Below are 57,671 nucleotides of genomic sequence, written 5' to 3'. Positions count from 1 at the left end.
TGCCGTATGGCGGTGAATTAGTGATTAGCAACCGTCAATTGGAACCTAGAAGGAATCGGCTGATTGTCGCGCTCGGTGGACCATTGGCAACGGTTTTTTTATTAGGTTTTGCGCTGTGGATCCCGTTTCCTGGCGACGACCAGGTCGTTCGGATTCAACTGGTATTGCTTGCTCTAAATTTGCTGCCAATATTGCCACTTGATGGTGGACAGGCAATTTGTGCGCTACTCGAGACAGATGGTTCCGAGTATCGCACACGTGCACTTTTGCTTGTTTATTCTATGCTCGTTCTTTTTGCTGCTATTCTACTATTATTTTGCGGTTTTCCACATACATCTCTTTATATTGTGCTCGCTATTTTTCTTCTTATCCAAAACATTTCCGCCTTTCGTTTCAGAAAGTATGAAAAAGCATATACTGAAATAAAATTAAATCGGTTGACATAAGTTTTTTTTAATGGTAATATTCAAATGTTATTGTTTGTAGCACCCGTGCTACTGCAACCGCGCTGATAAGGTACAAGTATCCGTTACGGATCACCTTGGAAGGCGAGTCTGAGTTTATAGAGGAGGTGCAAGTATGTACGCAATCATTGAAACTGGTGGAAAACAAATCAAAGTTGAACAAGGCCAGGAAATCTACATCGAAAAAGTAGCTGGTGAAGCTGACGAAGTCGTCACTTTTGACAAAGTTCTATTCGTAGGTGGAGAAAACGTGAAAGTCGGCGCTCCATTCGTGGAAGGTGCTACTGTAACGGGTAAAGTTGTTAAACAAGGTCGTGCTAAAAAGATCACTGTTTACAAATACAAGCCGAAAAAGAACTATCACAGAAAACAAGGTCATCGTCAGCCATATACGAAAATCGTCATTGACGGTATTAACGCGTAAGCCGGCATGATTAAAATCATCATCAATGAACAATCTTCAGGCCACATCCATTCATTTGAGATGAAAGGTCACGCTGATTTCGCGGAACATGGAAAAGACCTTGTCTGTGCAGGAGCATCTGCAGTATCTTTTGGTGCTGTCAATGCCATCATTGCACTTACAGGAAAAACCCCTGACATCCATCAAGGAGCAGACGGTGGTTATTTGAAAGTCATATTCCCGGAAAACGACGAAAAAGATTACGATATACAGTTAATCCTAAAAGCGATGATTGTGTCATTACAGACGATTGAACAAGACTATGGGCAACATATAAAACTCATCTTCAACAAGTAGGAGGTGGCATACATGCTACGTTTGGATCTCCAGTTTTTTGCATCGAAAAAAGGGGTAGGTTCTACTCGGAACGGTCGTGACTCTCACTCGAAACGTCTTGGCGCAAAACGCGCTGATGGACAATTCGTGTCAGGCGGATCAATCCTTTATCGTCAGCGCGGAACGAAAATTCACCCAGGTGAAAACGTCGGTCGCGGTGGTGACGATACACTTTTCGCAAAAGTTGACGGCGTCGTTCGTTTTGAACGTTTTGGCCGTGACAAAAAGAAAGTTAGCGTTTACCCTGAAGTTCAGGAAGCGTAAACATACGAGAGAAAGGACTGCATATGATGTGCAGTCCTTTTTTTATTTGCATAAAAAATTTACAAAGCCTGCGCATTCAACTTTTTGCATCACTAGTTGGCGAAGCAGGGTAGAAAAATGTTATACTATAAAGATGAAAATGTTGGCGGTGAATGACAATGGGAAACGATAAGCTGACTTTGACAGAGGCGCTGAAATTTGCAAGACATGATTTTTTGAATGAACTTCAGTTAATCTTACTGTATATCGATCTTGGTAAACTACCAGAGGCTAAACAAAAAATTATGGATACGACGGATGCGATGCGCCAAGCAGCTATGTTAGAAAAACTTGGACTACCTGCTGTTGAAACTTGGCTCGTGACGTTTGATTGGGTGTATAGCATATTTCCTAAAACTTTAACATCGACGATTACGCCGGGAATCCGCAATGTAGATGATACAGCAGTTGTAGCTTATTTGGAGCAGGTATTTCGAATGGCGGAAAAAAAAGTGGACCCAACATCTGATTATGAAACGCAGATTGAGGTCAATGCTTCGGCAACGAGCTGGTCGATTACATTCATTGTCAATGGTGTGATGGATCATATGTTTGCAGCGCCAGAAACAACAGGTTCCTTCAGCGTAGAAGAAACAATTTCACAAGATCAATGGACGTTCACAATTCGTGGACGATAGGAGGAAAATACATGTTTGTCGATCACGTAAAGATTTATGTAAAAGGTGGTGACGGTGGTGATGGAATGGTTGCGTTCCGTCGCGAGAAGTATATCGCATATGGCGGTCCAGCCGGTGGAGATGGTGGTAAAGGAGCGGACGTCGTATTCGTTGTCGATGAAGGCCTGCGTACACTGATGGACTTCCGTTACCAGCGTCATTTTAAAGCACCACGCGGAGAGCATGGCGGCAGTAAAAGTATGCACGGGAAAAGTGCGGCGGATATGGTTGTCAAAGTTCCGCCGGGCACAGTCGTGATGGATGTAGAAACAGGTACAATCATTGCTGACCTTGTTGAACATGGACAAACGGCTGTTATTGCAAAGGGAGGCCGTGGAGGTCGTGGGAACTGTCGATTTGCGACGCCACAAAACCCAGCGCCTGAGCTATCTGAAAAAGGAGAACCAGGTGTCGACAGGGAAATTAGCTTGGAATTGAAAGTACTTGCGGACGCAGGACTTGTCGGCTTCCCAAGTGTCGGGAAATCAACGTTATTATCAGTAGTTTCTTCTGCGAAGCCTAAAATTGCCGATTATCATTTTACGACATTGGTACCGAACTTAGGAATGGTTGAAACAGAAGATCATCGTGGCTTTGCACTCGCTGATTTACCTGGTTTGATTGAAGGGGCACATGAAGGAATTGGTCTAGGTCATCAGTTTTTACGGCATATAGAGCGGACACGGGTTATTATCCATGTCGTTGATATGTCTGGACTGGAAGGACGCGATCCATACGAGGATTTCATAACAATCAATGAGGAATTGGCGCAATATAATTTACGTTTGACAGAGCGCCCGCAGATTATTGTTGCAAATAAAATGGACATGCCTGATGCGGAAGATAATCTCAGAGTGTTTAAGGAAAAACTAGCTAATCCAGATGCTTTAATATTCCCGATTTCTGCCATCACAAGAAAAGGGTTGGATGAGTTATTGTTTGCAGTTGTTGATTTACTGGAAGTGACGCCTGAATTCCCAATGCATGAAATTAAAGATGAAGAAGAGCATTCTGTTCTTTACAAGCATGAGTCAGAAGTTGACTTTGAAGTAACTCGTGATGATGACGGTGCATTCGTTTTATCTGGTTACACGATTGAGCGTCTATTCAGAATGACAGACTTCAACTTCGATCAGTCTGTTCGTAAATTCGCAAGACAAATGCGTGGTATGGGTGTCGATGACGCTCTTCGCGAACGTGGTGCGAAAGATGGCGATACAGTTCGCATTCTTGAATTTGAATTTGAGTTCCTCGAATAATCAATGGATTATCGGAATAAGGATGTATTGTGAAACAGGGGGCTAACTGTATGAAGCAATTGGGGGCAGGTCATTTTTACCTTGTTAGGGAAGATGTGCTGACGGAATCAATGCAGAAAATGCTAGAGGCAAAAAGACTTTTGGCGAGTGGAGAAGAATCGACGATACAAGATGCTACAAAAAGGGTCGGCCTATCTCGTAGTGCTTTTTATAAATACCGCGACACTGTTTTTCCTTTTGAGTCAATTGCGCGCGAACGAATCCTAACGATCTTCATCCAACTTGAAGATCGAAAGGGGTCGCTTGCGACATTGTTGCAAATTATTTCAGGGGCAAAATGCAATGTTTTAACGATTCACCAAACAATACCTGTGCAAGCACGTGCTAATATTACATTGTCGCTTGATGTGACAGAAATGGAAATCAAAATGGAAGAGTTTCTGCAACGTTTAAAAGTACCTGACTTTGTAGATTCAGTTAACTTGATCAGCTCAGGTTCGTTGTGAAAGGAGAATGACTGTATGACAGATGAAAAATTTGCGCCGACAGTTGCTTACTTGGGACCTGAAGCGTCATTTACACATGTGGCGGCAAGCACCCTTTTTGGAGGCACTTCGGGCTTGGTATCACATCCGACGATACCTGATTGTATAGAGGCTGTGTCGGCAGGACACGTCGCATATGCCATCGTTCCACTTGAGAACGCCTTGGAAGGCTCTGTGCCACTCACAATAGATTATCTGTTCCATGGGAGTGAGTTGTTCATAAATGCCGAAATTTCAATTCCTATTGAGCAGCATTTGATGATTAATCATAAGCAAATCCCTTTTGCCGATGAAATTCAGTCTATCAATTCTCATCCACATGCACTTGCGCAATGTCATAAGTATTTGCAGTATAATTTTCGGCGTGTACCATTAATTCAAACGACTTCAACGGCTGCTGCAGCAAAATATATTTCTGAAAATCCAGATGAGAAAATCGCAGCTATCGGCAATCGACTAGCGGCAAAAAAGTATGACCTACACATCATGGAGGAAAATATTCATGATTTCCATTTTAATCATACGCGCTTTGTCGTCTTATCCTTGCGAAAAGAGTGCTTGGAAAATGAAGGTCATTCTGCTAAGTTGAAAACGACTTTTATGGTGAAGCTGCCCGAAGACGATCGGTCTGGAGTTCTCCACCAAGTGCTATCCGTTTTTGCATGGCGCAGGTTGAATTTAAGTAAAATTGAATCAAGGCCATTAAAAACGGGTCTCGGCAATTATTTCTTCATCATCGATGTTTTGGAAGCAGAGGAGCATCCGATGATGCAAGGGGCAATTGAAGAGCTTACTGCACTTAATTGTTCAGTGCGTTCCTTTGGCTCATACTTTACATACGACCAATTACCGTCACATCAATGAAAAATGATGTGACGGTTTTTTTGTTGAATAAAATGCCTACATTGGCATATATATAGCAAGAGGGGACATCACACTCGATATGTGCGTCACAAAGACGGGCGTCCGTTCATACGATGGATTGACGGAAGGGGGAAGTTTTTAAGTGGAAGTCCATATTGTTGTAAAAGGGGATACGCTATGGAAGATTGCGCGTCAATATGGTATCCCGTTTGAAGAGTTGAAGCGTGCTAATGCACATCTTGCCAATGCAGACTACATCGTACCTGGAATGAAAATATTTTTGCCGAAAAAAGTCCATGGAGGCAAGCAAGAACACGTCAAACATCCTGATAAAGGAAAGTTGCCGGTGAAGCCATCAATGCCGGCACCGACACATCCAAAACCGGTTCAGCCAGTACCAAGACCACCCGCACCAACCCACCAAAAACCAACACACCCAGTACAATCCAAACCGAAACCAACGCCAACACCAAAACCAACACCAACACCGCCAGTACAGGTGCCGCAGCCGTTGCCACAACCAACGCCACCAGTACCAGTGCCAGTGCCGCTACCCATACCAACACCACCAGCACAAACCATACCAACACCGCCTGCACAAACCATGCCGGTACCGCCGTTCGTGCAGCATATGCATCCAATGATTGGGATTCCGTGTGGCTGGATGCCGATTTTCGATGCCGACTGCTATCCGTTTATGCACTCGGGACAAATTCAAGCGATGCCGCAGCCTACACCACGGCCTTCAGAGCAACTAGAAACATTACCAACAATGCCATCAACGCAGTTTCCGATGCAGGAAGAGTCATCGCTATACCCTAGTCGAGGACCAGCTGCAGAGCCATTCCCATTACCAACTCCGATGATTGATGGCTGGCAATTGATTGAATCACCTAATCAGCTATTTGAAGAATCGCCGAATCTGGATTTGCAGCCTGCTGCCTGGTGTCCGCCTGAGCAAAGCTACATTCCACAAGTGATATCTCCAGCTTACCAACCAGGCTATCCTGCGATGCCATACCCAACCCCTCAGCAAGGATGCGGTTGTGGTGGACAGCAGCCATACCAACAACAGCCCATGATGATGCCGATGTATTACGGTCATCTATGTAATTGTCATTCATCCATGCAAGCAATGCCTTACCAAATGATGCCTACTTACCAGGGCACTAATTGGTACGGATCGTATTGATAGGAGAATGGCGCTGGAAGAAAAATTCGAAAAAATAAAAGATAATGTATGGAAGATGGAGCGAGAAGGGCGGTATTTTTCGGCAAAGCGCTATCAATCAGGCTCTACCGCTAGGAAGGTCAATCATATACATGATGTGCTCCAAGAGATGGCGTTCCCACATATAGTTTCTGTTGTTTCTGAGGAAGACCGTATGCTATTTATCCAACCGTGGTTGGAGGGGGCCAAGGCGGTTAATTTCAAAAAAAGGGCTGATCGAACGGACTCACTTGCGGCTCTTCACGCCCTTCATGAAACAAAAGCGAAACACGACTGGCTCGCCTCATCTTATTTGCATCCTTATCCTCTGCTAATGAAGTGGGAGGATCGAATCATTCGTTTTCGTGAATTGAGCAGTGCAATTGAGGCATATATTGGAAAAGGTCAGGTTGACGAAATTTTGTTTTACGCATTGAATGCGATAAGTATTGTTAAAAGGACATATCGGGATCATTTGAATGGTACGTTATTGCATGGAGATGTAGTGCATCATAATATACTGCGTGATTCGATGGGTATTATCCGCTTCATCGACTTTGATCTTGCATGCACTGGACCCGCTGGTACTGAAATTGCGCTCTGGATTCATCGCGTGTTACCGCAAATTGATTATGATATTGACTTTTTGTTTGGTGAACAGCCATCTTTACAAAAGTTAGATCAGTCATCTAAAACGTTACTTCTTTTTCCGAATGAATTACTGCGCGAGTGGCTGTACTTCTTCACACTTTCCCCATCGAGTAGGGAGAGACAGGCGAAGCAGTTAATCCCTTTTACAGAGTCCGCACTCTCACATTGGCCGAAATTATGGTATGATGTAGAACGGATTAATATATAGGGGGTAGTCAGTATGGCAGGCCATTCCAAGTGGAAGAATATTCAAAATCGTAAAGGTGCACAAGATGCGAAACGGGGTAAAATTTTTCAAAAGATGTCTAAAGAAATCTTTGTAGCTGCAAAATCGGGCGGACCAGATGTTGCGTTGAACGCTGCACTTCGTCTTGCTGTTGAAAAGGCGAAAAGTGTCAACGTTCCAAATGACGTTATTAAACGTGCGATCGACAAAGCAACGGGTGCTGGAGCCGATGAAAACTACGAAGAAGTGATCTATGAAGGATACGGGCCGGGCGGAGTCGCTGTACTTGTCTATTGTCTAACGGAAAACCGTAACCGAACAGCTCCAAACGTGCGTGTCGCATTTAATAAAAATGGCGGCAGTCTTGGAGAAAGTGGTTCAGTCGGATACATGTTTGACCGCAAAGGACGTCTTTTCATTGAACGGACTGATAATACGGATGAAGACACAGTGATGATGGCGGCTCTTGAAGCAGGTGCGGATGATATCGAATCGACAGAAGAAGGCTTTGAAATTGTGACGCAACCGTCTGAATTTTTAACAGTGAAGGAAGCACTTGAGGCGGAGGGGATTGCTTTCATTTCAGCAGAAATTGAGATGATTCCGTCGATGTACACAGAGCTTTCAATTGACAATGAAGAGCTGTTTGACAAGATGCTCGAAGCGCTCGAGGATGACGATGACGTCCAAGATATCTATCATAATGCGGCGGAGTAACAGTAGAATAGGTTTCATACAAATACTCATCCACTGAGTGAGAATGGCTAATATTCTTACGGTGGATGGGTATTTATCTTTCGTCAGCTAGAAGACTTGGATGGATGACGTAGACCTTGGCGGATAAAAAATGAGAAAGTTACATCTTGCATTGATAAATAGTGTACAATTCTAAAGGGTGTTGCACATATTGATTGTGCACGAAGTGTCATAGGAAGGAAGTTTGGCTTGATTGAAACATTGCTTTTAAATGTACTATTTTTACTTTTTCCAGTTTTAATAGCTGTCATGTTTTTTGAAAATAAATTAACGAAAAGTAATAAATATATACTTATTCTCCTTGCATCTATCGCTCTTATATTTTGTATGGCCTTCCCGTTTACATTGGAATTGGGGTTTATATTTGATTTAAGATATATTCCATTTATTATTGTTGCACTTTTTGGTAGTTACAAAATGGTATTGCCTCTTTATCTCGTTCTCAATAGTTACCGTTTTTTTATAGGTGGAGAAGGGATTTATCAATCACTTATGTTCTCGACGGTTATTTTTATTGTCGTACCACTATTGAGTAAGAGATTTATGCAGCAAAGTGCGAAAAATAGAATTCTATATGCGGTAGGTGTCACTTTTCTTGTGACCGCATTTTATTTCTTTACATTGTGCTTTAATTATTCCGATTTAACAAGCGAGTTTTGGACATTGACTGTCTATGCATTTGTCATCCATATTATCGTGGTTTGCATTATTATGTCTTTAATAGAGAAGGTTATCTCTAATGTGAAAACCCGAGACCTTTATTTTCAATCGGAAAGACTGAAAGATATTAGTGATTTGTCAGCAAGTATTGCTCATGAAATAAGAAATCCACTGACTGTCACAAATGGGTTTTTACAACTTTTACAGGAGTCAAAAACAATGACCTCTGAAGACAAGAGTTATATCGAGTTTTCGTTAAAAGAATTGGAGCGAGCAGAAAAAATTGTTAGCGACTTTTTGACTTTCTCAAAACCACAATCGGCAAATATGGTTTATGCTAATTTAAAAGATGAAATAATGTATGTAGAAAATATTATGAGACCCTATTCCAAGATGAATCAAGTCGGCATACAAGTTTGTTTTACGAATTCATTGAAGAAAAAATATGATGAAAATCAAATGAGGCAGTGTTTCATCAATTTATTTAAAAATGGTATAGAAGCGATGAAAGACAACGGAGGGACGCTGTCAATTGATGTTGCGGAACACAATAAAAATATTGTTATAAAAATTGAAGATAATGGGATTGGTATGACCAGTGAAGAAATTTCGCAGTTGGGAAAACCCTATTACTCTACAAAAAAAGAAGGAACTGGCCTTGGGATGTTGATGGTTTACAATACGATTAGCAATGTAAAGGGGAAAATAGATGTGGAGAGTATAGTTGGGAAAGGGACGACTTTTCTGATTACAATCCCAGTTTGACCTTGATTGTGATTCTAGAATGTAGAAAATGCGTTCGTATGGTATAATCAGTTCTGACCATATAGGGGGCAGATATAAATGTACGACTACATAAAAGGGCAGATTACGCGTGTGACGCCGGAGTATATTACGCTGGAGCAGGGTGGGATTGGTTGGCTAATTATGACACCGAATCCTTATGCGTTCCATAAGACAGAGGATATTCAGCAAGTGTATACTTATTTGCATGTCCGTGAAGATATCCAGCTATTACTGGGTTTTAAGTCATTGGAGCAGCGCGAATTGTTTAAAAAGCTAATTACCGTTTCTGGAATAGGTCCGAAGGGTGCTTTGGCTATTCTTGCGAGTGGTATTCCTTCGCAAGTGATTGGAGCGATTGAACGGGAAGACGAGACATTTTTAGTTCAGTTCCCGGGTGTTGGAAAAAAGACCGCACGTCAGATGATTCTCGATTTAAAGGGGAAGCTGCATGATCTATTCAGTGAAATTGATATGCCGGATGATGATGTGACGTTACTGACGATGGCGGAGAACGGTGCGTTAGATGAAGCGATATTGGCGCTGGAAGCACTTGGCTATTCACAACGTGAGCTAACAAAGGTGAAGCCGAAGTTGGAAAAAGAAGAGCATGATACAGAAGGATATATGAAATTGGCATTGAAGTTATTGTTGAAACAGTAAGGAAGGCTAAGCTAGAGAGGGGGGCCGACGATGGAAGAACGGGTCATTTCAGGAGAAGTTTCTAATTTTGATGAGCGTTTTGAACAATCACTTAGGCCACAGTTTCTCAGCCAGTATATTGGGCAGGAAAAAGTGAAGGATAATCTAGGTGTTTTTATCGAGGCAGCAAGAGGTCGTAGTGAGAGTTTGGATCACGTGTTGTTGTATGGACCTCCTGGGCTTGGGAAGACGACGCTGGCTAGTGTCATTGCCAATGAAATGAATGTTAATATCCGGATGACAAGTGGTCCAGCAATTGAACGCCCAGGTGATTTGGCGGCGGTCGTTTCGTCGCTTGAACCAGGAGATGTTTTATTTATAGATGAGATACACAGGCTGAATCGTGCAATTGAAGAGGTGTTGTATCCTGCAATGGAAGATTTTTGTCTCGATATTGTTGTGGGCAAAGGACCTTCTGCACGATCGATTCGCTTGGACTTACCTCCCTTTACGCTAATTGGTGCGACGACACGTGCCGGGGCTTTATCGGCGCCTTTGCGCGATCGATTTGGCGTACCGCTACGTCTTGAATTTTATGAAGTAGAGCCATTGAAGGAAATTGTTGTTCGCAGTGCAGGTCTTTTTGAAGTGGCGATTGACGAGCGGGCAGCCGTGGAAATTGCGCGTCGTTCTCGTGGCACCCCGCGTATTGCCAATCGGCTGCTGCGCCGTGTACGTGACTATGCTCAAGTGAGAGGTAACGGCAATATTACCGAAACAACAGCGCAGCAAGCACTTGAAATGTTACAAGTCGATTCGCATGGGTTAGATCATATTGATCATAAATTGTTGACGGGCATGATTGAGCGCTTTCGTGGCGGACCTGTTGGTATCGATACAATCTCTGCAAGTATCGGTGAGGAATCTGTGACGATTGAGGATGTTTATGAGCCGTATTTGTTACAGATTGGTTTTATCCAACGGACGCCTCGCGGACGAGTAGCGACGAGGTTGGCGTACGAGCATTTTGGTTACTCAGTTCCGGAGGAAGTCTAAGGAAGCAGTCTAAGTGCGCGACTTCTTGTCGCAACATCTGCATAACCTATATCCTGTAGGCCTCAGGACTTTTAATTTTAGAATAAAGGGAGATTTTATAGACGATGGATGTCAATGATTTTGATTTTGATTTACCAGACCAGTTAATCGCACAGACGCCGCTAGTCGACCGTACGGCGAGCCGTTTAATGGTGCTCGATAAAGTGACGGGACAAGTAGAGCATCGTCATTTTCCAGACTTGTTAGATGAGCTTGAGGCAGGAGATATTGTCGTGTTAAATGATACGCGAGTCCTGCCAGCACGTTTAATGGGTGTAAAAGAGGAAACAGGTGCTACAATTGAAGTGCTTTTATTGAAGGAAACAGGTGCTGATGAGTGGGAGACGCTTGTTAAGCCTGCAAAGCGTGTTAAACTGGGAACGATTGTCACATTTGGTGATGGTCGTTTAAAAGCGGAATGTATAGGGATTCAGGCGCAAGGTGGGCGGACGTTCAAATTTATCTATGACGGGATTTTCTATGAAATTCTAGATGGGCTTGGACAAATGCCATTACCACCGTATATTACAGAAACGCTAGATGATCAAGCACGTTATCAGACGGTGTTTGCGAAAGAGCGTGGCTCGGCGGCTGCACCAACAGCAGGGCTACATTTTACGGATGAAATATTAGACAATATGCGTGCGAAAGGCGTACAAATTGCATTTATTACCTTGCATGTAGGTCTTGGAACGTTTCGTCCAGTAAGTGCGGATACGATTGAAGATCATACGATGCATTCGGAGTATTATCAGGTTTCGCAACAAACAGCAGATGCTATTAACGGGGCAAAAGAACGAGGCGGTCGCGTCATTGCGGTAGGAACAACGTCATCGCGAACGTTGGAAACCATTGCTTCTGCAAATGATGGTAAAATGATTGCGACAAGTGGCTGGACTTCAATCTTCATTTATCCAGGCTATACGTTTAGCATTGTAGATGGCTTATTAACCAATTTTCATTTACCAAAATCGACACTTATTATGCTTATTTCGGCATTGGCAACGCGGGAGCATATTCTCGCAGCATATCAACAGGCGGTTGAGGAAAAATATCGCTTCTTCAGCTTTGGAGATGCAATGTTCATCAAACCGTCACAAAGGAAGGAATTATAGTAATGGCAGCAATCACATATGAACATATTAAAACTTGTAAACAGACAGGGGCGCGTCTAGGGATTGTCCATACGCCACATGGGTCATTTGAGACGCCTGCATTCATGCCAGTCGGCACACAGGCAACGGTGAAAACGATGTCACCAGAGGAATTAAAAGATATTGGTGCGGGCATTATTTTAAGTAATACGTATCATTTATGGCTTCGTCCTGGTCATGAAATCATTAAAGAGGCGGGCGGCTTGCATAAATTCATGAATTGGGACAGACCTATTTTAACTGATTCAGGCGGTTTCCAAGTGTTTTCATTAAGCAAATTCCGAAAGATTGAAGAGGAAGGCGTTCATTTTAGACATCATTTGAATGGTAGTAAGCTATTTTTAAGCCCTGAAAAAGCGATGGAAATTCAAAATGCGCTAGGGCCGGATATTATGATGGCATTCGATGAGTGTCCGCCATTTCCAGCGACATATGAGTATATGAAGGCAAGTGTGGAGCGTACATCGAGATGGGCGGCACGTTGTTTAGAGGCGCATGCTCGGCCAGATGAGCAAGCCTTATTCGGAATTGTTCAAGGCGGTGAGTTTGAGGAATTACGTAAGCAGAGCGCGAAAGATCTTGTAGCACTTGATTTCCCTGGCTATGCGATTGGTGGATTATCCGTCGGTGAGCCAAAGGATATTATGAACCGTGTACTTGAATATACGACGCCATTATTACCAGTAGACAAGCCGCGTTACTTAATGGGGGTTGGTTCCCCTGACTCGCTCATCGACGGTGCAATCCGTGGTGTCGACATGTTTGACTGCGTGTTACCGACGCGTATTGCACGTAACGGTACATTGATGACGAGTGAAGGACGTTTAGTTGTTCGTAATGCAAAGTATAAAGATGATTTCGGTCCACTCGATAAAGACTGTGATTGCTATGCTTGTAAAAATTATAGTCGAGCGTATATCCATCATTTAATCCGCACGGAAGAGACATTTGGTATCCGTTTGACGACGCATCATAACCTCCATTTCTTGCTCAATTTAATGGAGCAAGTGAGGGATGCAATTCGCAATGATCGTCTCGGAGATTTCCGCGAAGAGTTTTTTGAAAGCTATGGATTTAACAAACCGAATGCAAAAAACTTCTGAATCTTGTATAATGAATAATGGTTGAAAGGGGGATGAAATAATGGAAGGTTTAGCAGGATTATTGCCGTTTGTGGCAATGTTCGCGGTTATGTGGTTTTTGTTAATCAGGCCGGCGCAAAAGAGACAGAAAGCGACGAAGCAGATGCAAAGCGATTTAAAACGCGGGGATTATGTCATTACAATTGGTGGAATTCACGGAACAATCGATGCTGTTGATGATTCGTCGGTATTCCTTAAAGTTTCAGAAGGTACTACACTGCAATTCGATAGACAAGCAGTTGGACGTGTAACAGATTCAAAAGCGGGTCTATAAGAACAACAAGAGGCAATTGGCTAGATTGGGAAATTTTCCGTCTAGACAGTTACCTCTTTTTCTATATCTATCGTGTATACAAGCTGAAGTGTAAAGGGCATCCTTTATAAAAAGGGGAGGATTGTTATGCACGACTTATTTGTTATTGGCTATAGAACTATATTATTATATATCCTCATCGTCATTATCTTGCGAATTATGGGGAAACGGGAAGTTGGAGAGCTCGGAGTCATCGATATTGTTGTATTTGTTATTATGGCTGAAGTGGCAGCATTTGCACTCGATTCCCCTGATAAGGAACTGCTGCAATCGATTGTTCCGATGCTTATTTTATTGGCCATTCAATTATTATCATCTTTTATTTCATTAAAAAGTAAAAGGTTTAGGAATACTGTAGATGGTGAGCCGACTATTATTATTCGGCATGGTCAAATAGTGGAGCACGAGATGCGGAAACAGCGCTACAATTTGGATGATCTATTTCAGCAGCTACGTGAGCAACAAATTGGTTCGGTCCATGAAGTTTCTTTTGCATATTTAGAACCATCAGGGAACTTATCTGTATTCAAACATGATGATATACAGCCCGTGCTTGCACTAGTTTCAGATGGTGTGATCCAACTTAAGCATCTAGGGTTAATCGGTCAAACAGCTGAATGGCTTGAAAAGGAACTGAAAAACCAAGGAATTAGTGATGTGCAACAGATCTTTTATTGTACATTTGAAAATGGAGAGTTGAAGTATCAGTTGAAAGAGAAATTTCAATAAACGTCACCTGATAAGTTTTTTAAATTGCATGAAGTCATTTTTTTTCACTTGCCCCGTCAAAATAAGAACGGCAAGTAGAAATAATGCAGTGATGATGCATTCCATGATAAGTCCGACATTACCAATAGGGATGAAAATCGGACGCATGATGGCGGTCATGATGAAGGATGCGTAAGGCATGGCGAACATCGTGAAGCCGGTTGCTGTCGCTTTATTTTTACGCAGTGTCGCTATATGAAGGAATGACGTGATAAGTACGCCAAAGCCGATAGCTAGGACGGCGCCTGTCACTTGTAACCCCGGCTGCGAGGCGAGGATAAACATGACGCCAAGCTTAGCGATGCCGCCATAGACGGAGTTCATCATCCCTGCTTTGGCATCTCCTGTCGCTTGTAAAATTGAGTAGAGAGGGCTTTGAATGTAATAAAAGAAAAAAATGGGGGCAAGTAAGGTCATAAAATCTGCCCCTTCGGTCACATGAAACAGTTTTTCGGCCAATGCCTGTCCGTGGACATAGAAAACTGCCGCTGCAAAAGCCCCTGTCAATGCCGATAATCGAAGCGATAAGTGAATTCGTTCTCGTAACTTCCCTTTATTTTCCGAAGCAGCTGCGCCGCTGACAGCTGGTACAAGGACGACAGACAAGGCATAAGGGATAAAGGATGGAAACAGCAGCAATGGAATGAGCACGCCAGAGATGATACCGTAAAGGGATGTGGCAGCGATGGCGGTTACTCCCGACATAGCTAAGGCACGAAGAAAAATAATCGGTTCCAAAAACCAAGTAAACGTTCCAAATAACCGGCTACCGGAAGAGGGTAGTGCGATAGCAAGCAAGGGCTCCATCGGGTAGCGCTTCGTCTTTTGCTGTTCTTTCGGTACCCGCTTTTTCCGTTGCTGATACTTGAACATTAAGTAGACAAACGAAAATAGTTCTGCCAGCAGGGTGATGCCCATTGCGTAGGCGGCATTCATAGCGGTATTGTCACTGATGAGAAGAGATGGTAACAACCAAGTGATAAGGATAATCCGTACAAATTGCTCGATGAGCTGCGACCATGCCGTTTCTTCAATACGCGCAATCCCTTGAAAGTACCCGCGAATTAACCCGCCAATTGCAGCAATTGGGACAATCGCAATGCCTACATATAATGTGGTTGAAGAGGCAGCGTTGCCGAGAAGTGTCTCCGATAAATAAGGCACGAATAAAATCGAGGTGGGGATAAATACCGTACTTGTTAAGATGGTGATGAAGCTGGCTGTTTTCATAACGGCAGGTAGTTTGACCGTCTCTCCCTTGGTATCCAGCTCGGCAATGACTTTAGCAATGGCAATTGGAACGCCAAGTTGGACAAGGGAAAGGAAAAAAATGAAAGCAGGATAGGCGGTCATGTAAATCCCGACAGCCTCTTCACCTGCAATTCGCATGAATTGAATCCGGAAGACGAATCCCAAAAGTTTGGACAGGAAGACAGCGACCATCAGAACGACTGTCCCGCGGATAAATGATGACAAGTTAAACAACTCCTTCCTAATTCCGGACATTTCATATACACTAAGCGTATGCAAAAATGTACGCCCTTACGACTGTTGATGAAAGGAATGGGATAATGACACAACAATATGAACAGTTATTCACTCAAATGTTGCCTGTGATTGAAAGTAAAAAGACTGAATTACATCTTTATGGCTACCCGACAATAACGAACGAGGATATTTGGACGTTCTGTATCCAAAAAAAATGGCGTAAAAAAGAAATCGAAACAATGCGGATACATGAAATGGTCAATGAAATTTTGCGGGTAACCCCTGCCCAGTTTATGACGTATACACAAATTGAAGAACAAAGAGACTCCGATAATTGGTTCTCGAGTCTCGATAATGAAGAATTCAGAACGTTATTAGCTCCTGCCCAATCAAACGAAGAGATATGATATACTAATACCCGACCATTTGACACATAGGTGGTCGTGTTTCATAATGTACATATTGTGTTTTAACTTGCTTCAGTCGAAGCAAGTTAATGCCTCCGGCGGATGTCACAGATTTTGAAAGGAGTTAATTACGCTGCGGCGTAATTCAAAATCTGGACGCAATTACGCCGAGGCGTAATTGATTTGAAAGCGTTGTGCTCGGAGTACGTACATAAGGATTGCCGTACGGCTCCACATAAAGAGGGGGAAACTGGATTATGAAAAGAAGAGGACGGATCGTTGCGTTCCTATTACTACTCGTCCTATTTGCTGGGACGATTGGAACAACTACTAGTCCGATATTGAACAATGTCAAACTTGGTCTCGATTTACAAGGAGGCTTTGAAGTTCTTTATGAAGTTCAAGAATTAAAAGCTGGTGGTACAAAAATAACAGAATCAGTTGTTGCCGATACGGCAGATGCGCTTAGAAGCCGGGTGGACGTTCTCGGTGTCAGTGAGCCAAATATTCAAATTGAATCCAATAATCGGATCCGTGTACAGCTTGCGGGTGTAGAAGACCAAGACTCAGCCCGTGAATTATTATCGACTCAGGCGGATCTAACATTTAGGGATGTCGATGACAAACTCCTATTGGATGGAGATGATTTGAAAGAAGGTAAAGCGAAGGGCGGCTTTGGTGAAAACAATAACCCTGTCGTTACGCTTGAAATGAAAGATGCGAATAAATTTGGTGAAGTAACGACGGAGATTAAAAATAGGGGCGTTGGTACGGGTCAAAATTTACTCGTAATTTGGCTCGATTTTGTTGAAGGTGAAGATTCTTATGCAACAGAAATTTTGAAGCCGGAAAAGGATCGGAAAATTGTTTCAGCTCCTACCGTAGAACGAACAATTGCTTCCTCTAACGTAGAAATTAACGGGTCATTTACGACGAAGGAAACAAAAGAACTTTCAGGTATTTTGAATGCGGGTGCATTACCTGTTCATCTTGAAGAAGTCTATTCGACTTCAGTCGGTGCGCAATTTGGTGAGCAAGCACTGAACAAGACAATCTTTGCAGGGATTATCGGTATTGCGCTTATATTTGTCTTTATGATTGTCTACTACCGTCTGCCAGGGCTTGTAGCAGTTATTACTTTATCCATTTATATTTATATCATTTTGCTCGTCTTTACACTTATCAATGGTGTGCTGACGCTACCAGGTATTGCAGCCTTAATGCTCGGAGTTGGGATGGCCGTCGATGCCAATATCCTGACGTATGAACGGATTCGAGAGGAATTACGTGTTGGCAAATCAATTCAGACATCATTCTCAGCGGGGGCGAAATCTGCTTTCACTGCGATTCTTGATGCTAATATTACGACAATGATTGCAGCAGTTGTCCTCTTTATATTTGGGACAAGCTCGGTCAAAGGGTTTGCGGTCGTGTTGATTATTAGTATCCTAGCCAGCTTCTTGACAGCTGTTTGGGGATCGCGCTTACTGCTCGGTCTGCTTGTTAACAGTGGTCTACTAGATGGCAAACCAGGACTATTCGGTATTTCGAAAAACAGAATTCATCCTGCAGAAGAAAAAGTAGAAACATTAGACCTAACAACGAAATTCGACCGTTTGGATTTTGTAGGTACGCGTAGGAAGTTTTACGTCATCTCAGCTGTTTTACTGACAACAGGTATTGTTATGTTGGGAATCTTCAAATTGAATCTAGGTATTGACTTCTCAGGTGGTACGCGTGTGGAAATCCTATCAGATCATACTTTAACAAGTGATGAAGTTTCAACTTTCCTAGATAAAGTCGAACATCCAGCTAGTGATATTGTTATTTCTGGAGACACTAAAAATATCGGTGTTGTTCGTTATAAAGATGAGTTCAAGCAAGAAGAAGTAACTAAATTGAAAGCTGGTATCGCTGCTGAATTTGGTGCTGAACCGAACATTTCGACGGTATCCAACACAGTTGGTAAAGAACTTGCGAAAAATGCCATGTATGCATTGTTGTTTGCCGCTATAGGAATTGTGATATACGTTGCATTCCGTTTTGAGTGGCGTATGGGTGTTGCCTCCATTATTGGGCTATTGCATGATGCATTCTTCATGGTTGCCGTATTTAGTATTTTGCGACTTGAAGTCGATGTTACATTCATCGCAGCGGTCTTAACGATTGTGGGGTATTCCATCAATGACACGATTGTTACGTTTGACCGGATACGGGAAAATATTAGCCATCGTAAGCATATTGCGACAGAAGAAGAGTTGGGAGATATTGTTAATAAATCGTTACGTCAGACATTAGGGCGTTCTGTTAATACAGTGCTAACGGTTATTCTTGTTGTAGTATCATTAACGTTTTTAGGCGCAGAATCAATCCGACCATTCTCGATTGCACTTCTCATCGGATTGTTTGCTGGAACGTATTCTTCAATTTTCATTTCAGCTCAAATCTGGTTTGATCTGAAAAAACGCGAATTGAAGGAAAAAGGTCCGATTAAAGCAGATGAACAGAAGAAACAATGGGGTTCAGACGAGCCTGTTGTATAAGAGGTTTCACAATTTCATGGAACAGGGTATACTCTACAGTATATTCTGTTCCATTTTTCATTTGAATCAGCAAATACATTTGCTGATTCAAATTACGCCGAGACGTATTTGATAATATGATAATTAATGAGGGGGATGTTTATGAAGTTTCAATGGAATTTACTGTTAGGACTATTATTTGCAATTATTATTGCTCTTTTTGCTATTTTCAACATTGAGGCTGTACAAGTGAATTATATTTTTGGTGCAGCTGAGTTACCACTCGTTCTTGTCATCTTATTTTCAGCTCTACTTGGGGCGGCGGTAAGCGGTTTTGTTGCCATGTTTCGCGCCGTTCAGTCCAATCATCGTGTAAAAGAATTGCAGAAGGAAATCACGCTAAAAGAGCAGACCATTGCAGCGCAGCAAAATGAAATTGCTGAGCTACAAAAGCATTCTACTCTTCCTATTTTAGAATTAGAAAAGGTTAGTGAGCCACTCACTGATTGATGGGATAAGCACCTTTCTGGAATGATTATCAGAGAAGGTGCTTTTTTATGCCTCGCGCATCCGTTATAATGAATCAGAGGATGTGAAAGGTTTTGATCGAATCAATGAAAAGATGGACAGTGGAACGACCGGATGAGCAAGTGGTAAGCGTATTGACAGCGGAGCTCGGGCTGTCATCTGTCCAAGCGAAAATTCTTGCTTCAAGAGGAATAACCAATCCAGTCGAAGCGAAAGCTTTATTACATATGGATGTATCATCTATGCATGACCCATACTTACTTTATGAAATGAATAAGGCGGTCGAACTCATTAAGCTAGCCATTTCTAATAATAAAAAAATTGCTGTCTATGGCGATTACGATGGAGACGGTGTCACGAGTGTTACGGTTTTAATGACGGCGCTTGAGCGCATGGGGGCAGATGTCCTGTTCTCTATTCCAAATCGTTTCACACATGGCTATGGGCCAAATAAGGAGCTATTTCTTGGGTTGTACGAACAAGGTGTATCACTTATTGTGACAGTTGATAACGGTATTTCTGGCATTGATGAAATTGCTTATGCCAAGACACTTGGACTCGACGTCATCGTCACAGACCATCATGAGATAGGCAGTGTGATGCCGCCAGCTGACGTTATTATTCATCCGCGCCACCCGGATGGTGCGTATCCCTTTGGTGATCTCGCTGGTGTAGGTGTGGCATTTAAACTCGCGTGTGCGTTGCTTGATGAAGTGCCACAAGATTTAATTGAGCTTGTGGCCATCGGAACAGTTGCGGATCTTGTGTCATTACGTGGAGAGAATCGTTATTTTGTCAAAGAAGGCATTAAACAGATGCGAGTGTCGAAGCGTCCGGCGATACAAGCGCTTGCACGCATCGCTGGCACTGAGCAAGCCCAGTTATCGGAGGAGTCAATCGGATTCATGATTGGACCGCGACTGAATGCGGCAGGACGTCTTGGGGATGCTGCGCCTGCAGTTCATCTGCTAAAAACGGAAGATACGGTACTTGCAACTTTATTAGCGAAAGATTTAGATGCATTAAATAAAGAAAGACAAGCCATTGTAGCCGCGATTAGTCAAGAAGCAGAAGAGTTCATTACCAGCAAATATGGAGAACAGATTCCTTATGTGTTCGTTATTGCAGCTGAGGGCTGGAATGCAGGCGTTGTTGGAATTGTTGCCTCCCGCATTACAGAGAAGTATTATCGTCCGACGATTGTGCTGTCGATTGATCCGGAGAAGGGTATTGCGAAAGGATCTGCTAGAAGTATTGTGGGCTTTGATATGTTTGCGGAGCTGTCGAAAAACAAAGAAATTTTACCGCATTTTGGGGGTCACCAAATGGCTGCTGGGATGTCACTTGCACTTGCAGATGTGGATGTTCTGCGTGACAATCTCAATGCGCAAGCAGAGCAAGTGTTGACCAACGAAATGCTATCACCAGAACTTATTATTGATGTGCCATTGTCGATTGACGAAATTGATGTGGGTGCTTTGGAGTCGTTGGAGTTACTGCGACCTTTTGGGATGGATTTTCAAAAGCCGTTGTACTTACTTGAAAAAGTATCAGCTGCAACTATCCGGAAAATTGGAGCGGCAAAAAACCATATGAAATTGGAATTGGTTTCTGACGAACACATCTTGGATGCGATTGGCTTCAGTTTGGGGCATCTCGCGGATGAGTTAACGCCTGGGATTGAAGTGTCGGTTGTCGGAGACTTGCAGGTCAATGAATGGAATGGCAATAAAAAGCCACAGCTATTAATCAGCGATATTCGGTCTGATGAATGGCAGTTATTTGACTTGCGCGGAATGCGCGAACCGTCGAGATGGCTCCCGTCAATTCCTGCGGATGGTACATTGTTTGTTGCATTTCATGAGCAGACCATTCACCATTTTCAATCTTCCTTGCGAGGTATTGCCATTCATCTAGTTGGACAAAGTCAAATAGGGGAAGCGGATCATCTGGTGTTGCTCGATATACCAGATGATGCTACACAATTAGAGGAGCTATTTGTGACGGTCAATCCGCAACGCGTGTATGCGCATTTCCATGCGGCTGATTCGAAGTATTTTGATGGTTTGCCGGGCCGTGATCAGTTCGGCTGGTATTATAGCTTCTTGAAAAAACGTGAAGAATTTGATATGACTAAGAACGGGGAACAACTAACGACACATAAGGCGTGGAAAAAGGATACAGTTTATTTCATGTCAAAGGTGTTTTCTGAGCTTGGATTTGTTAAGATAGAAAATGGTCTTGTTTCTGTAATCGAGACTGTTGGTAAACGAGATTTGTCTGAAGCGCCGTCCTATCAAGAACGCGAGCTGCAGATGGAGCTTGAAAAAGTATTGCTATATGCACCATATATGGAATTGAAACGATGGTTCGATCTGATTAGGAATGGAACTGTCGACGGGGAGGAACAATAATGGATTTGAAAGAATACGTCACGATTGTACCGGATTATCCGAAGGAAGGCATTAGCTTTAAGGATATTTCAACAATTATGGATAATGGTCAAGCATATAAATATGCGACAGACGAAATTGTGAAGTTTGCTAAAGAAGTAGGAACGGATATTATCGTAGGTCCTGAGGCACGCGGTTTCATCATCGGCTGTCCGGTTGCTTATGCGCTAGAAGTGGGCTTTGCTCCCGTTCGTAAACCGGGTAAATTGCCAAGGGAAACGATTGAAGTCGAATACGATCTCGAATACGGTAAAGATACATTGACAATCCACAAGGATGCTATCAAACCAGGTCAGCGCGTGCTGATTGTCGATGATTTACTGGCAACTGGTGGTACGGTGGGTGCAACTGTTGAGCTTGTTGAGAAGCTTGGCGGCGTAGTAGCAGGCTGTGCATTTATCATCGAGCTTTCTTATTTAGATGGTCGTGAAAAGCTACAAGACTACAATATGCGTTCGCTAATCACATACTAAATTATAGGTGAAAAAGGTCCTTCGCACGACAAGCGAAGGACTTTTCCAATATAAGGACTTTACATATGGATGCATTTATACATACAATAGAAATACTAACAATTTTGCGGATAAGGTCGAAAGGGGAAAAATTATGGCGAAAAATCGTGACATGACGGCAGAAGAAATATTTTCAGTTGTCGCCTCCTATATGAATGATGAACACGTTGAATTCGTCAAAAAAGCATATGAGGCTGCGAAATCTGCACATGTGGGACAGTATAGGAGCTCAGGTGAGGCATATATTCTTCATCCTGTCCAAGTTGCGGGTATTCTAGCCGAATTACAAATGGACCCTTCGACGGTGGCAGCGGGATTCCTCCATGATGTTGTAGAAGATACGGATATTAGTAGAGAAGATATCATTCGTGATTTTGGTGAAGAAGTCGCGATGCTTGTCGATGGTGTAACGAAACTTGAAAAATTAAAGTATAAATCGAAGGAAGAAAAACAAGCGGAAAACCACCGTAAAATGTTTGTGGCAATGGCGCAGGATATTCGAGTGATTTTGATCAAACTGGCAGACCGTCTTCATAATATGAGAACGCTCAAACATGTGTCAGAAGAAAAACAGCGCCGTGTTGCAGCTGAAACGCTCGAAATATTTGCACCACTTGCGCATCGTCTTGGGATATCCGCCATCAAATGGGAGTTGGAGGATATTGCGCTACGTTATTTAAATCCGCAACAGTATTATCGGATTGTCAATATGATGAAACGTAAACGTGTAGAGCGCGAAAATTATTTGGAAAATGTCATGCTTCAAATTAAAAACGAAATCGGAGAGATGGAAATTTCTGCTGATCTTTCAGGTCGACCGAAACATCTGTATTCGATTTACCGTAAGATGGTCATCCAGAAAAAAGAATTCAATGAAATCTATGATTTGTTGGCTGTGCGCATTATCGTGTCCAGTATTAAAGATTGTTATGCGGTTCTTGGTATTATTCATACGCTATGGAAGCCGATGCCAGGGCGCTTCAAGGATTATATTGCCATGCCAAAGCAGAACCTTTATCAGTCTTTGCATACAACAGTTGTAGGACCAGCCGGTGATCCACTTGAAGTGCAAATTCGAACGGAGGAAATGCATAAAATTGCTGAGTTCGGGGTTGCCGCGCATTGGGCGTATAAAGAAGGCAAAGCATTGACGGCCAATCCAAGTGATATTGATTCGAAATTGACATGGTTCAGAGAGATACTAGAAATCCAAAATGAATCTTCCAACGCCGAAGAATTTATGGAGTCCTTAAAGTTCGATTTATTTTCGGACATGGTCTACGTCTTTACTCCAGACGGCGATGTAATAGAGCTACCAGCAGGTTCTGTTCCCATTGATTTTGCCTATCGTGTCCATTCTGAGGTTGGAAACCGTACAATCGGTGCGAAAGTGAATGGCAAGATGGTGCCGTTGGATGCTGAATTATTTACGGGCGATATCATTGAAATTTTGACGTCCAAGCAATCATTTGGACCGAGTCGTGACTGGTTGAAAATTGCACACACCTCTCAGGCGAAAAATAAAATTCGACAGTATTTCAAGAAGCAGCTACGAGAAGAAAATGTTGTCAAAGGCCGCGAAATGATTGAAAAAGAAATTAAAGCACAGGAATACGATATAAAAGAAACACTGACGCCCGAAGGCATTAAACGGGTTATTGAAAAATTTAGCTTCACATCCGAAGAGGACATGTATGCAGCTGTTGGATTTAATGGTATTACTGCTCAACAGGTCGTTAATCGCATGGCGGAGAAACTACGCAAAGAACGCGAACAACAGGATACGATTGACAAAATCGTTAAGGATATGAAGGCTACCCCGTCTGATAAAATGACCGAATCGGGTGTTATCGTTAAAGGAATTGATAACTTACTCATTCGTTTGTCGAAATGTTGTAATCCAGTACCGGGTGATGAGATTGTCGGATTTATCACGAAGGGGCGTGGAGTTTCAGTCCATCGTTTAGATTGTCCTAATATTATGGCCGATGATGAGGAAAGTGATCGGATTATTGATGTTGAATGGGCGCTGGGACCAGCAGATTCTAAAAAAGAATTTTTGGTTGATATTGAAGTATCTGCGTTTGACAGACAAGGTTTGCTAAACGAAGTGATGATGGTCGTTGCAGATACGAAAACACCAATGGTAGCGGTAAGTGGTAAAGCGGATCGCGATAAAATTGCACGTATTAACATGACGATTAAAATTACGGATATTGCGCATTTGCATAGAATTGTCGATCGGATTAAACAAATTCGTGATATCTACTCCGTGCAACGCGTTATCAACTGATAAGGGAGATGGATCGGATGAAGGTTGTGCTGCAAAGATCGGGTCCGGCTACTGTACGAGTGGAAGGGGAAGTGACGGGCTCGATTGACAAGGGCTATGTTTTACTTGTCGGCATTACCCACGATGATACCGAAGAAGACGCTGCCTATATCGCGCAGAAAATTGCAGGTCTTCGATTGTGGGAAGATGCGGAAGGAAAGATGAATCATTCTATCCTTGAAGTAGGTGGAGCTATTTTGTCAGTGTCGCAGTTTACATTGTACGGTGATGTTAAAAAAGGGCGTCGGCCGAGCTTTATAGAAGCAGCAAGACCTGAGCAAGCATTGCCGCTATGGGAAGCATTCAACCGTAAGCTAGAACTACAAGGGTTGCATGTTGAAACCGGTGTTTTTGGTGCTATGATGGACGTTGAGCTTATCAACGACGGCCCAGTTACAATTATAATCGAATCGAAATGATAGACAGAAAACACCTTCCATATTTATGGAAGGTGTTTTGTTTGCTTTATTCAATAGTCGTATCGAAATAATTGAGTAACCCTTTATAAATCCCATGCGTTGCCTGCTCGCGGAACATATCGGTTGTCATTTTCCGTTCTTCAGTTGCGTTAGATAAAAAACCAAGCTCTATTAAAATTGCATTCTGCCTATTTTCACGTAGGACGAGAAAATCTCCTGGCTGTGCACCGCGGTTACGTAGACTGACCGAGGAAGCTAGCCCATTATTCACCGAGCTGGCGAGTGCTTTTTGACGTGGTTGTGTGTAATAGGTCGTGAAGCCTGCCACGCTAGGGTCGGGGTTAGCATCGTAATGGATACTGACGAACGCATCTGCATTCACTTGGCTACTAACGGCTACTCGCTTTCTTAAAGATACATAGGTATCCGCTTCACGCGTCATGACAACATTTGCACCAGCGGCTGTCAATTTAGCTGCTAAAAGCTCGGAAGTAAGTAAGGTGATGTCCTTCTCATCCGTTCCCCGTGCGCCAGTCGTTCCACGATCATTACCTCCATGTCCCGCATCAACGACGATGGTCAATCCTTTTAACGTACCGGTGACCCGTTCCGTTTTTTGTTCTGTAATCGTCTCTCCGGTTACAGACTCATCACCCGTTGATACCACCCATTTGGCGATAAAAGCCGACTCCCCAGCTGGTAAGGCGATTTCATACCAATCGTCTTCCTTTTTGACGATGGTAAACTTTTCACCGGAATTAGCCCGGGTGACAATTTCTGAAGAAGTCGTTGCCCCAGCACGGATATTCGTTCCGTTCGATAAAATGGTAACAGTGCCAGAGTCTGTTTGGTCTGTGGTCTTTGGCTCATTTGAAGACAATATTCCATGGAATGAATAGACCCAGCCTAGTTTATCATTCGCAAAACTAATTTGTATCCAATTGCCTTCGACTTTTTCCACACTATACGTTTCACCACGTGAAATAAGTCCAACTCGTTTGGAAGATAAATCTGCTTTTTTGCGCACATTGAGCGCGTTTACCGAAACGGTAAACAAGTCAGCAGCTGCGAGTTGTTCAATGGGTTTCGGCGTAGTCGGCGTCACCGTTTGCTCGACCAGCTGTGTAATATAATCTGTATGTACCCAACCTGTTATGCCATTATATGAGATGGAAGCCCATTCACCGTCTTGTTTCGTCATGAGCGCTTCATCCCCAGCGGACATTCGTCCTAATACGGCAGAGCCGATAGCAGGAGCCGATCTAATGTTTAATTGATTGACACGTGAGACGATTGTCGTAGTACTCCCGGCTGTAAAATCAGTAGACTTCGTTAGCCAAGAAGCAATCCAACCTGTGGTATTGCCGTTTTGAATTTCTAACCAGTCTCCAGAGGTTGACAGGACTTCTATCTGCGCTCCTTTTTTCAGTGAGCCAGTGACATTATAGGTGAGTCCAGGACCAGAACGAATATGGAGTGATGCTGTATCCACGGTGACTGAATCTGCGTCGGCGTATGTAGTTGGTGTGGCGTAAAATACACTCAAGAAAAGTATGACTACAATGATGCATTTGTTTGTTTTCGACAAAATATCACCCCCCTATGCTCTATTGTAGAAGTTTTCTCGATAAAAAACTACAATTAATCGAAAAAGGTTGACACGCTGTTGTGGAATCATTAAGATAAACATTAATCAAGAGATAATATGTTTGCTAATGACGTGGAAAGTAATTGTATAACGGGCTGACAAGAGAGGGGCGGACGTGGCTGCAATCCACCCTACAGACGTGTATGATGAACAACACCATCGAGGCTCTGTGCTGAACAATCGACATTCAGTAGGTGCAGACGGAACCGGCCGTTATCCGGGTTTAAAGTGGACGCGAGTTAGAGGCGTCAATTTGGGTGGAACCGCGGAAGCTATAAAGGCTCTCGTCCCTTGCATAGGCAAGGGATGGGAGTCTTTTTTTGTATTCCTAACTTACACTAAGTAACCAACATCCTGTTGGCCCACAGCCTCTGACGTACAGGATGTACTAGTGACGACCGGTGAATAATGCATTGATTAGCACCTAAATGGGAAGGGGAATGGATATGAAATTTCAAGTGCCAAAAGGAACGCAAGATATTTTGCCGTCTGAAACATGGAAATGGCAGCGAGCCGAAAAAATTATCAATGAAGTATGTGACGTTTACCGTTATAAAGAAATTCGTACACCGATTTTCGAGCAAACAGAATTGTTTCAGCGTCTTGTAGGAGAGACAACGGATGTTGTGCAAAAAGAAATGTACACTTTTACAGATAAGGGCGATCGTTCGATGACGCTACGACCAGAAGGGACAGCATCTACTGTCCGTTCGTTCGTGGAGAACAAAATGTTCGGTTATGCCGACCAGCCTGTCAAACTGTTTTATACAGGTCCGATGTTCCGCTACGAACGTCAACAAGCGGGACGTTATCGCCAGTTTGTGCAGTTTGGTGCGGAGGCGATTGGTAGTGCAGATCCTGCGATTGATGCAGAGGTTATTGCATTAGCGCTCGATGTCTATAAGCGTGTAGGACTGACGAAGCTGAAATTAGTCATCAACTCGCTTGGCGACTCAGAGTGCAGAGTTGCACATCGCGCGGCGCTTATTGACCACTTCAATCCACATATCGGTGAATTTTGCGGCGATTGTCAGTCGAGGTTGGAAAAAAATCCTTTGCGCATTCTCGATTGTAAAGTTGACAGTGCCAACCCCCTACTCGCTTCAGCCCCTTCATTGGCGGATTATTTGAATGAAGCGTCAGCGACTTATTTTGCGGATGTTAAAGGCTATTTAGATGACGCAGGGATTGCGTATGAAGTGGATACTAATCTTGTGCGTGGTCTTGATTATTATAATCACACGGCTTTTGAAATTATGAGTACTTCGGAAGGCTTCGGAGCAATTACGACGCTATGTGGCGGCGGACGATATAACGGGCTTGCGGAGGAAATTGGTGGACCTTCTGCACCAGGTATCGGTTTTGCGATGAGTATCGAGCGCTTGTTGCTTGCGATGGCAGCTGAAGGCGTGTCGTTTGAGGCAGAGCCAGCACTAGACGTCTACATCGTTACACTTGGTGAAAGCGCACGTCGTCCAGGCTTCAAGCTATTGGGAGAACTAAGAGCAGCGGGTATCCGAGCAGATATGGATTATATGGACCGGAAGCTGAAGGCGCAAATGAAATCTGCGGATCGCTTAGACGCAAAAAACGTCATAATCATCGGAGAAGATGAAGTGACGGAAGGCGTAGTCCAATTGAAAAATATGATGGATAGCACACAAGAAAAAGTGCCATTCACAGAACTAATTGCAAAATTAATAGCAACATTGAACGTATAAGAGAGGCGGATGACAGAAATGCAACGAACACATTATTGTGGCGATGTAACAGAACAAGTAATTGGAGAAATGGTAACATTAAAAGGGTGGGTGCAAAAAAGACGTGACTTAGGCGGCGTTATTTTCGTCGATGTACGGGATCGTTCTGGTATTGTTCAGGCTGTCTTTAATCCGGATATTTCAGCACAAGCATTAGCCACTGCAGACAAACTACGTAACGAATATGTAGTTGAAATTACGGGAAAAGTCGTTGAGCGTCAAGAAGGTCAAAAGAATCCGAAGCTGAAATCAGGCTCTATTGAAGTTCAAGTCGAAGAAGTCACAATCATCAATGAAGCGAAAAACCCACCATTTATGATTGAAGATGAAACAGATGTTAACGAAGAAATTAGACTAAAGTATAGATATTTAGATTTACGTCGTCCCAAATTGGCGAACGTCCTGAAAATGCGTTCAGACATTACGAAAACGGTGCGTAATTTCTTGGATGAAGAAGGATTCCTTGAAATCGAAACACCGATTTTAACAAAATCAACACCAGAAGGAGCACGTGACTATCTCGTACCAAGTCGTGTCCACGAAGGTGAGTTTTACGCATTGCCGCAATCGCCACAATTATTCAAACAAATGCTAATGGTATCTGGTTTTGACCGTTACTACCAAATCGCTCGTTGTTTCCGTGATGAAGACCTTCGTGCTGACCGTCAGCCGGAATTCACACAAATTGATATGGAAATGAGTTTCATGTCAATGGAAGAAATCATGTCATTGAACGAACAATTGATGCAGAAGGTAATGAAGGATGTCAAAGGCATCGATATTGAAATTCCATTCAAACGTCTTCCTTATGACGAAGCAATGGCGCGTTTTGGTTCAGACAAGCCAGATACACGCTTTACAATGGAATTAATAGATGTGTCATATGTTATGAAGGAATCCTCTTTCAAAGTGTTTGCTGGAGCGGTCGAAGCAGGTCAACAAGTGAAGCTAATCAATGCTAAAGGCTTGGCAGACCAATATTCACGTAAAGATATCGACGCACTTGCAGAGTTTGCGGCGCTTTACGGTGCAAAAGGACTTGCATGGTTGAAAGTGGATGAAGAAGGTTTCAAAGGGCCGATTGCGAAGTTCTTCGAAGGCGAAGAAGGAGCTCCATTGAAAGCGGCAGCAGATGCTGAAGTGGGCGACTTACTGTTATTCGTAGCGGATAAGAAGAGTGTTGTAGCTGATACACTTGGTGCACTTCGCTCTAAGTTTGGTAAAGACCATAACTTAATCGATGAATCAAAATTCAATTTCCTATGGGTTACAGAATGGCCGCTATTTGAATACGACGAAAAAGCAGGTCGCTACTCTGCAGCGCATCACCCATTCACAATGCCAGCTGATGTAGAAGAACTGGTGACAAGCCCTGAAACAGTTAAAGCACTTGCGTATGACCTTGTGTTGAACGGCTATGAGCTTGGTGGTGGATCCCTACGTATTTACGAACGGGATGTTCAGGAAAAAATGTTCGAAGCGCTTGGCTTTACGCAAGAACAAGCTCAAGAACAATTCGGTTTCTTACTCGACGCATTTGATTACGGAACGCCTCCACATGGTGGCTTGGCATTTGGTCTAGACCGAATTGTTATGCTACTCGCGGGTTCAACGAACTTACGCGATACGATTGCATTCCCGAAAACAGCAAGCGCAAGCTGCTTGCTAACAGCAGCACCAGACCGTGTAGATGACGGCCAACTCGCCGAACTTGGCATTCTCGTGATGTCGAAGAAGAAGTAAAAAAAGTAGTGTTACAGGCATCTCTGTGGAAGGATGTTTTCAATTCTTCCATAGAGCCATAGTAGGATTCAATAAGATTTTCATATCATTTTATGTAGTTGGTTAAAATTACTTCTAGTAAAATTATTGAATTGCCTGTCAATATATGATACCATTACGGTAATACGAATCCTGGAGTGTTCGTTGTTTGCCAATCAGTTTTGACCGAACATTCTATCGTCGGGAGCCTGTGTTTTGGTTAGGATGACACGCCTTCTTCGGGGGACGTCAAAGTAATCAGATAGGACACCCACCTGCTGAATTTGCAGGTTCAAAACGATACTACAAAGACGGCACATTCGGGATTTGTTCTTACTTAACTCATAACCCTCTCTGGCGCATGTGCGGAGAGGTTTTTTCTTGGGTAAAATTTTATTCATTCAATTAATGGAAGGCGGAATTAACTTGTTGCATCAATTTTCACGCAATGAATTAGCAATTGGTACAGAAGGTGTACAACGTATGCGTGACATGACAGTCGCGATACTTGGTGTTGGAGGAGTAGGCTCATTCGCAGCAGAAGCTTGCGCAAGAAGTGGTATTGGTCGGATCATACTAGTCGATAAGGACAATGTTGATATTACTAATATTAATCGTCAAAATATTGCTTTTTTATCAACGATTGGTCGCTCGAAAACAGAACTTATGCAGGAACGTATTGCTGATATAAATAAAGACTGTGAAGTGATTTCACTACATATGTTTTATACAGAGGAGACAGCTGAAGAGTTTTTCAGTTACAACCTTGATTATGTCATTGACGCGTCAGATACAATTGCCTACAAAATTCACCTTATCAAGGAATGTGTCGCTCGTGATGTAAAAATCATTTCAAGCATGGGTGCAGCAAACAAAATGGATCCAACACGATTCCGAATTGCGGATATTTCGAAAACGCATACCGATCCAATTGCCAAAGTGATTCGCCTACGTTTGCGCAAAGAAGGTATTCACAAGGGTGTTCCTGTCGTCTTTTCCGATGAAAGTCCAGTTGTAGTAAGGGAAGACGTTGTTGGTACAGTTGGTAAACCAGAAGCACAAATTCGTAAAGCCAAAATGCCTCCAGCTTCCAATGCATTTGTCCCTTCAGTCGCAGGGCTAGTTTGCGCTAGTTGGGTCGTCAATGACATTGTCGCGGATATCCCGATTCAGCGCGTGAAGGACAAGCAATAAGTGAAAATCTCCCGATGTAAAATACATCGGGAGATTTTTGATATGGATTCAGTCCTTAGGAAGTTTTTTTCTTTTGATAATCAAATAAATGCCTATACCAATGAGCGATAGCAGCATAATCACTGGTAAATTCCCGATGAAAAATACAATCAAGCCTGATCCAGCTGCTAACATGAAGTTGGTGCTAGTCGCTAGTTGTTTTTTTGTTTTATCCCAAGTATTTAAATTATTCTTATCCAATATAGGAACAATAACACGATCTTCAAACATGGAAATTTTTATTGTAGAATAAGAGGTTTGATTCTCAAGGTAATTCATCTTGCCGACAATCAATTCAATTTCTTCTTGGACTTTAGCTAAATCAGTAGAAATCTTCAATAAATCCTCCGTCTTTTGTGCCTTACTCATAAAATCAAGCAGGCGAGCCTCTACAGCACGTTTAGATGTCACTCTGGATTGTAAATCTACATATTGTTCTGTTACATCCTGACCTGTTATATTGCGTTCTAATATAGTTGCTGCTTCTTCAGTATCCTTTAAAAAAGATTGGAAGTGTTTCTCTGGAATTCGAACAATCATCGTACCGCTAACAGCTTCGTCATCTGACCGATACACATTGGATTCGACAAGATAGCCTCCATAGTCAGCAACTTTCCTTTCAATCTTCAGCTGCGCTTCTTCAAATTTCTTCACTTTCACTTGTAATTGCGCCTGATGAATAATCATCCGATCTGTTGAGCTTTCTTTCACCTGCGCACCTGCTGATGTAGCTTCTCCACCTGATTGGTCTTGGTCCATCATGGCTACTTCATTTGACATTGTCTCAGATTCAACTATAGCTTTGTCTTCAGAGCTATTAGCACTACACGCTGTTATTAAAATACATAGCACAGATAACGTTAAAATAGAAATGGTTTTATTCAAAATAAGATCCTCCTTCCATTAATCATTAGACGGAATATTAGGGAAAAGGTTACGATTTTTGGTTTAACATCCGAACAAACTATTAATTTATGAAGATTCATTGCACTATCAATCAAAATCCTTCATACTGGAGAATAAAAATAATCTACAATAGGATGTGCAAAAAGTGTTTAGTAAACAAAATGTGGAACAAAAAGAAAAGCAACATGAAAATAGGGGGCGCCTTCTCGTTAAATGTCCCGATAAACCTGGAATTGTATCCGTATTATCAAAATTTTTATTTGACCACCAATCGAATATCGTTGAATCAAGTCAGTATTCCAATGATCCGGAAGGCGGCATGTTTTTTATCCGCATTGAATTTCATAGTGAGGATCTCATAAAGAAATCGAAACAGATGGAGAAGGATTTCGAGGAAATTGCCATCAGGCATTCGATGGACTATCATTTCGCTTATGGACATGAACGTAAGCGAACAGCTATTTTCGTATCAAAAGAACCGTATTGTTTGATGGAGCTTTTATGGGAATGGCAAAATGGTGATTTAGAAACGGATATCGTCGTTATCATAAGTAACCATGAGGATGCCCGTGACATGGTAGAAGCGTTTGGCATTCCTTTTCATTATATACCAGCAAATAAGGATATCCGTAAACAAGTGGAAGAAGAACAGATTCGTTTGATGGAGCAATATGATGTTGATTTACTCATTCTTGCTCGTTATATGCAGATTCTGACACCAGAATTCGTCGAACATTTTCCGAACCAAATCATTAATATCCATCATTCCTTCCTACCGGCATTTATCGGTGCAAAACCATATGAGCGTGCTCATAGCCGAGGGGTCAAAATCATTGGTGCAACATCTCATTATGTGACGAATGATCTCGATGAAGGCCCAATAATCGAGCAAGATATCGAGCGTGTCGATCATCGTGACGATGTTATTGAATTAAAGAAAATCGGTCGCCAAATTGAGCGTCGTGTTCTTGCGAAAGCAGTCAAATGGCATCTTGAAGATCGTATCCTCGTTGAAAACAATAAAACGATTGTGTTTCATTGAATCAATCGCTCCCTACACTACCGTTTTATCGCGGTTGTAGGGAGCTTCTTTTAATTGACCTCTATCAGATAAGCTTTTTAGCTAGTTTGAATTCATTCATTAAATTATCCATAATTGTTTGGACAGAAAATATTTCTTTAATCTCATGAACTCTTGAGCCTGCGAAGACTAAGCCGTTATCAACATCACCGTCTACGGCATGTTTCAACGAGTCGAGTGTACAAAAACGATATGAACATTGCTTTAAACAGTTGTAACATTTTTTTATCTTCACTTTTTTATCACCATAAATTAAATCGGTAAATGGATTACGAATGGCACGTCCTTCCAAGCCGACAGTTGTTTTGACGAGGACGGTATCTCCTTCATTGCAATCGACATACATTTGCTTAAAGGCGGGATGTGCATCGCATTCGTTACTGGCAACAAAGCGTGTCCCCATTTGGACGCCGGCAGCGCCGAGTTGGACAGCTCTTGCGATATCTTCACCATGAATGATACCGCCTGCCGCGATGACAGGAATGCCGACTGATTCCGTCACCTCTGGAAGAACATCGAATAATGCCCTGTCTGTCCCCAAGTGTCCGCCAGCTTCACGACCTTCTACAACAACAGCGGAAGCACCTAGCCTCTCAGAGAGCTTTGCAAGTTTCGCTGAGGATACAATTGAGATAACAGGCACATTATATTCCTTTCCCCAACTGTACATATCACGTGAAATACCAGCGCCTGAAATGATGAAATCTACTTTTTCCTCCATTGCTGCTTTGATGTTCTCCGCAAAATCAGTCATCGCAAACAAGACGTTTACACCGATATAGCCATTACCGTTCGTCAGTTCTCTAGCGCGCCGAATGTGACTTCGAAGTGAATCGGTGGAAATACCTGTCCCTGAAATCGTACCAATCCCTCCGGCATTTGCTACAGCAGAAGCTAGTCCGCTCAGTGAAACCCTAACCCCCATCCCTCCTTGCATAACTGGGATTCTGGGCGTCATATGCCCGATAATCATTTTCGGAATATCCATCAACATAATTTCCTCCTTTTGGTTGTAAAAACTTGTCTAGCGATATGAAAAAGTATTAAAAAATGAAAAGCGATTGTAGCAGGAATGCTCCGAATCTATTATTGTCGGAATAGTGTTAATGATTTTTATTACAATAACATTATTAATAGGTGGGTTATGTGATTTAAATCACATAGATTTTCGATATACAGACATTTTTTGCTTTAGCGACTGAAGGAACAAACTTTACTTGGCGATCGTTCTAGTAAGGAGGATAATGTTTTGCTTTAGATTTTGTCTAGAGTACAGTAAAATGATTGTATGTTTGGAAGAAAGGAAGTCTCAATGTGAAAAATGTTTGGAAGATAGCGACTGCTGGTGTTCTAGCGCTCGTTTTGTCCGCATGCGGCAATGCAGCGGCTAAGGAGAATTTAACAGCTCAAGAGGTTTTTGAAAAAGCAAAAGTAGCTGCAAGTGAATTGCAAAGTGTACATACTACAGTTACTTATGAAGATTTTTGGCAGACATCAGTACCACTGGCTAGAATGTCTACGAAATATGATTTTATTTCCGACGCTACTTTACATCCGGAAACGTTCAAGCAACGATTACTAGTTAGTACGAGCGATCAAGAGAAGTGGGAAGCAAATGTTTATAAAATGAATGACCGTATTTTCATCGAGAAAGATTCAACAAAAACGTTAGATGAATTGACTTCTGGTACACTTTCGGAAATGTTCGGCGCACTGGTAGAGGAAGTGAATCCAACGTTAAACCTGTCCTTTTTCGATACATTTGCAGATGATTTCGAGTTGGAACCAATTGACTACGGTTATAATTTAAGGCTGCCAATGTCGAGGGAGCAATATGAAAAATTCCAAAAGCTAGTGTCTGGAGTGGATGACATTAGTGGGGAATACGCGTTTATCAATAAATTCGAGATTGTGATCGGTATTGATATCAATACATTCTATACAACTGATTTCAAGCTTTCGCTGGATACAACAGCGTATTCAATAACGGAACTCAACGGTAATTCAAAGCGCACGAAGCAAACGATGACGGCAGTTTATAGCAAATATGATCATGTAGAGCCTGTCAAGCTCCCAGTAAAAGTAGTAGACACTGCAGCGCAATGAATTAGATAACCTCATGCAAAGAACCTCTCATTATTAGTAAAATGAGAGGTTCTTTATTATCCTATTTTTTCTTGCGGAATTCCTTTAGTTTTTCATAAATCGCAGCCAATTTCTTTTCCTCGCCGGCGTTGACGGGCTTGTAGAACTCAGTGCCTACAAGTTTGTCGGGTAAGTATTGTTGATTGGTCCAGCCACCGAACGAGCCGAGAGGTGTGTCATGCGGGTATTTGTAGCCGACATGTCCGAGCTCAGCTGCCCCAGCGTAATGAGCATCACGTAAATGAAGGGGGATGTCTCCTGTTTTACCTTCGTTAATAGCCTTTACGGCGGCATCGAATGCTTTATATGCTGAATTCGATTTGGAGGCAAGGCACATTTCAATGACGGCGTTGGCCAGAGGGATACGAGCTTCAGGCATACCGAGTCGAACGGCAGCTTCTGTCGCCGCTAGGACATGTGGACCAACTTCAGGGGAGGCCAATCCGACGTCCTCGTAAGCCATCACTAGTAATCTTCTAGACACGGCTACCAAATCACCAATCTCTAGCAAATTGGCCAAGTAGTACATAGCAGCATTGACATCACTACCACGCACCGATTTTTGCAACGCAGATAATAAATTATAAAAATGCGAGCCTTTTTTATCACCAAACAAACCAATACGACCGAGTAAATTTTCAATGAGCCAGTCCTCGATGATGGTTTTTCCGTCTGTTTCATCACTTGCAGAAATAACTGATTCAAGAACGGTTAATGCTTTGCGCGCATCCCCATTGACACCCTCAGCAATTAATGCGATTTGCTCGTCTGTTATGTCGATGGACATTTTGCCAAGACCACGTTCTTCATCCGTCAACGCATTGTGAAGGACCTCCAACAAATCCTCAGGCTCCAATCGGGATAATTGTCGAATTTCACCACATCTCGAACGAATGGCTGGATTAACGTCATGGTATGGATTTTCTGTCGTTGCACCGATCAATACAATGGCTCCACTTTCAACATGGGGCAGCAAGGTGTCCTGTTGTAATTTATTGAACCGATGAATTTCATCGAGAAATAAAAGCACCTTCCCGGTGATTCGTGATTCCGCTACAACACTTTCTACATCTTTTTTACCAGACACCGTCGCGTTCATGGCGATGAAAGGCAAATCACTTGTACCCGCAATAGCATGCGCTAGTGAAGTTTTGCCGATCCCGGGTTCGCCGTACAAGAGCATTGAAGGCACGTGACCGTTTTTAATCATCCGGTACAACGCTGTCTGCTCGCCGATAATTTCTTTCTGCCCAGCAATTTCATCAATATTTCTAGGGCGCATACGATACGCCAAAGGTTCATTATGCATATAATCGCTCCTCGTACATCAGTTCCACTAGTATACAACATAGGATGAAAGGAAGTCATTTCAAGCTAGCGGATCACCATTTATGTTATACTATTTTGAAGTAAACGTAAGAAAAGGACGGGGTTTATTAGATGAAGATTTCGACAAAGGGACGCTATGGATTGACAATTGTTGTGGAGCTTGGCCGCAAGTATGGGGAAGGTCCAGTACCGTTGAGGAAAATTGCTGAGGAACAGGAATTATCGGAGGCTTATCTTGAACAGCTAATCCCACCACTACGTAACAGTGGTATCGTGAAAAGTGTTCGTGGAGCATACGGAGGCTATATGCTTGCAAAGCAACCAACCGAAATTACTGCTGGAGATGTGATCCGTATCCTTGAAGGTCCGATTCAGCTTGTTGAAGGATTGGAAGAAACTGATGTTCCACAGCAAGCGCTTTGGCATCGTATTGGAGAGGCTGTACGCAGTGTGCTCGATACGACAACGATTCAGGACTTAATGGAAGCGGGTAAGGAATCGGATCAAGATAGTTATATGTTCTACATTTAAAGGAGTTTTCTTAAAAATGACATCAATATACTTAGACCATGCGGCGACGACGCCAGTCCATCCGGCTGTCAGCTCAACGCAACATAAATTGCAACAAACGATTTTTGGCAATCCTTCGAGTATTCATAGCTATGGTAGGGAAGCGAGAAAATGGCTAGATAATGCGCGGAAAACATTGGCACAGTCGATTCATGCAGAGTCAACGGAAATCATTTTTACATCAGGCGGTACAGAAGCAGATAATACCGCTATTTTCGGTACGGCTTTGGCGATGAAAGACAAAGGAGACCATATTATTACGACGACAATCGAACATCATGCTGTGTTAAATCCATGCAAACAACTGGAGATGCTTGGCTACGATGTGACATATTTAGATGTGGATCGCAATGGACAAATTACTGTAGAGCAAGTGAAAAACGCTTTGACAGATCGAACGATTTTGGTTTCGGTTATGTACGGCAATAACGAGGTAGGAACTATTCAACCAATCCGTGAGATTGGCGAATTACTGAAAGAGCATCAGGCAAAATTTCATACGGATGCTGTACAAGCATACGGGCTTATTGAGCTGGATGTGGATGAACTCGGTGTCGATTTATTATCCGTTTCAGCTCATAAACTGAACGGTCCTAAAGGTATTGGTTTTCTTTATCAACGTAAAGGGACCGATACGACATCTTTATTATTCGGTGGGGAACAAGAACGCAAGAGACGTGCCGGTACAGAAAATATTCCAGCAATCGTCGCTTTTGCGGAAGCGGTCACGATTGCTGGACAGGCAATGGCGCAAAATGCCGACCAGTATAAGAAATACGAGGATATATTAACGAGCTTATTTGATGAACAGGATGTTTCATACATGATGAATGTTTCTACCGATGTTGAAAAACTGCCACATGTCCTCAATATTAGCTTTCCAGGAACGGAAATCGAATCACTACTCGTCAATCTCGATATAGCGGGAATTGCTGTCTCAAGTGGCTCAGCATGTACGGCGGGTTCACTTGATCCTTCGCATGTTTTGACAGCCATGTTTGGGGAAGGCTCTCCAAAGCTGCGTAATTCAGTACGTTTCAGCTTTGGCTTAGGTCTAGATGAAATGAAGATAAAAAAAGCGGCAGAAACAACTGCAAGCATTGTTAAACGACTAGTGAAATGAACACAGTAGAATAAAGATAAAAAGGATGAAAAACATATGAGAACAGCAAAAGCACCAGCGGATACACGGGTCGTCGTCGGTATGTCAGGCGGCGTGGACTCATCCGTTGCGGCACTTCTATTAAAAGAACAAGGGTATGATGTCATCGGCATCTTCATGAAAAATTGGGACGATACAGACGAATTTGGTGTCTGCACGGCAACCGAGGATTATGAAGATGTCATCAGTGTGTGCAATGAGATTGGTATCCCGTACTACGCGGTTAATTTCGAAAAACAATATTGGGACAAAGTCTTTACGTATTTCCTAGAAGAATATAAAGCAGGACGTACACCAAACCCAGACGTTATGTGTAATAAAGAAATTAAATTCAAAGCCTTCCTAGAGCACGCGATGAGTCTCGGTGCGGATTATTTGGCAACTGGCCACTATGCACAAGTCGTTGAAGTCGAAGGCGGCGTGTCTATGCTACGTGGGAAAGATGAAAATAAAGATCAAACGTATTTCCTCAATCAGCTGTCACAGGAGCAACTACAAAAAGTGATGTTCCCAATCGGACATATGGATAAAAGTTTAGTGCGTGAAAAAGCAGTCGAAGCAGGGCTAACAACTGCAACGAAAAAAGATTCTACAGGCATTTGTTTTATTGGTGAGCGTAATTTCAAGGAGTTCCTTGGTCAATATTTGCCAGCACAGCCTGGTGAAATGAAAACGATGGATGGTGAAGTCGTCGGAAGACATGATGGCCTTATGTACTATACAATCGGTCAACGTCACGGTCTGGGTATTGGTGGAGCAGGAGACCCGTGGTTTGTTTTTGGTAAAGATTTAGCATCGAATGTCTTGCTTGTCGGTCAAAACTTTCATAATGAAGCACTATTTTCAGATAGCTTGACGGCTATTGATGTTGGTTTTTCAACAGTACGTGCGCTACCAACGACATTTAGCTGTACTGCGAAATTCCGTTACCGTCAGCCTGATACGAACGTGACAGTTGAGTTAACTGGCGATGGCACAGCTATCGTTACATTTGCACAACCAGTCCGTGCGATTACACCAGGACAAGCGGTTGTTTTTTATGATGGAGACGAGTGTCTTGGTGGCGGAACAATTGACACAGTTATTAAAAACGGTATGCAACTTGAGTATGTTGGATAAGGGGAATTTGAATATGAATTACAACGAAATCGGTATTACTGCACTACAAGAAGGAGAATATGAAAAAGCGGTTGAATCGTTTGTCAAAGCGATTGAATTAGCCCCTGAAAATGCGGTCGGCTACATCAATTTAGGAAATGTTTTTGCCTCACTTGGTGATGCTGAAAAAGCAGAGCCTTTTTTCCAAAAGGCAATTACTTTTGATGCGGAAGCGGGTACGGCTTTTTACGGTCTCGCCAACCTTTATTATAATAAAGAGCGCTACGAGGAATCAGCTAAATTATACGAAACAGCAATCCGCCATGGTGTGCAAGAGGCAGATGCTTATTTCATGTTAGGGAAAAGTTTAGAACGTTCGGGCACTGACAAACTAGCGCTGCCATACTTACAACGTGCGGCAGAATTAGCACCTAATGACCTTGAAATCCGGTTGTCATACGGCATTGTGCTTGCCAATATGGAGCTCTTTACAGAGGCGGCAGGCGAATTTCATTTCATTCTCGAGCAGGATGGAGATAATGCCGATGCTCACTATAATTTAGGTTTTTTATATGCAGTATCGACAGAGCAAAAAGCGGATGCACTGGCACATCTAGAAAAGGCATTTACAATCGATCCCGAACATGTCCAAGCGCGTTATATTTTTGACATGATTCAACAGGGTGAAAACGGAAAGTAAGGGGTGGCGGTGGTGGAAGGACACGGCGAGGCAACAAAACCAAATGAGATATTTTTAATAGGTCGACCGGTTGTGACCATCTTCCATAACCCTGATAACCTTTTTACGATTGTCAAACTGAAGGTGCGGGAGACGAACAGCGGCTATGAGGACAAGGAAATCATCGTCAAGGGAAGTTTTCCCCAGCTAACACCTGATGAGGACTACAAATTCACAGGTAGACTTGTCAATCATCCAACATACGGTGCACAATTCGATGTACTGACGTTTGCGAAAGAAATGCCCGCGACAGAAACAGGACTCATTCATTATTTGTCTGGGGACTTATTTCCAGGGATTGGGATGAAAACAGCTCAAACAATTGTCAAAAAACTTGGTAAAGACGTCATTAAGAAAATTTTAGATGATCCATCTGTTCTGGATATGATTCCAAGATTATCGGATGATAAGAAAGAGACACTGGTCTCTGTGCTTGCGCAAAATATGGGACTTGAGCGGACGATTATCCAGTTAAATGAGTGGGGATTCGGTCCGCAAATTGCGATGCGTATTTATCAGACTTATCGTGAAGAAGCGATTTCACAGTTGACTGAAAATCCGTATCGGCTCATTGAAGAGGTTGAAGGGGTCGGCTTTCAGCGTGCGGACGAAGTAGGTAAGAATCTTGGTATCACGGGGAATCACCCTGCAAGGATAAAAGCCGCCATTCTCCATTCGATGAATCAGGCTGTTCAATCAGCTGGACATGTTTTCCTAGAAGCAGAATCCATTTTACCGGATGTTAAGCGTCTTCTTGAAATGAGTCAGCCTATCGACATTCCGTTTGCTTCAATTTCCCAGGCGATTATTGAATTGGTTGAGGAAGGTAAGCTATCTGCTGAAGGTCGCAGATTATACATACCATCTCTTTATTTTTCTGAAATCGGTATTGCTGCAAAAATTGAACGCATTATGCAGAACGATACGACGGATCAGTTTCCAGTGTCCGAAATAAGAAAAGCTGTTGGAGAAGTGGAAGAAAGGCTCAGTGTGAACTATGCAGAAACCCAGGTAGCAGGGATTGAGACTGCTCTTCATTCCCCCGCAATGATCTTAACGGGCGGGCCAGGTACTGGGAAGACGACCGTTATTCGGGGGCTCGTAGAAGTGTACGCCGAACTACATGGTTTATCACTGGATCCAAAGGAATATGCTAAAAAACAAGAACCTTTTCCGATTGTGTTAGCAGCGCCAACTGGACGGGCAGCAAAGCGAATGTCCGAGTCGACGGGATTACCAGCGATGACAATACACCGTTTGCTCGGATTTAATGGGCTTGAAAAGGAAGAAGAGACAGAACGGGAAGTAAAGGGGCGTCTCATTATTATTGATGAGATGTCAATGGTAGATACCTGGCTAGCCCACCAATTGCTAAAAGCGCTTGCTGATGATGTCCAATTGTTATTTGTAGGTGATCAAGATCAGCTACCGCCAGTAGGACCGGGACAAGTGTTACGGGATATGCTCGAGTCGAATAAAGTACCGGTCGTTGAATTAACCGAAATTTATCGACAAAGTGCGGGTTCGACGATTATTGAAATGGCACATATGATTAAACGCTCCGAATGGTCGGCTGATATCACAGAAAAGACATCGGATCGATCGTTCATCAAAGCAGGTGCTGATCGAATACTTGAAGTCGTTGAGCAAGTTGTGAAAAACGCAATTGCCAAAGGGCATCATATTAGAGATATTCAAGTCCTTGCACCGATGTACAAAGGGCCAGCTGGTATTGATGGTTTGAACAAGATGATTCAAGAAATGGTTAATCCACCGGGACCTGATCGCAAGGAAGTTGTTTTCGGCGAAGCCATTTACCGCATCGGTGATAAAGTACTACAACTTGTCAATCAACCCGAAAGTAATGTTTTCAACGGTGATATGGGGGAAGTCATCTCTATTATCAAAGCAAAAGAGACGGTTGATAAAAAAGAATTACTCGTTGTGTCGTATGACGGCATAGAAGTGACCTACGAACGCAATGATTTAAACCAAATCACGCTGGCATACTGCTGTTCCATTCATAAGTCGCAAGGTAGCGAATTTCCTATCGTCATCATGCCTGTTGTTCGTAGTCAACGGAAGATGTTGCGACGAAATTTACTATACACTGGTATCACACGTGCAAAAAACTTCCTCATCCTATGTGGAGAGCCAGAAGAATTTAGAGCAGGAATTAATCGGACGGATGAATTAGAAAGACAAACAACACTGAAAGAGCGCTTGAATGGCGAAATGATCGTACCGGTAAGTGAAGAGACAGCTACTACCCAACAAGCTGTTGATGATACTGAATTGGTTGGACAGACTACAGAAACACAGCCGCAAGTCTATGAGCTAACAATGGCGACATTTATCACCATCGATCCGATGATTGGGATGCAAGGTGTTACACCTTATGACTATCTTGAAACTTCTGATTGACATTCATCATAAAATTTTCTATAATCAAGCCAATCATCATACGAAATACGTCGACGGAGAAAGTACATATGTCTACTCGTCCAGCAAGAAGCCCCTTGGCTGAAAGGGCTTTCGAAGAAGCATATCGAAAAGCTACTCCAGAGTGCAGCTCATCCCTGCCGTCCGCCGCGTTAAGGCAACCAGAGATACCGAATGCAAGTTATTCGGTAATTAGGGTGGTACCGCGAGACTAACATCTTCGCCCCTTGTTTTAGGGGCGGGGATTTTTTATGTTTATGCCCTAAAATAACCTTTATTTCGCCAAACTACTAAGGAGGAATTATTCATGAAAAATCTTACAACGTCACAAATTCGTACTATGTTCCTGGAATACTTCAAAGAGCACGGTCACAGCATTGAGCCTTCTGCACCACTTGTGCCAATCGATGATGCATCCCTTCTATGGATTAACAGCGGTGTTGCAACACTGAAGAAATATTTTGATGGACGGGTCATTCCAACAAATCCACGTATCGTCAATGCACAAAAATCAATCCGTACAAATGATATTGAAAATGTTGGTAAAACAGCACGTCACCATACATTCTTTGAAATGCTTGGTAACTTTTCTATCGGTGATTATTTCAAAGAGCAAGCTATTCTTCATGCTTGGGAATTTCTCACAGACGATAAGTGGATTGGCTTTGATCCAGAATTATTGTCTATTACGATTCATCCAGAAGACGAAGAAGCTTATGCAATTTGGCGCGATAAAGTCGGCATTCCAGAACACCGTATTATCCGTTTAGAAGGTAATTTCTGGGATATCGGAGAGGGTCCAAGCGGTCCTAACTCTGAGATATTCTATGACCGTGGACCAACATACGGCGATGATTTCTCTGATCCAGAATTGTATCCGGGCGGGGAAAACGAACGTTATCTTGAAATTTGGAATTTAGTGTTCTCTGAATTCAACCATAATCCAGATAATACGTATACACCGCTTCCGAAAAAGAATATTGATACGGGCATGGGACTAGAACGTATGGCATCTGTTATCCAAAACGTACCAACCAACTTCGATATCGATATTTTCCAACCAATTATTCAGGCAACAGAACAAGTTTCTGGTGAAAAATACGGTGTCACCGAAGAACAAGATACAGCGTTCAAAGTGATTGCCGACCACATACGTACGGTTGCTTTTGCTATAGGAGACGGAGCACTGCCATCCAATGAAGGTCGAGGTTATGTGCTAAGAAGATTGTTGCGCAGAGCCGTTCGTTTTGCTAAACAATTAGGCATTCACAAGCCATTCATGTACGATCTTGTCCCAGTTGTTGGGGAAGTGATGAAAGACTTCTACCCAGAAGTGGACGAAAAGCAAGCCTTCATCATGAAAGTCATTAAAAATGAAGAAGAACGCTTCCATGAAACATTGAATGAAGGATTGGCAATTTTAACTGGAGTCATCGACAAGTCGAAGTCATCTGGTAATGCTGTTATTGCAGGGGCAGATGCTTTCCGTCTTTATGACACATACGGCTTCCCGTTTGAATTAACAGAGGAATTCGCAGAAGAAGCAAATGTTACAGTCGATCGTGCAGGCTTCGATGCGGAAATGGACAGCCAGCGTAAGCGTGCACGTGCAGCTCGTCAAGACGTCGATTCCATGCATGTTCAGTCAAGCGTACTTGGAGAAATCCATCATGCAAGTGAATTTGTCGGCTATGACACGCTTGAGTGCCAAGCGAAAGTCGTTTCATTGCTACAAAACGGTGCTTTAGTAGAACGTGCATCAGAAGGTGATGACATTCAGTTCATCTTAGACTGCACGCCATTCTACGCGGAAAGCGGAGGACAAGTAGCGGACAAGGGTACGATTAGCGGAGATACATTCGTGGCAGACGTCAAGGATGTTCAAAAAGCACCAAATGGTCAAAATCTGCATACAGCAACGATTCGTTCGGGTGAATTGCTAACAGGAACAACCGTTCATGCTGAAGTCAATCAAGAAGCAAGAAAATTGACGATCCGCAATCACACAGCGACGCATTTGCTTCATAAAGCTTTGAAAGAAGTGTTAGGTGAGCACGTCAATCAGGCAGGTTCTTATGTCGGTCCAGATCGACTACGTTTTGACTTCTCACATTTTGGTCAAGTGACGAAGGAAGAATTAGAGACGATTGAACAGATTGTCAACGAGAAAATCTGGCAGGATATTGCGGTTAATATTGCACAAAAACCGATTGCTGAAGCAAAAGAAATGGGTGCAATGGCACTCTTCGGTGAAAAATACGGAGACGTCGTTCGGGTTGTATCAGTTGGCGATTACTCATTAGAGCTTTGCGGAGGTTGTCACGTTGCATCCACATCTGTCATCGGTTTGTTTAAATTAGTATCTGAAGGCGGAATTGGAGCGGGCACACGCCGTATAGAGGCGCTAACAGGGCAACAAGCTTATCGTTCATTTAAAGAAGAGGAAGCAACGCTCATCAGCGCTGCAAGTCTTGTGAAATCAAATCCGAAAGACCTTGTGACGAAAATCGGAGCAGTACTTGCAGATATGAAAGAGCTCCAGCGTGACAATGAGTCACTTTCTTCGAAGCTAGGAAACAGCCAACTTTCAGAAGTATTCGCAGCAGCGCAGCAAATTGGTGACGTGTCAGTCATCTCTGCACGTGTTGACGTGAAAGATAATAATGGATTGCGTCAGATGATGGATGAGATGAAACAGAAGCAATCAAAGGCGGTCATCGTCCTTGGAGCGGCAGTAGATGGAAAAGTCATGTTGGTGGCTGGTGTGACGGATGATTTGAAGTCCGGGAACTATCATGCGGGTCAAATCGTCAATCATGTTGCGACGCAATGTGATGGTAAGGGTGGCGGTCGTCCGGATATGGCGATGGCTGGAGCAAAAGACGCATCAAAACTTGATGAAGCGCTTCAATCCGTGTATGATTATGTCAAATCAGTTTAACTTGATTCAGCAGAAGTTCCCACTTCTATAAGTGGCAGGATGAATGCCAGAAGAGTATTTCAATCTGCAGATTCAAGTTAAGACTCCGGCGGATGTTAGGGATTTTGAGGGAAGTTAATTGTGCTATGCACAATTCAAAATCCCAACGCAATTACGCCGAGGCGCAATTGATGTCTTCAGTGTAATTGATGAGGAGAAGCAAATCGGGTATAATGAAAACTTGAATACTATCCGATTCGTAAACGGATGATCTGAAAGCGGGGTGTCGATCATGGATTCATACGATAAGACGATGAAATTTAGCTTTCCCGAAGAATCGATGGAGCAGGAAGTGAAGCAGGTCATGCTCCATGTGCACAAGGCACTAGATGATAAGGGATATAACCCAATCAACCAGATTGTTGGCTATCTTCTATCGGGCGATCCAGCGTATATACCACGTCATGAAGAAGCACGTAATTTAATTCGGAAATTGGAACGAGACGAGATTTTAGAAGAACTTGTTAAGTTTTATATCCGTGAAAACGGAGGAAAACCGGATTGAGGACAATGGGATTGGATGTAGGGACCAAAACGGTCGGCGTTGCGATCAGTGATGCGCTTGGGTGGACAGCCCAAGGCATTGAAACGATAAAGATCGATGAAAGTGCCGGCCAGTTTGGCGTGGAAAGAATCCGAGAGCTCGTAAAAGAATACGATGTCACTGGATTTGTAGTGGGCTACCCTAAAAATATGAATAACACAGTTGGACCGAGAGGGGAAGCATCTGAGAACTATGCGAGCCTACTAACAGAAACTTTTGGTTTCCCGGCTATATTATGGGACGAGCGACTGACGACGATGGCTGCAGAGCGTGTATTAATAGATGCTGATGTGAGTCGTAAAAAAAGAAAGACTGTTATTGATAAAATGGCAGCAATCATGATCCTTCAAGGGTATCTTGATTCAAAAAATTGAAGAGGTGATCGGAATGGAACACGGACAAGAAACAATGACGATTGTAGACGAAAATGGAGTTGAACATGTATGTGAGGTTATTTTCACATTCGACTCAGAAGAATTTGGTAAATCATATGTTCTTTATCATATTTTAGGAGAAGATGATACCGAGGACGACGAAGAAGTTGAAATTCACGCATCTTCTTTCATCCCTTCTGAAGACAATGAAGATGGCGAATTGATGCCAATCGAAGATGACGCAGAGTGGGAAATGATTGAAGAAATGCTGAACACGTTTCTCGCTGAAGAGGACGAAGACGAAGAATAATCCATAAGTGCACGGACGGGACGGTGCAGACCGTTCCGTTTTTGTATGGGGTCAATTGATAAGGGGCAGATGATCGAAGCTCCGATTGAAAGAGGTGGATTGCGTATGGATAATGGTTCGAAAAAAGATGTTATGTTTGAACGAATGCGTGAAAAGAAGAAAGAAGTAAAAATCGTCAGACGAATTGTACTTGTCATTACGCTCGTGGTGCTCATTGTCGGTCTGATTGGTGGACGCTCTGTTTATAAATACATAACAGGTGCATTGCAACCGGTCGATCCAGATTCTGAGGAAGTTATTGTGGTGGAAATCCCGATTGGTTCAGGATTGGACACGATTTCTGCTAAATTAGCTGAAAATGGCATTGTTAAGGATGCACGTATCTTTAAGTATTATGCAAAATTTAATAATGAGTCACAATTTCAAGCAGGGACGTACGATTTGACGAAGGCCATGACTTTTGACGAATTGATTGAAAGCTTGAAGACAGGCAAAGTGTACCGAGAACCTGTATTTACAATGACGGTGCCGGAAGGGTTAACTTTGCAGCAAATTGCGGCAGTTATTGAAAAACGCATGGGTATTTCGGAAAAAGAGTTTCTAGATTACGTCAATGATGAGGCGACAATCAGTATGCTGATTGGGAAATATTCAACCATTTTAACAGAGGATATCCGAGCAGAAAATATCAAATATCCACTTGAGGGTTATTTATTCCCGGCGACGTATCCTTTCTATGAGGAGAAGCCTACCGTCGCAACGGTTGTCGATACAATGGTACAGGCGACAGCAACAAATGTCACTCCTTACTTAGATTTTTTACAAAGAGAAGAGAAATCAGTCCACTGGTTGCTGACATTTGCTTCCTTATTGGAAGAAGAAGCGACAGCACAATCGGATCGAGAAACGATTGCGAGCGTATTTTATAATCGTCTGAAGATTGATATGCCATTACAGACGGATCCAACAGTTTTGTATGCATTAGGGAAGCATAAGGATCGTGTTCTCTATGCAGATTTAGAAGTGCAGGATCCATACAACACATATGTCAATAAAGGCTTGCCACCTGGTCCAATTGCAGGTGCAGGGAAGTCATCACTTGAAGCAGTTATCGATCCTTCGCAAACGGATTATTTATTTTTCCTAGCGGATAAGGAAGGCACCAATCATTTTACTGATTCATACGAAGAACATTTGAAAAACCGGGACCTATATTTATCCGGAGATTGAGAGGATTAGCATGACGAAGTATGCGGCATATGTAGCCAATTTTAACAAGCAGCAAGGCCCGTTTGTCGTTGAAATGGAACGCTATGCGGCGACACATCATGTGCCGATTATGGACCGAGACGGTATGGCGTTATTTATCAGTCTATTACGTTTGCAAAAGCCTAAACGTATTCTTGAAATTGGTAGTGCCATTGGCTATTCTGCTATCCGCATCGCGGAGGCACTACCAAATACTTCAATTGTGACGGTTGAACGTGACAATACTAGATATTTGAAAGCAGTTGACTATATTTCGCGCAGTGGATTAGAAGAACAGATTGCAATCGTCGAAGCGGATGCGTTGCTAACAGAAGAGCCAATTATCTTTCAGCAAACCTTCGATGCATTGTTTATAGATGCTGCCAAAGGGCAGTATAAACGCTTTTTTGAAAAGTATGCGCCAACTATTGAAGCAGGTGGAGTCATTTACTGTGATAATATGTTCATGCACGGTGCTATATTGTATGATGAGCAAGACATTCCAAGACGTAATCGCACGATGATACGGAATTTAAAAGAATTTACAGCATGGATTATGGATCATCCAGATTACGAAACCTCTTTGCTATCAGTGGGAGACGGGCTGTTAATCGCGGTGAAAAAAGAACAATAGCTAAACATTTGATGTAAGGGGAAGTTAGATATGCAATCCAAAAAACCTCTCGTCATCGGCATCGCCGGTGGTTCGGGATCCGGTAAAACGAGTGTTACGCATTCAATCTATGATGTATTTAAAGAACATTCTGTCGTAGTCATCGAACAGGATTATTATTATAAGGACCAGTCTCACTTGGAATTTGAAGAACGACTTGAAACGAATTATGACCATCCGTTAGCTTTTGACACAGATTTGTTGATAAGTCATGTAGAGGTGTTACTTAATCGGGAATCGATAGAAAAACCGGTCTATAATTATTCTTTACACACACGGTCCGACGAAACGGTACATATCGAGCCGCAGGATGTCATCATTCTGGAAGGAATTTTAGTATTGGAGGATATGCGTTTACGTGAGTTAATGGATATTAAGTTATTTGTTGATACAGATGCAGATTTACGCATTATTCGCCGCATTATGCGAGACATTAACGAGCGGGGGCGCACAATCGAATCGGTCATCGATCAGTATTTGTCCGTCGTCCGTCCGATGCATAACCAATTCATTGAACCAACGAAGAGATATGCGGATATTATCATTCCAGAAGGTGGGCATAATGAAGTTGCAATTGACTTAATGGTTACAAAAATAAAAACAATTCTTGAATCTGGAACGAAACTGTAATATGATGATGACAGAATTCTATACAGATGAACACTATGTCGCATACCTATTGCAGGAGTGGCATAGTATTTTTATGAAGAGGAATATGAGGAGTGTTGTGAAATGATTACAGAAAAGAAGTTTCCAATGACTGTAGCAGGTAAGCAAAAATTAGAAGAAGAGCTTGAATTTTTGAAAACGGTTAAACGTAAGGAAATCGTAGAACGTATTAAAATCGCGCGTAGTTACGGTGACCTTTCGGAGAACTCGGAATACGATTCTGCAAAAGAAGACCAAGGCTTTCTAGAAGGTAAAATTTCAACGTTAGAGTCGATGATAAGAAATTCAGTTATTATCACTGAAGACGAATTGAATACCGATGAAGTGCGACTCGGGAAAACGGTTACATTTAAAGAGTTGCCTAATGGTGATGAAGAAACGTACACAATTGTCGGGTCCGCTGAAGCGAATCCAATTGAAGGACTTATTTCAAATGATTCTCCGATAGCTAAGGCTTTGATTGGTCGTCGTGCAGATGATGAAGTGAAAATTACAACTCCTGGTGGAGAAATGTTGGTTGTCATTCTTAAAATAAAATGAACGGTCAATAACCACCTTCTTTATTGAGGGTGGTTTTTTTAACTTCATTCAGCAAATTTGTTTGTACTGAAAGCGGAGTGTCAGCTACAGAAGTCTTTCACTTCTATAAGTGGCAAGATGAATGCGAACTAGATTTGTAATTCAATGGGGGTTCAAACCCCGGCTGAATGGGGGAACGCAGGCTAAGTTCGCCACGTCCTGAAACAGTGCCTTAATTTCTACAAAGAACACAGAAATACGGCCAATCGAACCCTTCGCTGTTCGATTGGCAACGCCTGCATGACCAACGTCTTGTTGGCCCAAGCCTCCGGCGGGTGTCAGGGATTTTAAGGATGGCAGTCTAAGTTCGCGACTTCCTGTGGCAACGCCTGCATGACCTACATCCTGTAGGCCTCAAGCTCAATTCAAAATCCGGATGCAATCACGCCGGGGCGTGATTGATCATTTGCCAGAACTACCAATTTGCCTTAAAATCGTTTATATCTGAATGCTGATAACTTGGATAGGGAGGATGATGGTGCATGGCTGAAAGGGAACCTGATTTTTCAAGATCGGGGCGTAACAGAAATCGAAGAGGTTCAAGTATGTTGTTGAATATGTTAATTGGAGTAGTTGTCTTACTCATTATCATTGTAGCTGCGATAATATTTATTAATGGTAATAATGAGGAAAAAGTGGATAATGGTGAAATGATTACAACGGATGGTGTTGACAATCCGTCAGATGAAGTGACAAGCCCAATCCTTGAGGATGAGGATACATCTGCAGAAGATGATGAAGCTGTGGAGGAACCAGTAGTGGAGGATAGCACGTCAGATCCGACTACTGAGCAGCCGGAAGCAATTGTAGAACCGGATCCCGAAATGGATGAGGAGGGCGACGGTGCAAGCGCAGGTGGCTCTGTGACTTATGTTACATCGGACGATGAAATCATTGCGGAGACGGTCATTAATGCAGCGTGGCAACCAATTGGCACAACACAAACAGGTGAACATGCATCGCAGTATGACGGTGAGTCCGTTGACTGGACAGAAAAGCAACAGGCACTTGCATACGCGACTGGATTATCCCAAGATTCGATGATTTTTTGGAAAATCAAAAATGGTGGAGATCCTCAGAAATCTGTGGGAATTGTGTCAACAAAGGATAAAGTCGAAAAATATCGTGTCTATTTAGAGTGGGTTGATGGTGAAGGCTGGAAACCTGTCAAGATGGATGTATTGAAAACGTTGGAATTTGAATATTAAGCGGTACAGGAAAAGGGAATGACTGGAGGAAAAAATATGAAGATCGCGGTAATTGGTGCAATGGAAGAGGAAGTAGAGCTATTACGGGAAGAAATCAGTTCGGGCCAAGTGACAACCGTGGCGGGCTGTGAACTGATTGAAGGACAAATTGGCGAGCATACGGTAATTCTCGTGAAAAGTGGCATTGGTAAAGTAAATGCGGCAATGGCTACAACATTACTCTTAAATAATTTTAAGCCGGATGTCGTATTGAATACAGGGTCAGCAGGTGGATTTTTAGAAACACTTGAAGTGGGAACTGTAGTGATTTCTGATGAAGTTCGTCATCATGATGTCGACGTCACTGCTTTCGGTTACGAGCTCGGGCAAGTGCCGGGACAGCCAGCGACGTACCGTTCAGACGATAAACTAATTGATGTAGCGCGTGCAGCTGTTGAGGAGATTGGGAAATATCCACATGCGACAGGGCTGATTGCTTCCGGTGATACGTTCATGAGCAATGCGGAGCATGTTGACAAGGTGAAGGAACAATTTCCAACGATGATCGCTGCGGAGATGGAAGCAGCAGCTGTTGCACAGGTCTGTCACCAATTCGGTACACCATTTGTTGTTATTCGTGCACTATCGGATATAGCAGGAAAAGAATCATCCATTAGCTTTGATGAGTTCCTACCAGTTGCTGCTCGTCATTCAACTGCTATTGTTTTAAATGCTATCTCGAAACTATAATCATTTCGTGGTAAGATAGATGTAAGTTTAGTTATCTGAATTCAGATAACTAGCCTCTGGCGGGTGTCACGGATTTTTGAGGGTTACTTTTCGAGCTTACTCGAAAAAATCCGGACGCAATCACGCCGGGGCGTGTTTGATTTAGTTTTGAATCAAGGAGGGATTTCACATGTTATTTCTAATGGCAGGTGTATTTATCGCATCAACAGTTATTGCAATCGTTATTGGCCGCGAGGTTCGTGCTAACTGAGTAATCAATTACGTCCTGGCGTAATTACGTAAAGAAGAGGCGTTTCCTATGCTGGGATCACCCCCGCATGGAAACGCCTTTTTGCTTATTCATTATACTCATGCTTAAACAACTGATATAGTTTAACGATTGCCCGTTTTTCGATGCGCGAAACATAGCTTCTGGATATATCGAGTTGCTCTGCAATTTCTTTTTGTGTCATCGGTTGATCATCGAGTAAACCGTAACGTCTTTGAATGATTTCAAGTTCTCGGCCATCTAGTTTCCCAAGATGTCGATATAATCTTTCTTTACGTTCCTTGTATTCTACTGCTTCGACTGGGGTTTCATCATCCGTTTGAAGCAAATCTGCAATTTGCAGTGATTGACCGTCTTTATCCATACCGATTGGATCGAAGAGGGAAACGTCTTTTTGAACTTTTTTCTGTGTGCGCAAATACATGAGTATTTCATTTTCAATACACCGGGCAGCGTATGTGGCTAGTTTTGTTTTTCGGTCTGGTGTGAAGCTGTTGACAGCTTTCATGAGACCAATGGTTCCAATGGAGATATAATCATCAAGTAATTCGTGTTTTGGATGGAATTTTTTTACGATATGGGCAACGAGGCGCATATTGCGTTCAATCAGTTCGTCTCTAGCGTCTTCATCGCCTTCAGCGAGGCGTTGTAGGCAAGACGCTTCTTCTTCCTTCGAAAGGGGACGCTGAAAAGCCTGCCCCCGAATATAGCCGATCACTGCAGGAATTTCGAGCCATAGCTGTACGATTGCCATGACAAACCCGCTCATCGGGCCACCTCCTGTGTCGTTGTATGACAGCATATGCGCTCAGGTCCTGCCATATCACCGATTTTTTAGTCGGACAGGCGATACAGGATGTCCGCATTTTATGGGTAGACACTGTGCTCCCTGCGCTTTTGTTTCGACAATGCGTGTAATGCAGACGATTATGTTATAATCATTTCAGAAACAGTACGATATCGGAGTGGATCATGTGTATACAAATTTTTTACCGGATGAATACGTCAAAAATGTTTTTCATATACGACCAGAAAAACTAGTTGAGCGTGGTGTTAAAGGGATTATTACGGACCTGGACAATACGCTTGTCGAATGGGACCGACCAGGGGCGACCGCTGAAATTATAGAGTGGCTGGCATCTATGAATGAGGTTGGCATACAAGTGATGATTGTTTCAAACAACAATAATACGCGGGTCAAAGCATTTTGTGACCCGCTTGGTATACCGTTTATTTGTGAGGCCCGTAAGCCGCTAAGGAAGTCTTTTAATAAGGCGATTACCACTATGGGTATCCAAAAAGAGCAGGCGGTTTTCATCGGTGATCAGATGATGACCGATATTCTAGGTGGTAACAGAGCAGGTTTGCACACGATACTAGTTGTGCCAGTGGCTAATTCTGACGGCTTTATCACAAAGTTTAACAGAATGATGGAAAGAAGAATTATGGCTAATTTGAAGCGTAAAGGTTTGTTAAAGTGGGAGGAATAAGTTTGGAAGAGATTAAATGTATTGGTTGTGGGATTACGATCCAGACCGACAATCCGAAATTAGAAGGGTATGCCCCCCCGGCATCATTGGAAAAAGAGGACGTTATTTGCAAACGATGTTTCCGACTGCGTAATTATAATGAATTGCAGCCGGTTACATTATCAGGTGACGATTTTCTGAAAATCTTGAATGGCATTGGTCAAAAAGATGGCCTAGTTGTTAAAGTTGTCGATATTTTTGATTTCAATGGTAGCTGGATCAATGGCTTACATCGTTTTGTCGGTAAGAAAGATATTTTATTGATTGGTAATAAAGCAGATATTTTACCGAAGTCATTGAATCCAAATCGATTGATTAATTGGATGAAAACAGAGGCGGCGAAGCTCGGCTTGAAGCCAGTTGATGTCTTGCTTGTTTCTGCGCATACAGGAAAAGGAATGGAAGAAGCATTAACAGCGATTGATACACATCGTCATGGGAAAGATGTCTACGTCGTCGGCTGTACGAATGTCGGGAAATCGACGTTCATTAATCGGATTATTAAAAGTGCGACGGGTATTGGTGAAGTCATTACGACTTCTCATTTCCCAGGAACAACATTAGATCTTGTTGAAATTCCACTTGATGATGGAAAGGCAATTTACGATACGCCAGGAATTATTAATGATCATCAAATTGCCCATTACTTGGATGCGGAAGATTTGAAAGCTATCACGCCTAAAAAAGAAATTAAACCGAAAGTATTTCAGTTGAATGCGGAACAGACGCTATATATTGGGGGACTTGCTCGTTTTGATTTTATCTCGGGGGATCGCTCGTCCTTTACGATTCATGTGTCCAATCATTTACCGATTCATCGGACGAAGTTAGCCAATGCGGATGCGTTGTATAAAGAACATTTAGGTGGATTATTGTCACCACCATCTGGTGAATCATTGGAGAAACTCCCGCCGCTTGTCCGACATGAGTTTTCCGTTAAAAAAGGAAAAATGGATTTGGTCATTTCGGGACTTGGTTGGGTTACTATCCAGCATCCGGGCGTTGTTGTCGCCGTCCATGCACCGCGTGGCGTTGACGTTGTACTACGACCATCCTTAATCTAAGGGGGAACATCCAATGAAGAAATGGTACGCTGTTCTTGGGGACCCAGTTGCCCAATCGATGTCTCCCGCCATGCACGATGCTTGGTTTGCTGACAATGATATCGACGCTACATATGTCCCTATACATGTAACAGCACAAGAGTTTGAGCGCGTAGTAGCCGGCTTGAAGCACCTCGGCTGTAGTGGTTGGAATGCTACTGTGCCGCATAAAAGTGCTATTATCCCATTTTTGGATGAGCTGGAACCATCTGCTAAGCTGATGGACGCCGTTAATACAGTGCAAGTTTTGCCGGATGGATCGCTTGTTGGTTCTAATACAGATGGGCTTGGTTTTGTTCGCTCGCTGGAGGAAGCGTATGGCATGCAATGTAAGGGGAAGAAGGTACTGATGATTGGTGCAGGTGGAGCGGCTCGCGGTATCGCTCATGCGCTTCATAGTCAGGGATATGGACCGATTACATTCACGAATCGAACAGTGGAAAAAGCTAAACAATTGGCATCAGGTGTATCGAATTCTGCAGTGCTATCTATCGGAGAGGCAGAGTCTTCTCTTGCTGAATTTGGACTGATCGTTCAGACGACAACTGTCGGCATGAATTTTGCGCAACCAGGTATGCCGCTAAATCCGAAAAACGTGATAGATGGTGCCGTCGTTGCTGATATCATCTATAACCCACTTGAAACGGAATTTCTTGCTGAAGCCTGTAAAAGAGGTGCTCAAACGATGAACGGCGTCGGCATGTTTGTCCATCAAGGTGCACTTGCATTTGAAACATGGACAGAAGTCCGACCGAATACTGAACAAATGATTAAAAAAATAACAACAATTCTTGGAGGTTAACGCATGTTAACAGGTAAACAAAAAAGATTTTTACGCAGTAATGCAAATCATTTACAACCGCTCGTCCATATTGGTAAAAGTGGCTTAACGGAGTCAGTTATTGCTCAAATTGAGGAAGCACTCGAAGCGAAAGAATTAATCAAAGTAACGATTTTACAAAACTGTGAGCAAGATAAAACGGACATTGCTGCTAAGCTTGAGGAACAAGTCGGTATCGAAGTTGTTCAAGTGATTGGTAGTATCATCGTATTATATAAAGAGTCAGTAGAGAAAAAACGCATCGAATTGCCGTAAGGAGGATTCCATGAAAAAAGTTGGCATACTCGGAGGGACGTTCAATCCACCGCATATCGGCCATCTATTAATTGCGAATGAAGTGAAGCATGCGCTTGGTCTTGATGAAGTCCGATTGATGCCGACTGCGGTCCCACCTCATAAAGTAGCGCCGAACGATGCTACTGCTAGGCAACGTCTGCATATGGTAGAGCTTGCTGTGACTCATATGGCTGGACTAGTTGTATCACCGTTTGAAGTCGATCGAGGTGGTATTTCCTTCACATATGATACGATGGAGCAGTTGACGACTCTTGAGCCTAACAACGACTTTTACTTCATTATCGGCGGAGACATGATTGATCTGTTGCCGGAATGGCATCGCATTGAGGAGCTTGTGTCCCTTGTCAATTTTGTAGGCGTTAAGCGACCTGAAACGATTGGAACGACTCAATTTTCGATTCAATTTGTAGATATTCCACAAATTGATCTTTCTTCAACGTTAATAAGACAACGTTTTGCAGAGAAGGGCACCGTTCAACTACTTATTACTCCTGCTGTGGAGGCATTTATCCGTCAGGAGGGGTTATATGGATGTTAACGAACTTAAACAACAGCTGTCACAGCGACTGACGAAAGAACGTTATGAACACGTCTTGCGCGTTGCAGAAACGGCAAAATTATTAGCGACAAAGTATCTGGTTTCAGTTGAACAAGCGGAGCAGGCGGCGTTGTTCCATGACATTGCAAAATGTATGGATAGGGTTGATTTACAGAGAAGACTTGTATTTGGCAATGTGGACTCACGACTGATTTCATTTCACCATGAGTTGTGGCATGCGCCAGTAGGTGCAATGATTACGCATGACGAATTCAACATAGTGGATGAGGACGTATTGAATGCAATTCGTTATCATACAACGGGGCGCGCGGGTATGACGATGCTTGAAAAACTGATTTATGTTGCTGATATGATTGAACCGGGACGTAATTTTCCTGGCGTGGAACTGTTGCGTCAGCAAGCTGATAAAAGTCTCGATATAGCAATGGGATCCTGCATTTATCAGTCTGTGCAGTTTCTGGTGAATAAAAGAGTACCGGTCTTTCCGAACTCGATTGACTGTTACAATGAACATATGACAAGAAGGGAACAGTGACATAATGACAACTACATTACTAGCAACAGCCTATCAAGCAGTAGAAGATAAAAAAGGGGAAGACATTGTCGTTTTAAACATGGAAGGGGTCTCGCTTATCGCGGACCAATTCATCATCTGTCATGCGAACTCGGAAAGACAAGTCCAAGCAATTGCAAGAGAAGCAGCTGATAAGGCATCAGAAAACGGTTATATGGTAAAAAGAATTGAAGGAATGGATTTAGCAAGATGGGTACTCGTCGATCTTGGTGACGTCGTTGTCCATGTATTCCATCGAGACGAGCGCGGTTACTACAACCTTGAAAAGCTTTGGGGAGATGCTCCATTGCTTGATATGGCTGAAGGAAAATGACTCAGTCCTATACAGAATTTGCTGCTG

The 57,671-nt window shown here is 42.8% G+C and carries 59 protein-coding genes, 1 other RNA gene and 2 other annotated features (2 of these 62 running past the window's edge); of the genes, 54 read left to right on the top strand and 6 right to left on the bottom strand.

The features are described 5' to 3' along the window. The 18 genes from MKZ10_RS12655 to MKZ10_RS12570 form a co-directional block, all read left to right on the top strand. Positions 1-446, top strand: the 3' portion of a protein-coding gene (locus tag MKZ10_RS12655; protein WP_342505304.1) for a site-2 protease family protein. The gene continues 166 nt to the left of window position 1, outside the view; the window shows 446 of its 612 coding nt (coding positions 167-612); the start codon falls outside the window, past its left edge; its stop codon occupies positions 444-446. Between the two features lie 45 nt (positions 447-491). Further along, positions 492-566 (top strand) — a sequence feature (ribosomal protein L21 leader region). Positions 567-579: 13 nt separating this feature from the next. Further along, on the top strand, positions 580-888 hold the full coding sequence (gene rplU, locus MKZ10_RS12650; RefSeq protein ID WP_203246798.1) for a 50S ribosomal protein L21: 309 nt from the start codon (positions 580-582) through the stop codon (positions 886-888). 6 nt (positions 889-894) lie between these two features. Beyond that, on the top strand, positions 895-1,224 hold the full coding sequence (locus tag MKZ10_RS12645; protein WP_342505303.1) for a ribosomal-processing cysteine protease Prp: 330 nt from the start codon (positions 895-897) through the stop codon (positions 1,222-1,224). 12 nt (positions 1,225-1,236) lie between these two features. Further along, positions 1,237-1,527 (top strand): 50S ribosomal protein L27, encoded by a 291-nt coding sequence (gene rpmA / locus MKZ10_RS12640; protein WP_179392075.1) that lies wholly within the window; start codon positions 1,237-1,239, stop codon positions 1,525-1,527. Positions 1,528-1,685: 158 nt separating this feature from the next. Further along, entirely contained in the window at positions 1,686-2,204 is a 519-nt protein-coding gene (locus MKZ10_RS12635) for a Spo0B domain-containing protein (protein WP_342505302.1), read from the top strand. Between the two features lie 11 nt (positions 2,205-2,215). Further along, entirely contained in the window at positions 2,216-3,502 is a 1,287-nt protein-coding gene (gene obgE / locus MKZ10_RS12630) for a GTPase ObgE (protein ID WP_342505301.1), read from the top strand. Positions 3,503-3,552: 50 nt separating this feature from the next. Further along, positions 3,553-4,008: an ACT domain-containing protein gene (locus tag MKZ10_RS12625; RefSeq protein WP_342505300.1), complete on the top strand. Its 456-nt coding sequence runs from the start codon at positions 3,553-3,555 to the stop codon at positions 4,006-4,008. A 15-nt stretch (positions 4,009-4,023) separates the two neighbouring features. Further along, positions 4,024-4,911, top strand: coding sequence for a prephenate dehydratase (pheA, locus tag MKZ10_RS12620; protein ID WP_342505299.1), 888 nt, complete (start codon positions 4,024-4,026; stop codon positions 4,909-4,911). A 142-nt stretch (positions 4,912-5,053) separates the two neighbouring features. Next, positions 5,054-6,103: a LysM domain-containing protein gene (locus MKZ10_RS12615; RefSeq protein ID WP_342505298.1), complete on the top strand. Its 1,050-nt coding sequence runs from the start codon at positions 5,054-5,056 to the stop codon at positions 6,101-6,103. Positions 6,104-6,110: 7 nt separating this feature from the next. Beyond that, complete coding sequence (locus MKZ10_RS12610; protein WP_342505297.1) at positions 6,111-6,980, top strand: phosphotransferase; 870 nt, start codon at positions 6,111-6,113, stop codon at positions 6,978-6,980. A 12-nt stretch (positions 6,981-6,992) separates the two neighbouring features. Beyond that, positions 6,993-7,715, top strand: a complete 723-nt coding sequence (locus MKZ10_RS12605) for a YebC/PmpR family DNA-binding transcriptional regulator (RefSeq protein ID WP_342505296.1) — start codon at positions 6,993-6,995, stop codon at positions 7,713-7,715. A gap of 228 nt (positions 7,716-7,943) precedes the next feature. Then, a complete protein-coding gene (locus MKZ10_RS12600) occupies positions 7,944-9,179 on the top strand; it encodes an ATP-binding protein (RefSeq protein ID WP_342505295.1) in 1,236 nt (411 codons plus the stop codon). 78 nt (positions 9,180-9,257) lie between these two features. Next, positions 9,258-9,860 (top strand): Holliday junction branch migration protein RuvA, encoded by a 603-nt coding sequence (ruvA, locus tag MKZ10_RS12595; protein ID WP_342505294.1) that lies wholly within the window; start codon positions 9,258-9,260, stop codon positions 9,858-9,860. 30 nt (positions 9,861-9,890) lie between these two features. Then, positions 9,891-10,895 carry a Holliday junction branch migration DNA helicase RuvB gene (gene ruvB / locus MKZ10_RS12590; protein ID WP_342505293.1) on the top strand — a complete coding sequence of 335 codons (1,005 nt, stop codon included), beginning with the start codon at positions 9,891-9,893 and terminating at the stop codon, positions 10,893-10,895. 104 nt (positions 10,896-10,999) lie between these two features. Then, the gene (gene queA / locus MKZ10_RS12585) at positions 11,000-12,049 is read left to right on the top strand and encodes a tRNA preQ1(34) S-adenosylmethionine ribosyltransferase-isomerase QueA (RefSeq protein ID WP_342505292.1); all 1,050 of its coding nucleotides are present in this window, start codon (positions 11,000-11,002) and stop codon (positions 12,047-12,049) included. A gap of 2 nt (positions 12,050-12,051) precedes the next feature. Next, positions 12,052-13,191 carry a tRNA guanosine(34) transglycosylase Tgt gene (gene tgt / locus MKZ10_RS12580; RefSeq protein WP_342505291.1) on the top strand — a complete coding sequence of 380 codons (1,140 nt, stop codon included), beginning with the start codon at positions 12,052-12,054 and terminating at the stop codon, positions 13,189-13,191. A gap of 40 nt (positions 13,192-13,231) precedes the next feature. Next, positions 13,232-13,504 (top strand): preprotein translocase subunit YajC, encoded by a 273-nt coding sequence (gene yajC / locus MKZ10_RS12575; RefSeq protein WP_342505290.1) that lies wholly within the window; start codon positions 13,232-13,234, stop codon positions 13,502-13,504. 126 nt (positions 13,505-13,630) lie between these two features. Next, positions 13,631-14,272, top strand: coding sequence for a DUF421 domain-containing protein (locus MKZ10_RS12570; protein WP_342505288.1), 642 nt, complete (start codon positions 13,631-13,633; stop codon positions 14,270-14,272). A gap of 3 nt (positions 14,273-14,275) precedes the next feature. Here MKZ10_RS12570 and MKZ10_RS12565 read toward each other — a convergent pair whose 3' ends face one another. Continuing rightward, positions 14,276-15,787: an oligosaccharide flippase family protein gene (locus MKZ10_RS12565; protein ID WP_342505287.1), complete on the bottom strand. Its 1,512-nt coding sequence runs from the start codon at positions 15,785-15,787 to the stop codon at positions 14,276-14,278. A 95-nt stretch (positions 15,788-15,882) separates the two neighbouring features. On the opposite strand from MKZ10_RS12565, the gene MKZ10_RS12560 reads away from it, so the two are divergent. From MKZ10_RS12560 to dtd, 7 genes are all read left to right on the top strand, one after another. Then, positions 15,883-16,206 (top strand): post-transcriptional regulator, encoded by a 324-nt coding sequence (locus tag MKZ10_RS12560; RefSeq protein WP_342505286.1) that lies wholly within the window; start codon positions 15,883-15,885, stop codon positions 16,204-16,206. Positions 16,207-16,463: 257 nt separating this feature from the next. Then, positions 16,464-18,749 carry a protein translocase subunit SecDF gene (gene secDF / locus MKZ10_RS12555; protein ID WP_342505285.1) on the top strand — a complete coding sequence of 762 codons (2,286 nt, stop codon included), beginning with the start codon at positions 16,464-16,466 and terminating at the stop codon, positions 18,747-18,749. 141 nt (positions 18,750-18,890) lie between these two features. Then, positions 18,891-19,238 carry a lipopolysaccharide assembly protein LapA domain-containing protein gene (locus MKZ10_RS12550; RefSeq protein WP_342505284.1) on the top strand — a complete coding sequence of 116 codons (348 nt, stop codon included), beginning with the start codon at positions 18,891-18,893 and terminating at the stop codon, positions 19,236-19,238. 92 nt (positions 19,239-19,330) lie between these two features. Next, a complete protein-coding gene (gene recJ, locus MKZ10_RS12545; protein WP_342505283.1) occupies positions 19,331-21,670 on the top strand; it encodes a single-stranded-DNA-specific exonuclease RecJ in 2,340 nt (779 codons plus the stop codon). After that, positions 21,670-22,182: an adenine phosphoribosyltransferase gene (locus tag MKZ10_RS12540; RefSeq protein ID WP_342505282.1), complete on the top strand. Its 513-nt coding sequence runs from the start codon at positions 21,670-21,672 to the stop codon at positions 22,180-22,182. The genes recJ and MKZ10_RS12540 overlap by 1 nt, the downstream gene beginning before the upstream one ends. 133 nt (positions 22,183-22,315) lie before the next feature. Beyond that, complete coding sequence (locus tag MKZ10_RS12535; protein ID WP_342505281.1) at positions 22,316-24,514, top strand: bifunctional (p)ppGpp synthetase/guanosine-3',5'-bis(diphosphate) 3'-pyrophosphohydrolase; 2,199 nt, start codon at positions 22,316-22,318, stop codon at positions 24,512-24,514. 17 nt (positions 24,515-24,531) lie between these two features. Then, positions 24,532-24,972, top strand: coding sequence for a D-aminoacyl-tRNA deacylase (dtd, locus tag MKZ10_RS12530; RefSeq protein ID WP_342505280.1), 441 nt, complete (start codon positions 24,532-24,534; stop codon positions 24,970-24,972). 46 nt (positions 24,973-25,018) lie between these two features. Here the strand turns inward: dtd and MKZ10_RS12525 are convergent, their stop codons facing one another. Next, the gene (locus MKZ10_RS12525) at positions 25,019-26,560 is read right to left on the bottom strand and encodes an N-acetylmuramoyl-L-alanine amidase (RefSeq protein WP_342505279.1); all 1,542 of its coding nucleotides are present in this window, start codon (positions 26,558-26,560) and stop codon (positions 25,019-25,021) included. A 118-nt stretch (positions 26,561-26,678) separates the two neighbouring features. Then, positions 26,679-26,915: a binding site (T-box leader), on the top strand. A gap of 151 nt (positions 26,916-27,066) precedes the next feature. Between MKZ10_RS12525 and hisS the strand changes: the two genes are divergently transcribed. The 4 genes from hisS (at position 27,067) to MKZ10_RS12505 (ending at position 31,335) form a co-directional block, all read left to right on the top strand. Further along, entirely contained in the window at positions 27,067-28,341 is a 1,275-nt protein-coding gene (gene hisS / locus MKZ10_RS12520; RefSeq protein WP_342505278.1) for a histidine--tRNA ligase, read from the top strand. Between the two features lie 18 nt (positions 28,342-28,359). Continuing rightward, positions 28,360-30,123: an aspartate--tRNA ligase gene (gene aspS, locus MKZ10_RS12515; protein WP_342505277.1), complete on the top strand. Its 1,764-nt coding sequence runs from the start codon at positions 28,360-28,362 to the stop codon at positions 30,121-30,123. Between the two features lie 165 nt (positions 30,124-30,288). Further along, positions 30,289-30,472: non-coding RNA, 6S RNA (gene ssrS, locus MKZ10_RS12510), on the top strand. A gap of 95 nt (positions 30,473-30,567) precedes the next feature. Further along, positions 30,568-31,335 (top strand): tRNA threonylcarbamoyladenosine dehydratase, encoded by a 768-nt coding sequence (locus MKZ10_RS12505; protein ID WP_342510189.1) that lies wholly within the window; start codon positions 30,568-30,570, stop codon positions 31,333-31,335. 48 nt (positions 31,336-31,383) lie between these two features. Here the strand turns inward: MKZ10_RS12505 and MKZ10_RS12500 are convergent, their stop codons facing one another. Further along, positions 31,384-32,259, bottom strand: coding sequence for a DUF4349 domain-containing protein (locus tag MKZ10_RS12500; protein ID WP_342505276.1), 876 nt, complete (start codon positions 32,257-32,259; stop codon positions 31,384-31,386). A gap of 166 nt (positions 32,260-32,425) precedes the next feature. Between MKZ10_RS12500 and purU the strand changes: the two genes are divergently transcribed. Continuing rightward, entirely contained in the window at positions 32,426-33,322 is an 897-nt protein-coding gene (purU, locus tag MKZ10_RS12495) for a formyltetrahydrofolate deformylase (RefSeq protein WP_342505275.1), read from the top strand. Positions 33,323-33,386: 64 nt separating this feature from the next. On the opposite strand, the gene MKZ10_RS12490 is transcribed toward purU, so the two are convergent. After that, a complete protein-coding gene (locus tag MKZ10_RS12490; RefSeq protein WP_342510188.1) occupies positions 33,387-34,349 on the bottom strand; it encodes a nitronate monooxygenase in 963 nt (320 codons plus the stop codon). Between the two features lie 326 nt (positions 34,350-34,675). Between MKZ10_RS12490 and MKZ10_RS12485 the strand changes: the two genes are divergently transcribed. Continuing rightward, complete coding sequence (locus tag MKZ10_RS12485) at positions 34,676-35,467, top strand: DUF6612 family protein (RefSeq protein ID WP_342505274.1); 792 nt, start codon at positions 34,676-34,678, stop codon at positions 35,465-35,467. 61 nt (positions 35,468-35,528) lie between these two features. Here the strand turns inward: MKZ10_RS12485 and MKZ10_RS12480 are convergent, their stop codons facing one another. Continuing rightward, positions 35,529-36,815, bottom strand: a complete 1,287-nt coding sequence (locus MKZ10_RS12480; protein ID WP_342505273.1) for a replication-associated recombination protein A — start codon at positions 36,813-36,815, stop codon at positions 35,529-35,531. Positions 36,816-36,946: 131 nt separating this feature from the next. Between MKZ10_RS12480 and MKZ10_RS12475 the strand changes: the two genes are divergently transcribed. The 15 genes from MKZ10_RS12475 (at position 36,947) to mtnN (ending at position 52,160) form a co-directional block, all read left to right on the top strand. After that, positions 36,947-37,366: an Rrf2 family transcriptional regulator gene (locus MKZ10_RS12475; RefSeq protein ID WP_342505272.1), complete on the top strand. Its 420-nt coding sequence runs from the start codon at positions 36,947-36,949 to the stop codon at positions 37,364-37,366. A 16-nt stretch (positions 37,367-37,382) separates the two neighbouring features. Then, positions 37,383-38,528, top strand: a complete 1,146-nt coding sequence (locus tag MKZ10_RS12470; protein WP_342505271.1) for a cysteine desulfurase family protein — start codon at positions 37,383-37,385, stop codon at positions 38,526-38,528. Between the two features lie 36 nt (positions 38,529-38,564). Then, complete coding sequence (mnmA, locus tag MKZ10_RS12465) at positions 38,565-39,686, top strand: tRNA 2-thiouridine(34) synthase MnmA (RefSeq protein ID WP_342505270.1); 1,122 nt, start codon at positions 38,565-38,567, stop codon at positions 39,684-39,686. Between the two features lie 13 nt (positions 39,687-39,699). Continuing rightward, positions 39,700-40,365, top strand: a complete 666-nt coding sequence (locus tag MKZ10_RS12460; RefSeq protein WP_342505269.1) for a tetratricopeptide repeat protein — start codon at positions 39,700-39,702, stop codon at positions 40,363-40,365. Positions 40,366-40,377: 12 nt separating this feature from the next. Next, entirely contained in the window at positions 40,378-42,828 is a 2,451-nt protein-coding gene (locus MKZ10_RS12455; RefSeq protein ID WP_342505268.1) for an ATP-dependent RecD-like DNA helicase, read from the top strand. Positions 42,829-43,153: 325 nt separating this feature from the next. Beyond that, on the top strand, positions 43,154-45,787 hold the full coding sequence (gene alaS / locus MKZ10_RS12450) for an alanine--tRNA ligase (protein WP_342505267.1): 2,634 nt from the start codon (positions 43,154-43,156) through the stop codon (positions 45,785-45,787). Positions 45,788-46,058: 271 nt separating this feature from the next. Next, positions 46,059-46,331 carry an IreB family regulatory phosphoprotein gene (locus MKZ10_RS12445; protein WP_203246835.1) on the top strand — a complete coding sequence of 91 codons (273 nt, stop codon included), beginning with the start codon at positions 46,059-46,061 and terminating at the stop codon, positions 46,329-46,331. Next, positions 46,328-46,744, top strand: a complete 417-nt coding sequence (gene ruvX / locus MKZ10_RS12440; RefSeq protein ID WP_342505266.1) for a Holliday junction resolvase RuvX — start codon at positions 46,328-46,330, stop codon at positions 46,742-46,744. Before MKZ10_RS12445 ends, ruvX begins: the two co-directional genes overlap by 4 nt. A 13-nt stretch (positions 46,745-46,757) precedes the next feature. Then, positions 46,758-47,054 (top strand): DUF1292 domain-containing protein, encoded by a 297-nt coding sequence (locus MKZ10_RS12435; protein ID WP_342505265.1) that lies wholly within the window; start codon positions 46,758-46,760, stop codon positions 47,052-47,054. 105 nt (positions 47,055-47,159) lie between these two features. Beyond that, complete coding sequence (mltG, locus tag MKZ10_RS12430) at positions 47,160-48,284, top strand: endolytic transglycosylase MltG (RefSeq protein WP_342505264.1); 1,125 nt, start codon at positions 47,160-47,162, stop codon at positions 48,282-48,284. Positions 48,285-48,294: 10 nt separating this feature from the next. Continuing rightward, on the top strand, positions 48,295-48,936 hold the full coding sequence (locus tag MKZ10_RS12425; RefSeq protein WP_342505263.1) for an O-methyltransferase: 642 nt from the start codon (positions 48,295-48,297) through the stop codon (positions 48,934-48,936). 30 nt (positions 48,937-48,966) lie between these two features. Continuing rightward, entirely contained in the window at positions 48,967-49,605 is a 639-nt protein-coding gene (gene udk, locus MKZ10_RS12420) for a uridine kinase (protein WP_342505262.1), read from the top strand. A gap of 102 nt (positions 49,606-49,707) precedes the next feature. Further along, positions 49,708-50,184 carry a transcription elongation factor GreA gene (gene greA / locus MKZ10_RS12415; RefSeq protein ID WP_342505261.1) on the top strand — a complete coding sequence of 159 codons (477 nt, stop codon included), beginning with the start codon at positions 49,708-49,710 and terminating at the stop codon, positions 50,182-50,184. 521 nt (positions 50,185-50,705) lie between these two features. Further along, positions 50,706-51,431: a YrrS family protein gene (locus tag MKZ10_RS12410; protein WP_342505260.1), complete on the top strand. Its 726-nt coding sequence runs from the start codon at positions 50,706-50,708 to the stop codon at positions 51,429-51,431. Positions 51,432-51,467: 36 nt separating this feature from the next. Beyond that, positions 51,468-52,160 carry a 5'-methylthioadenosine/S-adenosylhomocysteine nucleosidase gene (gene mtnN / locus MKZ10_RS12405; protein WP_342505259.1) on the top strand — a complete coding sequence of 231 codons (693 nt, stop codon included), beginning with the start codon at positions 51,468-51,470 and terminating at the stop codon, positions 52,158-52,160. A gap of 335 nt (positions 52,161-52,495) precedes the next feature. Here the strand turns inward: mtnN and sigK are convergent, their stop codons facing one another. Further along, positions 52,496-53,197: an RNA polymerase sporulation sigma factor SigK gene (sigK, locus tag MKZ10_RS12400; RefSeq protein ID WP_342505258.1), complete on the bottom strand. Its 702-nt coding sequence runs from the start codon at positions 53,195-53,197 to the stop codon at positions 52,496-52,498. Between the two features lie 205 nt (positions 53,198-53,402). Here sigK and MKZ10_RS12395 point away from each other — a divergent pair, with 205 nt between their 5' ends. The 8 genes in view from MKZ10_RS12395 to MKZ10_RS12360 are tightly spaced (at most 13 nt apart) and all read left to right on the top strand, a layout consistent with a single transcriptional unit that may run on beyond the window. Next, on the top strand, positions 53,403-53,918 hold the full coding sequence (locus tag MKZ10_RS12395; protein WP_342505257.1) for a YqeG family HAD IIIA-type phosphatase: 516 nt from the start codon (positions 53,403-53,405) through the stop codon (positions 53,916-53,918). Positions 53,919-53,920: 2 nt separating this feature from the next. After that, positions 53,921-55,021 (top strand): ribosome biogenesis GTPase YqeH, encoded by a 1,101-nt coding sequence (gene yqeH, locus MKZ10_RS12390; protein WP_342505256.1) that lies wholly within the window; start codon positions 53,921-53,923, stop codon positions 55,019-55,021. A gap of 13 nt (positions 55,022-55,034) precedes the next feature. After that, on the top strand, positions 55,035-55,862 hold the full coding sequence (gene aroE / locus MKZ10_RS12385) for a shikimate dehydrogenase (protein ID WP_342505255.1): 828 nt from the start codon (positions 55,035-55,037) through the stop codon (positions 55,860-55,862). A 3-nt stretch (positions 55,863-55,865) separates the two neighbouring features. Then, positions 55,866-56,156, top strand: a complete 291-nt coding sequence (gene yhbY / locus MKZ10_RS12380) for a ribosome assembly RNA-binding protein YhbY (RefSeq protein ID WP_342505254.1) — start codon at positions 55,866-55,868, stop codon at positions 56,154-56,156. Positions 56,157-56,166: 10 nt separating this feature from the next. Continuing rightward, positions 56,167-56,736 carry a nicotinate-nucleotide adenylyltransferase gene (locus tag MKZ10_RS12375; protein WP_342505253.1) on the top strand — a complete coding sequence of 190 codons (570 nt, stop codon included), beginning with the start codon at positions 56,167-56,169 and terminating at the stop codon, positions 56,734-56,736. Beyond that, positions 56,726-57,292, top strand: a complete 567-nt coding sequence (yqeK, locus tag MKZ10_RS12370) for a bis(5'-nucleosyl)-tetraphosphatase (symmetrical) YqeK (RefSeq protein ID WP_342505252.1) — start codon at positions 56,726-56,728, stop codon at positions 57,290-57,292. Before MKZ10_RS12375 ends, yqeK begins: the two co-directional genes overlap by 11 nt. Positions 57,293-57,296: 4 nt before the next feature. Further along, complete coding sequence (rsfS, locus tag MKZ10_RS12365; protein WP_342505251.1) at positions 57,297-57,644, top strand: ribosome silencing factor; 348 nt, start codon at positions 57,297-57,299, stop codon at positions 57,642-57,644. Next, positions 57,641-57,671, top strand: partial view of a class I SAM-dependent methyltransferase gene (locus MKZ10_RS12360; protein WP_342505250.1) — the 5' end (the start) only. It continues 710 nt past the right edge of the window; only the first 31 of its 741 coding nucleotides appear in the window; its start codon is at positions 57,641-57,643; its stop codon lies off the right edge, out of view. Before rsfS ends, MKZ10_RS12360 begins: the two co-directional genes overlap by 4 nt.

It is taken from the genome of Sporosarcina sp. FSL K6-2383 (assembly GCF_038618305.1).
In the GTDB taxonomy this organism is placed as follows: Bacteria; Bacillota; Bacilli; order Bacillales_A; family Planococcaceae; genus Sporosarcina.
Note: the sequence above shows the minus strand (reverse complement) of the source record. Positions and strands in the feature narration are given on the sequence as shown.

What these genes read in the sequence shown, in the direction of transcription:
- yhbY (WP_342505254.1), top strand. Translation starts at nt 55,866, where the DNA reads ATGTTAACAGGTAAACAAAAAAGATTTTTACGCAGTAATGCAAATCAT.
- obgE (WP_342505301.1), top strand. Translation starts at nt 2,216, where the DNA reads ATGTTTGTCGATCACGTAAAGATTTATGTAAAAGGTGGTGACGGTGGT.
- mtnN (WP_342505259.1), top strand. Translation starts at nt 51,468, where the DNA reads ATGAAGATCGCGGTAATTGGTGCAATGGAAGAGGAAGTAGAGCTATTA.
- MKZ10_RS12560 (WP_342505286.1), top strand. Translation starts at nt 15,883, where the DNA reads ATGACACAACAATATGAACAGTTATTCACTCAAATGTTGCCTGTGATT.
- MKZ10_RS12470 (WP_342505271.1), top strand. Translation starts at nt 37,383, where the DNA reads ATGACATCAATATACTTAGACCATGCGGCGACGACGCCAGTCCATCCG.
- MKZ10_RS12375 (WP_342505253.1), top strand. Translation starts at nt 56,167, where the DNA reads ATGAAAAAAGTTGGCATACTCGGAGGGACGTTCAATCCACCGCATATC.
- aspS (WP_342505277.1), top strand. Translation starts at nt 28,360, where the DNA reads ATGCAACGAACACATTATTGTGGCGATGTAACAGAACAAGTAATTGGA.
- MKZ10_RS12540 (WP_342505282.1), top strand. Translation starts at nt 21,670, where the DNA reads ATGGATTTGAAAGAATACGTCACGATTGTACCGGATTATCCGAAGGAA.
- queA (WP_342505292.1), top strand. Translation starts at nt 11,000, where the DNA reads ATGGATGTCAATGATTTTGATTTTGATTTACCAGACCAGTTAATCGCA.
- mltG (WP_342505264.1), top strand. Translation starts at nt 47,160, where the DNA reads ATGGATAATGGTTCGAAAAAAGATGTTATGTTTGAACGAATGCGTGAA.
- MKZ10_RS12550 (WP_342505284.1), top strand. Translation starts at nt 18,891, where the DNA reads ATGAAGTTTCAATGGAATTTACTGTTAGGACTATTATTTGCAATTATT.
- MKZ10_RS12645 (WP_342505303.1), top strand. Translation starts at nt 895, where the DNA reads ATGATTAAAATCATCATCAATGAACAATCTTCAGGCCACATCCATTCA.
- MKZ10_RS12460 (WP_342505269.1), top strand. Translation starts at nt 39,700, where the DNA reads ATGAATTACAACGAAATCGGTATTACTGCACTACAAGAAGGAGAATAT.
- hisS (WP_342505278.1), top strand. Translation starts at nt 27,067, where the DNA reads ATGAAATTTCAAGTGCCAAAAGGAACGCAAGATATTTTGCCGTCTGAA.
- rsfS (WP_342505251.1), top strand. Translation starts at nt 57,297, where the DNA reads ATGACAACTACATTACTAGCAACAGCCTATCAAGCAGTAGAAGATAAA.
- MKZ10_RS12425 (WP_342505263.1), top strand. Translation starts at nt 48,295, where the DNA reads ATGACGAAGTATGCGGCATATGTAGCCAATTTTAACAAGCAGCAAGGC.
- MKZ10_RS12605 (WP_342505296.1), top strand. Translation starts at nt 6,993, where the DNA reads ATGGCAGGCCATTCCAAGTGGAAGAATATTCAAAATCGTAAAGGTGCA.
- sigK (WP_342505258.1), bottom strand. Translation starts at nt 53,197, where the DNA reads ATGAGCGGGTTTGTCATGGCAATCGTACAGCTATGGCTCGAAATTCCT.
- MKZ10_RS12625 (WP_342505300.1), top strand. Translation starts at nt 3,553, where the DNA reads ATGAAGCAATTGGGGGCAGGTCATTTTTACCTTGTTAGGGAAGATGTG.
- MKZ10_RS12635 (WP_342505302.1), top strand. Translation starts at nt 1,686, where the DNA reads ATGGGAAACGATAAGCTGACTTTGACAGAGGCGCTGAAATTTGCAAGA.
- aroE (WP_342505255.1), top strand. Translation starts at nt 55,035, where the DNA reads ATGAAGAAATGGTACGCTGTTCTTGGGGACCCAGTTGCCCAATCGATG.
- MKZ10_RS12535 (WP_342505281.1), top strand. Translation starts at nt 22,316, where the DNA reads ATGGCGAAAAATCGTGACATGACGGCAGAAGAAATATTTTCAGTTGTC.
- MKZ10_RS12610 (WP_342505297.1), top strand. Translation starts at nt 6,111, where the DNA reads ATGGCGCTGGAAGAAAAATTCGAAAAAATAAAAGATAATGTATGGAAG.
- MKZ10_RS12410 (WP_342505260.1), top strand. Translation starts at nt 50,706, where the DNA reads ATGGCTGAAAGGGAACCTGATTTTTCAAGATCGGGGCGTAACAGAAAT.
- mnmA (WP_342505270.1), top strand. Translation starts at nt 38,565, where the DNA reads ATGAGAACAGCAAAAGCACCAGCGGATACACGGGTCGTCGTCGGTATG.
- yqeK (WP_342505252.1), top strand. Translation starts at nt 56,726, where the DNA reads ATGGATGTTAACGAACTTAAACAACAGCTGTCACAGCGACTGACGAAA.
- secDF (WP_342505285.1), top strand. Translation starts at nt 16,464, where the DNA reads ATGAAAAGAAGAGGACGGATCGTTGCGTTCCTATTACTACTCGTCCTA.
- MKZ10_RS12475 (WP_342505272.1), top strand. Translation starts at nt 36,947, where the DNA reads ATGAAGATTTCGACAAAGGGACGCTATGGATTGACAATTGTTGTGGAG.
- rplU (WP_203246798.1), top strand. Translation starts at nt 580, where the DNA reads ATGTACGCAATCATTGAAACTGGTGGAAAACAAATCAAAGTTGAACAA.
- tgt (WP_342505291.1), top strand. Translation starts at nt 12,052, where the DNA reads ATGGCAGCAATCACATATGAACATATTAAAACTTGTAAACAGACAGGG.
- yajC (WP_342505290.1), top strand. Translation starts at nt 13,232, where the DNA reads ATGGAAGGTTTAGCAGGATTATTGCCGTTTGTGGCAATGTTCGCGGTT.
- MKZ10_RS12480 (WP_342505273.1), bottom strand. Translation starts at nt 36,815, where the DNA reads ATGCATAATGAACCTTTGGCGTATCGTATGCGCCCTAGAAATATTGAT.
- MKZ10_RS12435 (WP_342505265.1), top strand. Translation starts at nt 46,758, where the DNA reads ATGGAACACGGACAAGAAACAATGACGATTGTAGACGAAAATGGAGTT.
- dtd (WP_342505280.1), top strand. Translation starts at nt 24,532, where the DNA reads ATGAAGGTTGTGCTGCAAAGATCGGGTCCGGCTACTGTACGAGTGGAA.
- greA (WP_342505261.1), top strand. Translation starts at nt 49,708, where the DNA reads ATGATTACAGAAAAGAAGTTTCCAATGACTGTAGCAGGTAAGCAAAAA.
- MKZ10_RS12570 (WP_342505288.1), top strand. Translation starts at nt 13,631, where the DNA reads ATGCACGACTTATTTGTTATTGGCTATAGAACTATATTATTATATATC.
- ruvA (WP_342505294.1), top strand. Translation starts at nt 9,258, where the DNA reads ATGTACGACTACATAAAAGGGCAGATTACGCGTGTGACGCCGGAGTAT.
- alaS (WP_342505267.1), top strand. Translation starts at nt 43,154, where the DNA reads ATGAAAAATCTTACAACGTCACAAATTCGTACTATGTTCCTGGAATAC.
- MKZ10_RS12490 (WP_342510188.1), bottom strand. Translation starts at nt 34,349, where the DNA reads ATGGATATTCCGAAAATGATTATCGGGCATATGACGCCCAGAATCCCA.
- MKZ10_RS12445 (WP_203246835.1), top strand. Translation starts at nt 46,059, where the DNA reads ATGGATTCATACGATAAGACGATGAAATTTAGCTTTCCCGAAGAATCG.
- ruvB (WP_342505293.1), top strand. Translation starts at nt 9,891, where the DNA reads ATGGAAGAACGGGTCATTTCAGGAGAAGTTTCTAATTTTGATGAGCGT.
- udk (WP_342505262.1), top strand. Translation starts at nt 48,967, where the DNA reads ATGCAATCCAAAAAACCTCTCGTCATCGGCATCGCCGGTGGTTCGGGA.
- pheA (WP_342505299.1), top strand. Translation starts at nt 4,024, where the DNA reads ATGACAGATGAAAAATTTGCGCCGACAGTTGCTTACTTGGGACCTGAA.
- rpmA (WP_179392075.1), top strand. Translation starts at nt 1,237, where the DNA reads ATGCTACGTTTGGATCTCCAGTTTTTTGCATCGAAAAAAGGGGTAGGT.